General features: G+C 45.2%; 59 protein-coding genes (1 of these 59 cut by a window edge). 31 read left to right on the top strand and 28 right to left on the bottom strand.

Annotated features, from left to right (window positions below):
- On the top strand, window positions 1-1,559 hold the 3' portion of the coding sequence (locus ABDW33_RS28920) for a TonB-dependent receptor (protein WP_343693576.1). 973 nt of this gene lie to the left of the window's left edge; 1,559 of the gene's 2,532 nt are visible here — the last part of the coding sequence; its start codon lies beyond the left edge, outside the window; its stop codon occupies window positions 1,557-1,559.
- 76 nt (window positions 1,560-1,635) lie between these two features.
- Window positions 1,636-5,790: a WGR domain-containing protein gene (locus ABDW33_RS28915; RefSeq protein ID WP_343693575.1), complete on the top strand. Its 4,155-nt coding sequence runs from the start codon at window positions 1,636-1,638 to the stop codon at window positions 5,788-5,790.
- Here ABDW33_RS28915 and ABDW33_RS28910 read toward each other — a convergent pair.
- The 9 genes from ABDW33_RS28910 to ABDW33_RS28870 all read right to left on the bottom strand — a co-directional run bounded on the left by ABDW33_RS28910 (window position 5,780) and on the right by ABDW33_RS28870 (window position 12,775).
- Entirely contained in the window at window positions 5,780-6,688 is a 909-nt protein-coding gene (locus ABDW33_RS28910) for a helix-turn-helix transcriptional regulator (protein ID WP_343693574.1), read from the bottom strand. The genes ABDW33_RS28915 and ABDW33_RS28910 overlap by 11 nt on opposite strands.
- A gap of 130 nt (window positions 6,689-6,818) precedes the next feature.
- Window positions 6,819-7,577 carry an SDR family oxidoreductase gene (locus tag ABDW33_RS28905; RefSeq protein ID WP_343693573.1) on the bottom strand — a complete coding sequence of 253 codons (759 nt, stop codon included), beginning with the start codon at window positions 7,575-7,577 and terminating at the stop codon, window positions 6,819-6,821.
- Between the two features lie 170 nt (window positions 7,578-7,747).
- Window positions 7,748-8,992 (bottom strand): PQQ-dependent sugar dehydrogenase, encoded by a 1,245-nt coding sequence (locus ABDW33_RS28900; RefSeq protein WP_343693572.1) that lies wholly within the window; start codon window positions 8,990-8,992, stop codon window positions 7,748-7,750.
- A 90-nt stretch (window positions 8,993-9,082) separates the two neighbouring features.
- Complete coding sequence (locus tag ABDW33_RS28895; protein ID WP_343693571.1) at window positions 9,083-9,520, bottom strand: hypothetical protein; 438 nt, start codon at window positions 9,518-9,520, stop codon at window positions 9,083-9,085.
- Window positions 9,521-9,525: 5 nt separating this feature from the next.
- Window positions 9,526-9,993 (bottom strand): CYTH domain-containing protein, encoded by a 468-nt coding sequence (locus tag ABDW33_RS28890; RefSeq protein WP_343693570.1) that lies wholly within the window; start codon window positions 9,991-9,993, stop codon window positions 9,526-9,528.
- Window positions 9,978-10,955, bottom strand: a complete 978-nt coding sequence (locus ABDW33_RS28885; RefSeq protein ID WP_343693569.1) for a hypothetical protein — start codon at window positions 10,953-10,955, stop codon at window positions 9,978-9,980. Before ABDW33_RS28885 ends, ABDW33_RS28890 begins: the two co-directional genes overlap by 16 nt.
- A gap of 46 nt (window positions 10,956-11,001) precedes the next feature.
- Window positions 11,002-11,520, bottom strand: coding sequence for a sigma-70 family RNA polymerase sigma factor (locus ABDW33_RS28880; protein ID WP_343693568.1), 519 nt, complete (start codon window positions 11,518-11,520; stop codon window positions 11,002-11,004).
- A 33-nt stretch (window positions 11,521-11,553) separates the two neighbouring features.
- Entirely contained in the window at window positions 11,554-12,084 is a 531-nt protein-coding gene (locus tag ABDW33_RS28875; RefSeq protein ID WP_343693567.1) for a GNAT family N-acetyltransferase, read from the bottom strand.
- A gap of 79 nt (window positions 12,085-12,163) precedes the next feature.
- Complete coding sequence (locus ABDW33_RS28870) at window positions 12,164-12,775, bottom strand: Crp/Fnr family transcriptional regulator (RefSeq protein ID WP_343693566.1); 612 nt, start codon at window positions 12,773-12,775, stop codon at window positions 12,164-12,166.
- Between the two features lie 59 nt (window positions 12,776-12,834).
- Here ABDW33_RS28870 and ABDW33_RS28865 point away from each other — a divergent pair, with 59 nt between their 5' ends.
- Window positions 12,835-13,716 carry an SDR family oxidoreductase gene (locus tag ABDW33_RS28865; RefSeq protein ID WP_343693565.1) on the top strand — a complete coding sequence of 294 codons (882 nt, stop codon included), beginning with the start codon at window positions 12,835-12,837 and terminating at the stop codon, window positions 13,714-13,716.
- A 437-nt stretch (window positions 13,717-14,153) separates the two neighbouring features.
- Here the strand turns inward: ABDW33_RS28865 and ABDW33_RS28860 are convergent, their stop codons facing one another.
- The 3 genes from ABDW33_RS28860 to ABDW33_RS28850 form a co-directional block, all read right to left on the bottom strand.
- The gene (locus ABDW33_RS28860) at window positions 14,154-14,642 is read right to left on the bottom strand and encodes a hypothetical protein (RefSeq protein WP_343693564.1); all 489 of its coding nucleotides are present in this window, start codon (window positions 14,640-14,642) and stop codon (window positions 14,154-14,156) included.
- Window positions 14,643-14,879: 237 nt separating this feature from the next.
- Window positions 14,880-15,503 carry a methyltransferase domain-containing protein gene (locus ABDW33_RS28855; protein ID WP_343693563.1) on the bottom strand — a complete coding sequence of 208 codons (624 nt, stop codon included), beginning with the start codon at window positions 15,501-15,503 and terminating at the stop codon, window positions 14,880-14,882.
- Window positions 15,504-15,564: 61 nt separating this feature from the next.
- On the bottom strand, window positions 15,565-16,338 hold the full coding sequence (locus ABDW33_RS28850; RefSeq protein WP_343693562.1) for a helix-turn-helix transcriptional regulator: 774 nt from the start codon (window positions 16,336-16,338) through the stop codon (window positions 15,565-15,567).
- A 102-nt stretch (window positions 16,339-16,440) separates the two neighbouring features.
- Here ABDW33_RS28850 and ABDW33_RS28845 point away from each other — a divergent pair, with 102 nt between their 5' ends.
- The 5 genes from ABDW33_RS28845 to ABDW33_RS28825 all read left to right on the top strand — a co-directional run bounded on the left by ABDW33_RS28845 (window position 16,441) and on the right by ABDW33_RS28825 (window position 20,634).
- A complete protein-coding gene (locus tag ABDW33_RS28845; RefSeq protein ID WP_343693561.1) occupies window positions 16,441-16,833 on the top strand; it encodes a nuclear transport factor 2 family protein in 393 nt (130 codons plus the stop codon).
- A 9-nt stretch (window positions 16,834-16,842) separates the two neighbouring features.
- The gene (locus ABDW33_RS28840) at window positions 16,843-17,679 is read left to right on the top strand and encodes a helix-turn-helix transcriptional regulator (protein ID WP_343693560.1); all 837 of its coding nucleotides are present in this window, start codon (window positions 16,843-16,845) and stop codon (window positions 17,677-17,679) included.
- Window positions 17,680-17,981: 302 nt separating this feature from the next.
- Complete coding sequence (locus ABDW33_RS28835) at window positions 17,982-18,836, top strand: AraC family transcriptional regulator (RefSeq protein ID WP_343693559.1); 855 nt, start codon at window positions 17,982-17,984, stop codon at window positions 18,834-18,836.
- An 81-nt stretch (window positions 18,837-18,917) separates the two neighbouring features.
- Entirely contained in the window at window positions 18,918-19,799 is an 882-nt protein-coding gene (locus ABDW33_RS28830) for an NAD(P)H-binding protein (protein WP_343693558.1), read from the top strand.
- Between the two features lie 472 nt (window positions 19,800-20,271).
- Entirely contained in the window at window positions 20,272-20,634 is a 363-nt protein-coding gene (locus ABDW33_RS28825; RefSeq protein ID WP_343693557.1) for a helix-turn-helix domain-containing protein, read from the top strand.
- Between the two features lie 107 nt (window positions 20,635-20,741).
- Here the strand turns inward: ABDW33_RS28825 and ABDW33_RS28820 are convergent, their stop codons facing one another.
- From ABDW33_RS28820 to ABDW33_RS28810, 3 genes are all read right to left on the bottom strand, one after another.
- The gene (locus tag ABDW33_RS28820) at window positions 20,742-21,173 is read right to left on the bottom strand and encodes a hypothetical protein (protein WP_343693556.1); all 432 of its coding nucleotides are present in this window, start codon (window positions 21,171-21,173) and stop codon (window positions 20,742-20,744) included.
- 11 nt (window positions 21,174-21,184) lie between these two features.
- Window positions 21,185-21,628, bottom strand: a complete 444-nt coding sequence (locus tag ABDW33_RS28815) for a hypothetical protein (protein WP_343693555.1) — start codon at window positions 21,626-21,628, stop codon at window positions 21,185-21,187.
- A 699-nt stretch (window positions 21,629-22,327) separates the two neighbouring features.
- Entirely contained in the window at window positions 22,328-22,786 is a 459-nt protein-coding gene (locus ABDW33_RS28810; protein ID WP_343693554.1) for a YcxB family protein, read from the bottom strand.
- A 30-nt stretch (window positions 22,787-22,816) separates the two neighbouring features.
- Here ABDW33_RS28810 and ABDW33_RS28805 point away from each other — a divergent pair, with 30 nt between their 5' ends.
- Window positions 22,817-23,431, top strand: coding sequence for a class I SAM-dependent methyltransferase (locus tag ABDW33_RS28805; protein WP_343693553.1), 615 nt, complete (start codon window positions 22,817-22,819; stop codon window positions 23,429-23,431).
- Here ABDW33_RS28805 and ABDW33_RS28800 read toward each other — a convergent pair.
- Complete coding sequence (locus ABDW33_RS28800) at window positions 23,426-23,998, bottom strand: Crp/Fnr family transcriptional regulator (protein ID WP_343693552.1); 573 nt, start codon at window positions 23,996-23,998, stop codon at window positions 23,426-23,428. The two genes, ABDW33_RS28805 and ABDW33_RS28800, sit on opposite strands and share 6 nt — an antisense overlap.
- Before the next feature lie 22 nt (window positions 23,999-24,020).
- Window positions 24,021-24,368, bottom strand: a complete 348-nt coding sequence (locus tag ABDW33_RS28795; RefSeq protein WP_343693551.1) for a nuclear transport factor 2 family protein — start codon at window positions 24,366-24,368, stop codon at window positions 24,021-24,023.
- 272 nt (window positions 24,369-24,640) lie between these two features.
- Here ABDW33_RS28795 and ABDW33_RS28790 point away from each other — a divergent pair, with 272 nt between their 5' ends.
- Entirely contained in the window at window positions 24,641-25,285 is a 645-nt protein-coding gene (locus ABDW33_RS28790) for an NYN domain-containing protein (protein WP_343693550.1), read from the top strand.
- A 67-nt stretch (window positions 25,286-25,352) separates the two neighbouring features.
- On the opposite strand, the gene ABDW33_RS28785 is transcribed toward ABDW33_RS28790, so the two are convergent.
- Genes ABDW33_RS28785 through ABDW33_RS28775 form a run of 3 tightly spaced genes read right to left on the bottom strand, consistent with a single transcriptional unit; the run spans window position 25,353 to window position 27,074 of the window.
- Window positions 25,353-25,943 (bottom strand): hypothetical protein, encoded by a 591-nt coding sequence (locus ABDW33_RS28785; protein WP_343693549.1) that lies wholly within the window; start codon window positions 25,941-25,943, stop codon window positions 25,353-25,355.
- A gap of 26 nt (window positions 25,944-25,969) precedes the next feature.
- A complete protein-coding gene (locus tag ABDW33_RS28780; protein ID WP_343693548.1) occupies window positions 25,970-26,521 on the bottom strand; it encodes a hypothetical protein in 552 nt (183 codons plus the stop codon).
- 10 nt (window positions 26,522-26,531) lie between these two features.
- Window positions 26,532-27,074 (bottom strand): hypothetical protein, encoded by a 543-nt coding sequence (locus ABDW33_RS28775; protein WP_343693547.1) that lies wholly within the window; start codon window positions 27,072-27,074, stop codon window positions 26,532-26,534.
- Window positions 27,075-27,129: 55 nt separating this feature from the next.
- Here ABDW33_RS28775 and ABDW33_RS28770 point away from each other — a divergent pair, with 55 nt between their 5' ends.
- Entirely contained in the window at window positions 27,130-27,501 is a 372-nt protein-coding gene (locus ABDW33_RS28770; RefSeq protein ID WP_343693546.1) for a S24/S26 family peptidase, read from the top strand.
- On the opposite strand, the gene ABDW33_RS28765 is transcribed toward ABDW33_RS28770, so the two are convergent.
- Window positions 27,502-28,260, bottom strand: a complete 759-nt coding sequence (locus ABDW33_RS28765; RefSeq protein WP_343693545.1) for an alpha/beta hydrolase — start codon at window positions 28,258-28,260, stop codon at window positions 27,502-27,504.
- Between the two features lie 79 nt (window positions 28,261-28,339).
- Between ABDW33_RS28765 and ABDW33_RS28760 the strand changes: the two genes are divergently transcribed.
- Window positions 28,340-29,299, top strand: coding sequence for a GlxA family transcriptional regulator (locus ABDW33_RS28760; RefSeq protein WP_343693544.1), 960 nt, complete (start codon window positions 28,340-28,342; stop codon window positions 29,297-29,299).
- A gap of 3 nt (window positions 29,300-29,302) precedes the next feature.
- Here the strand turns inward: ABDW33_RS28760 and ABDW33_RS28755 are convergent, their stop codons facing one another.
- On the bottom strand, window positions 29,303-29,884 hold the full coding sequence (locus ABDW33_RS28755) for a TIGR00730 family Rossman fold protein (protein ID WP_343693543.1): 582 nt from the start codon (window positions 29,882-29,884) through the stop codon (window positions 29,303-29,305).
- A 71-nt stretch (window positions 29,885-29,955) separates the two neighbouring features.
- On the opposite strand from ABDW33_RS28755, the gene ABDW33_RS28750 reads away from it, so the two are divergent.
- From ABDW33_RS28750 to ABDW33_RS28730, 5 genes are all read left to right on the top strand, one after another.
- Window positions 29,956-30,276, top strand: a complete 321-nt coding sequence (locus ABDW33_RS28750) for a hypothetical protein (protein ID WP_343693542.1) — start codon at window positions 29,956-29,958, stop codon at window positions 30,274-30,276.
- A gap of 77 nt (window positions 30,277-30,353) precedes the next feature.
- Entirely contained in the window at window positions 30,354-32,525 is a 2,172-nt protein-coding gene (locus tag ABDW33_RS28745) for a glycosyl hydrolase family 28-related protein (RefSeq protein WP_343693541.1), read from the top strand.
- Window positions 32,526-32,567: 42 nt separating this feature from the next.
- Window positions 32,568-34,109 carry a carbohydrate-binding domain-containing protein gene (locus tag ABDW33_RS28740; RefSeq protein ID WP_343693540.1) on the top strand — a complete coding sequence of 514 codons (1,542 nt, stop codon included), beginning with the start codon at window positions 32,568-32,570 and terminating at the stop codon, window positions 34,107-34,109.
- A 164-nt stretch (window positions 34,110-34,273) separates the two neighbouring features.
- A complete protein-coding gene (locus ABDW33_RS28735; protein WP_343693539.1) occupies window positions 34,274-34,612 on the top strand; it encodes a metalloregulator ArsR/SmtB family transcription factor in 339 nt (112 codons plus the stop codon).
- On the top strand, window positions 34,609-35,040 hold the full coding sequence (locus ABDW33_RS28730; protein WP_343693538.1) for an SRPBCC domain-containing protein: 432 nt from the start codon (window positions 34,609-34,611) through the stop codon (window positions 35,038-35,040). Before ABDW33_RS28735 ends, ABDW33_RS28730 begins: the two co-directional genes overlap by 4 nt.
- A 194-nt stretch (window positions 35,041-35,234) precedes the next feature.
- Here the strand turns inward: ABDW33_RS28730 and ABDW33_RS28725 are convergent, their stop codons facing one another.
- Complete coding sequence (locus tag ABDW33_RS28725) at window positions 35,235-36,005, bottom strand: alpha/beta fold hydrolase (protein ID WP_343693537.1); 771 nt, start codon at window positions 36,003-36,005, stop codon at window positions 35,235-35,237.
- Window positions 36,006-36,098: 93 nt separating this feature from the next.
- Here ABDW33_RS28725 and ABDW33_RS28720 point away from each other — a divergent pair, with 93 nt between their 5' ends.
- The 3 genes from ABDW33_RS28720 (at window position 36,099) to ABDW33_RS28710 (ending at window position 40,819) form a co-directional block, all read left to right on the top strand.
- On the top strand, window positions 36,099-36,455 hold the full coding sequence (locus tag ABDW33_RS28720) for a helix-turn-helix domain-containing protein (protein ID WP_343693536.1): 357 nt from the start codon (window positions 36,099-36,101) through the stop codon (window positions 36,453-36,455).
- Window positions 36,456-36,866: 411 nt separating this feature from the next.
- The gene (locus ABDW33_RS28715) at window positions 36,867-38,138 is read left to right on the top strand and encodes an HAD-IB family phosphatase (protein WP_343693535.1); all 1,272 of its coding nucleotides are present in this window, start codon (window positions 36,867-36,869) and stop codon (window positions 38,136-38,138) included.
- A gap of 512 nt (window positions 38,139-38,650) precedes the next feature.
- Window positions 38,651-40,819 (top strand): glycosyl hydrolase family 18 protein, encoded by a 2,169-nt coding sequence (locus ABDW33_RS28710; RefSeq protein WP_343693534.1) that lies wholly within the window; start codon window positions 38,651-38,653, stop codon window positions 40,817-40,819.
- Between the two features lie 180 nt (window positions 40,820-40,999).
- Here ABDW33_RS28710 and ABDW33_RS28705 read toward each other — a convergent pair whose 3' ends face one another.
- Window positions 41,000-41,362, bottom strand: a complete 363-nt coding sequence (locus ABDW33_RS28705; protein ID WP_343693533.1) for a DUF2809 domain-containing protein — start codon at window positions 41,360-41,362, stop codon at window positions 41,000-41,002.
- A gap of 95 nt (window positions 41,363-41,457) precedes the next feature.
- Between ABDW33_RS28705 and ABDW33_RS28700 the strand changes: the two genes are divergently transcribed.
- Complete coding sequence (locus ABDW33_RS28700) at window positions 41,458-42,306, top strand: NAD(P)-dependent oxidoreductase (protein WP_343693532.1); 849 nt, start codon at window positions 41,458-41,460, stop codon at window positions 42,304-42,306.
- Window positions 42,307-42,552: 246 nt separating this feature from the next.
- Here ABDW33_RS28700 and ABDW33_RS28695 read toward each other — a convergent pair whose 3' ends face one another.
- Window positions 42,553-43,539, bottom strand: coding sequence for an NAD(P)-dependent oxidoreductase (locus ABDW33_RS28695; RefSeq protein ID WP_343693531.1), 987 nt, complete (start codon window positions 43,537-43,539; stop codon window positions 42,553-42,555).
- Window positions 43,540-43,609: 70 nt separating this feature from the next.
- On the opposite strand from ABDW33_RS28695, the gene ABDW33_RS28690 reads away from it, so the two are divergent.
- The 7 genes from ABDW33_RS28690 (at window position 43,610) to ABDW33_RS28660 (ending at window position 49,871) form a co-directional block, all read left to right on the top strand.
- Window positions 43,610-44,167: a Crp/Fnr family transcriptional regulator gene (locus tag ABDW33_RS28690; protein ID WP_343693530.1), complete on the top strand. Its 558-nt coding sequence runs from the start codon at window positions 43,610-43,612 to the stop codon at window positions 44,165-44,167.
- Between the two features lie 159 nt (window positions 44,168-44,326).
- Window positions 44,327-45,745 (top strand): aldehyde dehydrogenase family protein, encoded by a 1,419-nt coding sequence (locus ABDW33_RS28685; protein ID WP_343693529.1) that lies wholly within the window; start codon window positions 44,327-44,329, stop codon window positions 45,743-45,745.
- Window positions 45,746-45,769: 24 nt separating this feature from the next.
- Window positions 45,770-46,567, top strand: coding sequence for an AraC family transcriptional regulator (locus ABDW33_RS28680; protein WP_343693528.1), 798 nt, complete (start codon window positions 45,770-45,772; stop codon window positions 46,565-46,567).
- A 60-nt stretch (window positions 46,568-46,627) separates the two neighbouring features.
- Entirely contained in the window at window positions 46,628-47,065 is a 438-nt protein-coding gene (locus tag ABDW33_RS28675; protein WP_343693527.1) for a DUF6526 family protein, read from the top strand.
- 102 nt (window positions 47,066-47,167) lie between these two features.
- Entirely contained in the window at window positions 47,168-48,238 is a 1,071-nt protein-coding gene (locus tag ABDW33_RS28670; protein WP_343693526.1) for a saccharopine dehydrogenase NADP-binding domain-containing protein, read from the top strand.
- A gap of 49 nt (window positions 48,239-48,287) precedes the next feature.
- Window positions 48,288-48,758 carry a nuclear transport factor 2 family protein gene (locus ABDW33_RS28665; protein ID WP_343693525.1) on the top strand — a complete coding sequence of 157 codons (471 nt, stop codon included), beginning with the start codon at window positions 48,288-48,290 and terminating at the stop codon, window positions 48,756-48,758.
- 129 nt (window positions 48,759-48,887) lie between these two features.
- Window positions 48,888-49,871, top strand: a complete 984-nt coding sequence (locus tag ABDW33_RS28660) for a helix-turn-helix domain-containing protein (protein ID WP_343693524.1) — start codon at window positions 48,888-48,890, stop codon at window positions 49,869-49,871.
- A 125-nt stretch (window positions 49,872-49,996) separates the two neighbouring features.
- On the opposite strand, the gene ABDW33_RS28655 is transcribed toward ABDW33_RS28660, so the two are convergent.
- Both ABDW33_RS28655 and ABDW33_RS28650 read right to left on the bottom strand, forming a co-directional pair.
- On the bottom strand, window positions 49,997-50,755 hold the full coding sequence (locus ABDW33_RS28655) for a DJ-1/PfpI family protein (RefSeq protein WP_343693523.1): 759 nt from the start codon (window positions 50,753-50,755) through the stop codon (window positions 49,997-49,999).
- Window positions 50,756-50,824: 69 nt separating this feature from the next.
- Window positions 50,825-51,775, bottom strand: a complete 951-nt coding sequence (locus ABDW33_RS28650; RefSeq protein WP_343693522.1) for a DJ-1/PfpI family protein — start codon at window positions 51,773-51,775, stop codon at window positions 50,825-50,827.
- Between the two features lie 11 nt (window positions 51,776-51,786).
- On the opposite strand from ABDW33_RS28650, the gene ABDW33_RS28645 reads away from it, so the two are divergent.
- Window positions 51,787-52,731: a hypothetical protein gene (locus ABDW33_RS28645; protein WP_343693521.1), complete on the top strand. Its 945-nt coding sequence runs from the start codon at window positions 51,787-51,789 to the stop codon at window positions 52,729-52,731.
- Window positions 52,732-52,734: 3 nt separating this feature from the next.
- Here the strand turns inward: ABDW33_RS28645 and ABDW33_RS28640 are convergent, their stop codons facing one another.
- Window positions 52,735-53,037: a hypothetical protein gene (locus ABDW33_RS28640; RefSeq protein WP_343693520.1), complete on the bottom strand. Its 303-nt coding sequence runs from the start codon at window positions 53,035-53,037 to the stop codon at window positions 52,735-52,737.
- 590 nt (window positions 53,038-53,627) lie between these two features.
- Between ABDW33_RS28640 and fusA the strand changes: the two genes are divergently transcribed.
- Both fusA and ABDW33_RS28630 read left to right on the top strand, forming a co-directional pair.
- The gene (gene fusA / locus ABDW33_RS28635) at window positions 53,628-55,658 is read left to right on the top strand and encodes an elongation factor G (protein WP_343693519.1); all 2,031 of its coding nucleotides are present in this window, start codon (window positions 53,628-53,630) and stop codon (window positions 55,656-55,658) included.
- A 193-nt stretch (window positions 55,659-55,851) separates the two neighbouring features.
- A partial coding sequence (locus tag ABDW33_RS28630; protein ID WP_343693518.1) for a hypothetical protein occupies window positions 55,852-56,359 on the top strand: 508 nt, incomplete at its 3' end.

The following is a 56,359-nucleotide window of genomic DNA, read 5'->3' as shown; positions in this document are numbered from 1 at the left end:
TCGTAAATGGTTATGAAAGCATTGCGGGGCAGATTAATGTAGAACTAAAGAAACCGGAAAACAGTGAACGATTATATGCCAATGTGTATGTAAATGACTTTGGTAAAACAGATGTCAATGTAAACTTAGCCCAAAAGATCAATTCGAAATGGTCCGTAGGCTTGTTGTTGCACGACGACTTCCTGGCGAACAAAAAAGTAGATTTTACCAAAGATGGTTTTAGGGATGTACCTACGGGAAACTTGTTTAGTGGGGTGAACAGGTGGAAGTATGACAACGGGAAAGGGTTCATGACCATCTTTGGTGTGAAGGTGCTGAAAGATGAAAAGAAAGGCGGGCAGATAGGGTATAAGCCCGGATCATCATTATACGGACTGGGTATCAATACAGACAGGTATGAGGCATTTGCAAAAATCGGGTATACATTTCCTGCTACCCCTTACAAAAGCATAGGACTGCAGTTAGCCGGCATTAGTCATACCCAGCGCTCTTACTTTGGTGTAACAAAGTATGATGGTGACCAGAAGAGTGTGTATGCTAACCTGATTTACCAGTCTATTATCGGCACCACTACCCATAAATTCAGAACAGGGTTGAGTTTTTTGAATGACGATTACAATGAGTCGCTGAATACCCTGAAATATAAGCGAACAGAAGTGGTACCGGGTGCTTTCTTTGAATACACTTTTGCGCCAGTGGAGTCATTTAGTGTGGTGGCCGGGTTACGTGGGGATCATAACAACCTGTTTGGCTTTTTCCTGACACCTCGTATCCACGTAAGGTACGAGCCGGTTCCCGGTACTACAGTACGGGTAAGTGCGGGCAGGGGGCAGCGTACCGCGAATATACTGGCAGAGAATATGAGTGTGATGGCGAGTGCGAGAACGTTGCAGATTTTAGGGGCAGCGGATGGGAAAGCCTATGGTCTGAATCCGGAGGTAGCCTGGAATAAAGGAATAAGTGTAGACCAAAAGCTCACTTTATTTGGCCGGGATGCGATGGTAAGTGCGGATTACTTCAGGAATGATTTCAGGAACCAGGTAGTGGTAGACCTGGAAAATCCCAACGAGGCGAAGTTCTATAACCTGGCCGGGAAATCGTATTCCAACAGTATGCAGGCAGAAATTACGGCAGAGCCATTGCCCAAACTGGATGTGAGGGTCGCCTACCGTTATTTTGATGTAAAGACCACTTATAGCGGTGTGCTGAAACAAAGACCACTGACAGCTAAGCATCGTGTATTTGCTAACCTGGCGTATGGGATAAAGACCTGGAAGTTTGATTATACGGTGAATTACAATGGTGCTAAGCGTATACCTATGACAGCGGTGAGCCCGGAAGCATATTCACCGAAATATGTCACCATGAATGCGCAGGTGAGTAAGACTTTTGCTAAGAAACTGGATGTATATACAGGTGTGGAAAACCTGACTAATTTCTTCCAGAAAGATCCGGTGATCAATGCAGGTCAGCCCTTTAGTGCTGGTTTTGATGCCAGTATGGTATGGGGACCGGTGATTGGCAGGATGTTTTATGGTGGATTGAGATATAAAATTTAATGATTAATATATGGGGGTATAGGTTATTAAAATTAATTATATAATTTGGCGGCCGAAATAACCTAGCCCCCATTACATGAAGAAGAAATTCGTTTATAAGGACGAGAAATCGCACAAATTCTGGAACATTGAGATTAAACAGGTAGCCCTGACAGTTGAATTTGGAAAATACGGAACAACGGGACAAATCCAGACAAAGCTGTTCAATTCAGAAGAGGACTGTTTAAAAGCAGCCGAAAAACTCATCGCAGAAAAAACAAAGAAAGGCTACACACTTGTAGTAGAAGACCTGCCCCCCAGAGAGTTATACAATGATATCATGGCTGTGGCGAGGATGCTGGAAGCACAATTCCCTGACAAAGTAGAGATCACGCCTGTATCCGAAGCAAACATCAAAGAGATGGAAGCTACTGTGGGATTCCCTATGGATGAGGAGTTCCAGGCTTACTGGCTGGAAAAGGGGTCTTTCTTTTTTGATAAGGATGATTTTATTTGTGCGCTGTATGCTTTTGATCAGAATGGTCCTAATGCTAATAATTTATATGGTTTCCTGTCTGTTTACTGTTATATCCATAGATGTCATTTTGATGCGCTGGATGAGGAAAAGGATTTCCTGTCACAGTGCACCATCGTATTGGGCCTTATTATAAAGGGAGACGAGAAATGGGTGTTGGTGAATAACCCCGTGGGTATTTACCTGATCCATTATGAAAAGGAGTTCCAGCATTACAGCGAGGAGGAGTTCATGCATTTGCTGGCGCCTGTGCTGGCGGCAAAAGAACATGCTAACTATACGGTTACCCCGCAGCCTGTGATAGAAAAAGAGGATGAGGCAGAAGAGGATGAGGAAAAAGAAGACACACCGGCGGATGATGATGAAACGGCATTATTCAAAGAGATGTCTTATGCGGAAGTATTGGAGCTGCTGGAGGTAGACCAGTTGTTTGAAGATTGGGATGACAATACGGTTTATGGCTATGATACGGAGGAAGATTACTTTGAGGATGCCGGGACGATATACGTGCATGAAGGCGACTTACACCTGGATAAAAACCTGAGTTATGGCGGCGCTTTATTGGTGGTAGTGGGCAACCTGACAGTCGCAGGTATGTTGGACGTTCCTTATTATGTAACCGGAAATGTGACTACTGAATACCTGAGTCTAGATTCCTTGCAATATACCAGAGGTGTTGAAACTGTTCAGTACCTGGCAGTAGCATGGGGGGAGGATGATGAAGCGTTGCATAAGATGCGGTTCAGGAAAATCAATGCCCCACATTTCGTATCCTGGTTTTATGACCTGGAATGTTTTGAATTTGGTCCTGATACGGTTATTACGGCTTTGTATAACCACGATACCCTGGATTACTACAAGACAAAGAATACTTTCCTGGCATGGCATAACTATGCATTGGCCTTCCGTTCGGAACTTTGCTATGTAGTAGAGGCTGAGCATCATGATATGTTAGGATTGAGTACCCAGCAATTACATAAGGCGCTGAAGAATAACCAATCTATCTGGAAAGATGGGGTGACTGAGGAAGGAATCAGGCTGGTAGAGCAGGGCATGAACATCCCTGGTCTGGATGCACAACTGGAACGTTATCATTGTTATAAACAGGCTATCGCTGCAGCACCGGGTTATTATTTAGGATACCTGAAGGCAGGAGAACTTTTATTCGATGCAAAGGCATATGTGCAGGCCGGAGCGTATTTTAAGCAGGGCATCCCATTGTCACCGGATAAGTTACTGTATGATTATGGTTGTATCGGCTGGGCGGCACTTTGTGAGGTTCGGATCGGGAATTATGAGGAGGCTATTTCCATTGCGAAATTAGCGGGCGATAAAGATTATTTCCCGTTGCGAGTATGGGGAGAAGCTTTATTACTGCAGGGAAACCCTGACGAGGCAAAGGAGGTACTGGAAAAATCCGTGGCCATCAGATCTGTATTTTCCAATCACTGGTTACTGGGGTTGGTTTATTACCTGCAGGGTGATAAAAAGAAGGCGCTTAAGCATTACGATATTGCCAGCTATAACAACAAGAAAGCACTGCCATATGAACAGGCGCAAAGCCTGCATTATTTTTATGGGGATAATGTGACTGTTGACTGGGATACGACTGTACCTGTACAAGTTGTAAGAGACCAGGCCTACTGGCAGGACTTCTTTAATACACATCCCGTTTCGTTTGACAACCTGTTGCAGGTACCTGAGGAATTCAGGACTACTGAAATGGTATCCACACTATTACAGCAAAAGGACGTAACCGGAGAAGTTTTAAAATACCTGAGTCCTGCGTTGTATACACAGGAGCTCATTTTACAGGCTGTGGACAGGGAGTCGCCGCTTAGTTACCACGATATCCCGGCAGCATTCCTCACGGATAAAGTCTTTGAACTACACGCACATGGTGTAAACCTGGAATACCTGCCGGACGAGAAGAAAACGTATGAGTTGTGTTTTAAACAGGTTGCTCATAACCAGTACAATTACAGGTACGTCCCGGATGCATTCAAGGATGAACGGATGAATATCGCCCTGGTAGCGGGTGGTGTACTGAATGATGTTCATCATAAGGATATGCCCCGGAAGTATTATACTGATGAATATATTTTACAGGCCATTGACATAGACATAGACGTGATCAATCGTATCCCTCCGAAGTTGGTGAGCAGGGAGGTGTATGAGCATGCTGTTGCCAGGTATGGGCAGGATCCTAAGTGGCCTTTCATAGTAGACAGGTATAGCAGGGAGTGCTGGCGGTATGGATCGGGAAGTGATGTAGCGGATATGGGTAAGCTAATCCTGCAGTATGGTTATGATATAGTCAACCATTTGAATAGCCGCCAGATCAATAAGCATAGTTATGCCTATTATAAGAAATACCTTCCTGAGCTGCATGTGCCTGAGTGGGAGGAGCGAAAGCATGTTACAAACGAGTATCTGGCCGGGAAGGAATATGACTACGATACATTCGGAAAGGTATGGGCTTGTTTCTGGGATGAAAATTTTATCATCAATGTATTGAAGGCTGGAGACCGTTTATTTGATGTTCCTGCCAGGTATATTACCCCTAAGATCGTGGAGGCGGCTTTAGCTAAAAATACCTGGGATTTTCCATTTGTACCTGTACACATGTTAACACAGGAACTTTGTAACAGGGTATTTAGTAAAGGGGATTATGATGAGTTAGATGCAGTACCGCTGGCGATGCGCACATTGGAATTGTGTTCAAAAGCTGTGGCAGGTGATGGTAAAAATCTAAGGTATGTTCCTCTTGAATTGCGAGGCCCTGAGTTATGTGCTGCAGCGGTAGCTGCCAGAACTTCAGCGAGGAGATATGTACCAAAACAGCATTATAGCGCCACCTTTGAAATTGTACATAAACGGTTTGGCAAACGGATGGATCCTGGTTTTGTGTCGGTGAACTGGGGACTTGGATTGGTCCTGGACGGGAAATATGAGGAGGCGGTGAAGAAACTGGAGCAAGTAACCAATGAATACCAGCATGAGGCGGTCTACTACCTGGGGTGGAGTGCTTACCTGAGAGGTGATGAGAAAGCTGCAAAGGAATTGTGGAAGCAATCACAGGATATTGCGAAGGAAGCTGATATGTATGAAGAGGATAAGCTTAAACTTCCATATGCAGATTTCCAGTTGCCGGAAGTACCGGGTGTCTATGAGTTCAGTCAGCTAACATTTGATAAGCTGATGATGGAAGCCTCTTTGTTAGTGCAGGATAAACAATACGACGCGGCCATCGAAATATTACAGCAGGTTGAAGAAGTGCTGACGGCCGCACAAAGCGATGAGATGCGTTTGTGGGCGTATGTGTGGGACCATCAGCGATATGCGTTGTACGAAGCAGGGCAGCAGGATGCCTCCCTGGCGATATGTCGTCGTATGATTGAAGAGCTGGGCAAGGTAACACTTTGGGAATACCTGGAAGAGCATAATATAATTCGTGCTGCGTTGCGTGCGGCACACAACAGCCTGGCATACCGTTGCTATGAGAATGGAGAGATTGCTGAGGGATTAAAGCACAGCAAAGCATGTATGAAAATAATTTCCTCTATCGAAGATAAGAGTGTGTTGAATCCTTTTTATGAAACCCAGGCGTTGTTGATGCACAAGGCGGGGGATGAAAAGGGATTTGAAAAGGTGGTCGCTAAAATTAAAAAGCAGAAACTGGAAGTGGGAGACGATTTAGCACAACTTATGTCCTGAAAGTAAGCGGCGCAGCAGCCGTTTGCTTTTTGAAATAGTTGGAGAAGTGAGACACTTCGTCGAAGCCTAAAGCATAAGCGATATCTGCGACACTCCAGGTCGTTTGTCTGAGCAAAATTTTTGCTTCTTCAACCAGTCGTTTACTGATGAGTTCTGAAGTGGTGCGGCCGGTAGATTCTTTTAATACTTTATTCAGGTGGTTGACATGTACTGCCAAACGGTCTGCGTATTCTTTGGGGGTACGCAGACTTAACCTTTGTTCAGGGGATTCCACCGGGAATTGCCGCTCCAGCAGTTCCAGGAACAACATGGAAATACGTTGTGATGCATTTTGCGTGGTATTGAGTGCGGTCAATGGCTGTAGCTTCTGACCATAATGGATCAGTTCCATTACAAGATTGCGTAGCAGGTCAAATTTGAATTTGTAATCGGATGCCAGTTCTTTCTGCATTTTTTTGAAAATGTATGCGACCTCCTGTGCTTCGTCGTCATTCAGGTGAAATAGAGGCACATGTCCTGGCTGGAAAATCGGTAATTCCTCTAATACTACGCCTGACTTCCTTGGCATGAGAAAATCGGCTGTAAAGATGCAAAAGAGGCCATGTTGGTTGCTGTCTGCTGGGATCCAGTGATAAGGGATTTTTGGGGTCGCGAACAGGAGGGCGTTCTTTTCCACGGCGATCACTTTGTCAGCATATTCAGCGCGGCTTTTACCATTCAGCCAGCTGATCTTATAATAGGCCCGGCGGCTGTAGGGCATGATGCGATTACCGGTTGCTTTGTCAAAGAGGAGCTGTGGATCAAAGACATTGAAATGCCCTGTATCCCTGGTAAGGCCTGCCGGAATGGTAGCTGCATTACGTTTGTAAAACTCTTCGAGCGAGGTATTGGTCAGCATACAATAAAGTTACTAATAAGTAAAATGCGGCTGGGTATATAGATAGCATTTTACACTATGAATACCTGTTTCAACCAGGTACCTGAATACAATGAGCCTGTATCTTTTCATTTGATACAGGCTCATTATCTTATACCAGCATTCCGCCGGAGACTTCTATTCTTTGTCCATTTATCCAACAGGCATCGTCTGTACATAGCAGGGCGATGGCACCGCCGATATCTTCCGCTTTTCCTACTCTGCCGAGGGCGGTGACGCTAGTTACATTCTTTTGTAATTCAGCGTTTTCTCTCAGGTGTCCACCACCAAAATCGGTCATAGTCGCACCCGGAGCGACCACATTGGCCCTGATGCCTTTACTGCCGAGTTCTTTTGCCAGGTAGCGGGTGAAGGTTTCAACCGCACTTTTGAAAGATGCATAGACAGCCGAACCAGGGAAGGAAACGCGTGTCAGGCCGGAAGAGATATTCACAATACCCCCCCCTTCATGCAGGAATGGGATGAGTTTTTGTGTTAAGAAATACACCCCTTTGAAATGTACGTTCAGCAAATCGTCGAAGAATGCTTCTGTTACTTCGGGAATGGCGCTGTATCCACCCTGACCAGCGTTGTTGACTAAGTAATCAAAGTGATCGGTATTGAAGTGGGTACGCAGGGTGTTTTCTAGCTGCGTAGCGAAGTCTTCAAAACTGCTGATCACGCCGGTATTGAGTTGCAAGGCAGCGGCTTTGTGGCCGGTGGCTTCGATTTTTGCAACTACCTCGCGGGCATCTTCTGTCCGGGTGTTATAAGTGATGATGATGTCCAGTCCTTTATCCGCCAGTTTCAGGGCAGCATCACGACCTATGCCGCGACTACCCCCTGTGATTAATGCTATTTTGTTTGCCATTGTTTGAAATTTATATAGCAAAGTTAACAGCGTATCAGCGGGTGATGTTTAAAGGAATCAATCTGTTTTTTGCAAAAATCAAATCATTTTAAGATGAAGTGGATGTGCCTGTTATCAGTGGATGATGTTGCTGCTTTGGAGCAGGTAACCCCCTGTTATGCGAGCTAGTCCTACTTTTTGTGAATGCTATACAATCTTCCACCATCTGTGATGGCGTATAAAGCACCGTCTTTCCCTTCGGTAATATCTCTAAAGCGTTGTTGCTCGTCAGCCAGTAATCTTTCTTCTCCTACTACTTTATTATCTTTTATCACCAGCCGGGCGATGTGCATACCACTCAGGGCGCCGATGAACAGGTTGTTCTTCCATTCCGGAATCGCATTACCGGAATAGAAAGTGATGCCACTGGGGCTGATCACCGGATCATAGTAATAAACGGGTTGTTCCATGCCTGCTTTTTGCTGGATACCTTCACCCACTTTTTCGCCGGAATATTCGATACCATACGTGATAGTGGCCCAACCGTAGTTTTTACCTGGTTCGATGCGGTTTACTTCATCCCCGCCTCTTGGTCCGAATTCAGTTTCCCACAGGTCGCCGGTTTCAGGGTGGAATGCAAGACCTTGTACATTTCTATGGCCATAGCTCCATATTTCAGCGCGTTTATCGGCCTGACCGAAGAATGGGTTGCCTTCTACCGGCTGACCATCTTTAGTAATATGTAAGACCTTACCAAGGGCAGAATTCAGCTGCTGTGCCTGTGGCCTGGTTTCCAGGTCGGAGCGTTCGCCGGTGCTGATGAAGAGGTTGCCATTTTTATCGAATACAATTCTACCGCCGTAGTGGAGGGTCCCTTTATAGGCGGGAGTGGCTTTATAAATAACGGTGGCGCCTTCGATTGTTTTTTCGTCGGCAGAGAGTTTACCTTTGGCTACTGCCGTGAGGTTACCTTCTGGCAGTGGGTCGGAAAACACCCAGTAGACCATCCTGTTTTTGCTGAAATCCGGGTCTACGCGAATACCTAAAAGGCCGCCCTGGCCGTCGGTGTTAACGGTAGGAATACCCGTGATAGGAGCGCTGAGTTCACCGCTGGTAGTGGCGATGCGTAAATCACCTTTTTTCTCCGTAATGAGGAGGCGGCCGTCGGGTAATGGTGTGATACCCCATGGATTCTCTAGTCCGGTGGAGAGCACTTTGAATGTATAAGGTGTTTTCGTTTTAACGCCACCAATACGGGTCTGGCCTGCAAAGGCTGGTTTGTAGTCGGAATTGGGTGCTTTGGTTTCCACAGGTGCGAGGAGGCTATCCGTGCCCGTGCTGTCAGCTGGATTGTTGACATGCTCGCCACCAGGTGAGCTACACGATGCAAGGGTAAAAGCTACAACAGTCGCACATAGTTGAATAGGTCTGATCATATTGATGGAATTTAAGTAAGAACTCTATCAAAAACCGGGCTCATATTGCGAGTGGCTGAAATAGACCATGTTTGCCAGGCAGTTAGGGGTTTATCCAATGGCGGCCAGTATGTCGTCGGCCCAGTTCAGATTATCTTCACGAATGATGATGGTTCGGAAATTAAAATGGTGACCTTCCATCTCCACTCCTTTTGAATCGTCTATGTGCAGGTCGATATTAAATGCAGGAGGGTACTTGGAGGGTTTAAACGGCAGGTGCACAAACTGGTTGTGCACCTGCTGGTTGATCACTTTATCCAACCTGATGCCATATAAATAAAACATCCACCAGATCCTTTTAGGCGGACGGTAGGAGGAGGTATACACATATATTTTGTGTCCTTTCGCCTGGCAGGCTTTCATCAATGCCACGGTACCGACGCGTAACTTTTCTACTTTACAGAGTTTCTGCAAAAAAGTACGCTCCTGCGTATCGAATTGCTTAGTTCCGGGAATCAATGTGTCGTCCAGGTCGAAAGAGATGATCATGAGTGTTACCAGTTTTTATAGGGATGGGTGGTAAGGTTTGAATTGTAATATTTCTTTTCTCCGGTTACTTCCTGAGTGACCCATTTGGGTCGTTCAAAGGCTTCATCTTCACTTTGTAATTCTATTTCAGCGACATATAAGCCGGCGTTGGCACCGAGAAATTCATCTACTTCCCACACTTTATGCTGATGGATGATCTTGTACCTGATTTTGGAGAGTTCAGCTATGGCAAAGTGATCTAAGAGTTCTCTGGCTTCTTCCGCCGGTATTTCGTATTCATATTCCAACCGGGTAGCGCCAGTGGCAATTCCTTTGATGGTGAGATAGCCGGTGGTATCTGTCAATCTTACGCGAATAGTTTTTTGTGGATCGGTGACGAGGTATCCCTGCCGGAAATGTTCACCGGCAGGTTTTTCCACCTGTTGCCATTGTGCGAGATCCAGGAGGAATTTCCTTTCTATTTCTTTTGCCATGCGTTACTGTTTTCGGGTTGAGGCAAAGATAGGGCATCTTTAAAGAAGAAGTCCCAGATCACCACGGGGGCATCGACGTCTTTATTCATGTATCCTAATTTAGGGATGTAGAGGCGGAAATTCCGGTTAGGAATATTGTGCCCACCGTCTTTGATGTTGACAAAGCTTACCTTCTTGTGGGTGGCTTTATTGTAATAATTTGTCTGTACGGCGGTGTGACCATAGTGTTGGGTAGAGAGCGGGGAGGCGCCTGCGACAGCCCGCCAGTATTCAGCTGTGAATGGGGCACTTTCTGCCATGCCGAAACTTTCACCGTTAAGGGTGATTTCTCCACCGTTGTAGGGAACGATACCATCCTGCTGGCCGTTGATCAGGATGATGGAAATGGGTTGTTGGATGCTTCCGGAGCAGAGGTTGTTTTCGGGGACTGTCAGCGTGGAGCCGATAGTTGCATAGCCGGCAAACAGGTCGGGTATGGTAGCGGCCAGTCTGAAGGCCATCTGGCCACCATTGGAGTAGCCGATGGCATAGACTTGTGTGGTATCGATATTGTATTGTTCTTTAAAATAGCTGATGATGGATTTGGTAAAAGAGACATCATCTATATTCATCTTTTTTGCAGGGTAAGGTGCTACTTTCCTACAATCATTCCAGTTATGCATGTAGCCTTGTGGATAGACAATAATGGCATCCTGGGTTTTATCTGCCAGGAGATCGAATTCATGGCCGGTGAAGATCTGCATCATGAAGGATTTGAGTCCGGAGCCATGATAGACAATGACGAGTTTGGGATTTTTATGAATGTGTTTTGGGATATGATAAATAAATGTCCGTTCATAACCGTCTAAGGTGAGGCTATGAGATTTGTTTGGATGAAGGATGTTCCATCTATAGGTATATAGGAACAGGGCCGCGATGGCGGCTACGATTAATAATAAAGCACCGACTATCATCTTTTTCATTTGTTTTATAGAAATAGACGGCGTGCTGGAAAAAAAGACGCAGGTTTTAGAGAATTTCTTTTGGAGGGGTGTAATCGGTGACGTTACCGAATTTATCGGTTCTGAGGAAGCAGCTGTTCATGACAGTGGCTTTGATTGTTTTCCGGGCGCGTTGTATGCGGGATTTGACGGTACTGAGGGGAAGATTATTTTGTTGGGCGTAAGCTGTTTGTGAGATGCCCGTTATTTCGATGGCTTCCATGACCTGTTTCTGTTCGTCGGGCAGGGACTGGATGAGTAGGGAGATGCATTTGATAAGGTGTTCATTTCCTTCGTTCTGTGTGTGGTCGGTGTCAATGATGGGGGTGACCCGGTTGGATTTCCTGTAATGATCAATGACTGCATTGTATGCGATGACTTTCAGCCAGGAGGAGATTTTTTTATGGTCTTTGAGGGTGTTGATAGATGCGTGGGCTTTGAGGAAGATGTCCTGTCGGATGTCTTCAAGGATGTGTTGATCAACTTTTAGTTGTTGCAGGTAGTTGGTGATCTGTTGATAGAGTGCTATTTGAATATCGTTCGTCATGGTGTGTAAAAGTATACAACTTACCTGTTATCGTCAAAGCTGGTACTCTTTCCTGGTCAGGTGATATATAAAATTCTGCGTGTTCGCTCCGTATGACCGGTCCATTTCCATTACGCCTGCTTTGACGGCGCCGAGGCGGGTGACGGCTATTTGTGAGCGAACGTTATTAACACCTACGTGGAAACCTACCGTGTCTACAAACTGAAAAATATAATCCAGCATTAGTTTCTTTACGGCTTTATTGAAACCGGTGCCCCAGTATTTGGTGGCGTAGAAAGTGTAGCCGATATAAATGATGTTCTGATCTGCGTCGTAGTCATAGTAGCGGGTAGAACCAGCGATTTCCCCGGTTGTGTTGTCGATGACCTTAAAAGTATTCGGGTTGCTCATGGCTTCGGCAAAGTAATTTTTGAATACTTCTGCTTTCCAGCGGTCACTTTGCGGATGTTGTGCCCAGATAGCGGGATCTGATGCGACTGCATAAAGGGCGTCGTAATCGGCTGGCAGCAAGGGAGCGAGTTGGATCTGGTCGTTTGTTAAGTTGGGTTGTATCGGGAATGTCATGGAACAAATTTAATGGATCGCGGGATGATTTGTGTAGTCCATTTTATACAATGGGGATAGTCCAGGTGGGCGGCGGCATTCAATGCGCCTGTTTGATCTGTGCATGCCTGATCCTACTGAGCGTTTCCCGTGATACTCCCAGGAAAGAGGCGATCATATGCAGCGGTACCCGGTTGATCAGGTCGGGATAGTTGTTAACGAACCCCTGGTATTTCTCTTCTGAAGTGGCACTGATATTACTAAGGATCCTTTCATAGCTGGAATAGAGGCTTTGGGTGATCAGGTCATTGGTATATGCCTGTAAGCCTGGAATTGCTTTAACCAGCGCACTCAACGCTTCATGTGTCCATAATAAAACAACACTGTCTTCCATCACTTCGATATTCAGTTTGGACGCCGTTTGGTTCGCCATACTTTTCGCGTCTGCACACCAACTGCCTTCGGGAGAGAAACGGAGAATATGCTCGGAACCATCGTCTTTGATATAATATGTCTTGAGTAATCCTTCTGCTACAAACATCTTATATAGACAGACCTCTCCTTCCTGCAGCAGGAGTTGTTTCCTGCGTACCTTCCTGACTTGGGCACGCGCATACATTTCCTTTAATTCGGCGGGGGTAAAGGTATGTTGTGCGGTTAATAATGCTTCCAGACGATCAAACATACCCTGAAAGTAATAAAATTGTGTCAAATGACCTTGTTTTGAGCGTCGATCCAGTGTCAATTTTGTGGTATAAAATCAAAACATTTATGCGGGTATTTTTGACCGGCGCTACGGGCTTTATAGGCTCAGCCATTGTAAAGGAATTATTAAAGGCAGGGCATCATCCCATTGGATTGGCACGTACAGATGCCGCTGTGCAGAAACTGGAAGCAGCAGGTGTAGAGATACACAGGGGGGAGCTGGAAGACCTGGATAGTATCAGGCGTGGTGCGGCGAAAGCAGATGCTGTGATACATACGGGGTTTATCCATGACTTTTCCAATTTTAAGAAGTATTGTGAGCTGGACAGAACTGTGATAGCGGCGATGGGGGAAGTGGTGAAAGGGCCGATTGTGGTGGCATCAGGAACGGCATTGATCGCCAGGGGGACAGTGACGACGGAGCAGGATCATCCGCTGGTAAGTACGGATGTGGTGCCGCGTATTGCTACAGAAGAGGCGGTTGCTGCGGTGGTGGCGGGCGGGGGCAATGCCTGCCTGGTAAGACTGACACCGACTGTGCATGGGGAGGGGGATCAGGGATTTATAGCCATGGTCATCGAGGCGGCGAAGACGGGTGGTGCTGCATTCTATATTGGTGAAGGGCAGAGCCGGTGGCCGGCAGTACATCGTAATGATGCTGCGCGGTTGTTTGTGCTGGCAATGGAACAGGCGACGCCGGGGGCTATTTATCATGCAGTGGCAGAGGAAGGGATTACAACGAAAGCGTTGGCAGAGGTGATAGGAAAGCAGTTGCAACTGCCAGTGAAAGGTATTGCTGCGGAAGAGGCAGGGGCTAATATGGGATTTTTGGGTATGATGTGGGCGATGGATCAGCCGAGTTCCAGTAAGTGGACGCGGGAGCGGCTGGGGTGGCAGCCGACGGAGGTAGGATTGATAGCGGATATGGAGTTGAATTATTTTAAATAGCTGCCTTGAAACAGTTAACTCTTTTGTATTGAAAATAAAGGCAAGTCTTTAAGGTTTGCTTTTATTTTCGGGTTGAATTGCAAGCATACTAAGACTTTAGAGGCGTAAAATCAAAATTAAAGATCAGGTCACCAATACTTTTCATTAACTGATTAAAATAAAATAGTTTCATTGAATTTACTTTCTCAATAATGTAGTTATTGAAAGAAGAAGTTATCAGGTGCATTCTAACATGACTATTTTCTTTTTTAAGAGGAGCTAAAAACATATTGTCATTAAGTTCGAACGAAAAATCATCTCTTGTTTTTTCTGAACTTGTAATCATGACGCCGACAAATGTTTTTTCCTGTTCATTTGCTTCATTAACTGAAAGTATTATGAATAAATGTGGCTTATCTGAATCAAAGGAATGATTAAGAAGTAATACATCGCGTTGATTAACGACCATGGAATATTTTGTTCAGTGTATTTGTTGAATGTCCAACAGCAATTTTTGCTTCTTCAGAAGCCTCAGCCATAGGAGTTTTGAGGTTATTCTTTTTAAGTAATCGGAGAAGATTATATGTTACATCTAAAATCTCTTTAGTTATAGTGTGTGTGGTATTCAATTCCTGCAATTTGGTCGCAGATAAATGGTTTTCAAGATAGGCTTCAAAAGCAGATGTTTCTTTTATGATTCCTTCAACATTCAGGATCGCACTACTCAGATCTTTATCCTTTAAATCCGAAACGTTTTCCGATAAATAAACATAAATGCCTTTTGCATTAACTAATTGTCTTGTTAGTGTAACATTGTATTTTTTGATCAAAAAACGGGTTGAAAAAATGGCTCGGGCCAGGAAATAAAAAGACAATATTCTTTTGTATCCCCTTTTACTTTCTTGAAATTGAAAGTCCAAAATTTGATTGAAATCAATAGCAATCATTGATTAAAGTTAGACAAATTTTGTGTTAAACGGACTATTTTAAAATTTATTAACTACCAGTATCTGATATGTGATAAATATTATATCAATATGACAATTGATATATTTATACAAACTAAATCGTTGTATAATTGAAAAGATAGTTTTTTTGTATTGTGCTGGTTTTTAGTTTTTTGTATTGATATAGATGACGGTTTGTTCGCAGTATTATTAAATAAAAAGAAGCCGTCTTTTGTTTTAAAAAGACGGCTTCTTTTTGCCTACGAACCTTATGACCGTTCCCTCTCCATTATGATATTTCCCTTCTTCCAACCCCACTATTTCTTCTCTCAACAGTACTACGTCATAATTCGAAAAATCCTGCCTGATTTCTTCCACTGAGAAAAGCCAGGGTAATGCTGTAGGGCCGCCTACCTGTGCATTGGCTTTGTGATTCTTGCTGAATGCTTCAAAGATGATAGTGCCACCGGGTTTTAAGTAGGTATCCAGTTGTTTGTGTAGGATAGATTTCTTTTCCGGGAGGAAGTGTGCATAGATCAAACCGATCGCATCAAAAGAGGCGGATTCGAATTGAAGGGTTTCGAGATCGCCCACGATGTAGGTAAGATGTGTGTTGCATTCCTGTGCTAATTGCCGGGCTTTGATTGCTCCTTCAGGACTGAGGTCTGTGGAAGTGACCTGCCAACCGGTCGTAGCGGCGTATACACCATTTCTGCCTTCACCATCGGCGGGCATGAGGAGTGTGCCTTTAGGCAATTGATCTATCCATTCTTTGAAGAACAAATTCGGTGATTTGCCGTAGGCGAAATCTGTTTCCCGGTAGCGTTCATCCCACCGGTTTTTGTATTGTTCGTTTGTCATGCGGCAAAGTTAGCCTGCTGCTCTGTTGTCCTGATAGGATAAAAACGGAGTTGAACAGGATTTATTTAAAGTTTTGGCGGAAGGATTCCGGGGTGTGTCCGGTGTGTTTTTTGAAGAAGCGGATAAAGTAAGATACGTCTTCATAGCCCAGCTGCCAGGCGATTTCATTGACAAGGTTCGTGGTGGCGAGAAGTTGGCGTTTGGCTTCGAGAACGATGTGGTCATTAATGAGGGTAGAACAGGTTTTGCCAACAGATGATTTGGTAATAGCGTTGAGTTGATAGGGGGATAGATGGAGTAGTGCCGCGTAGTCAGTTACCTGTTTGTACTTTTTGATGTTGTCAGCGATCAGCTGTTGTAAAGTTGTTAGCTGGTCATTGGCTGCGGTAATGGTTTGTGTACGAATGAGCTGAATGAAAAATATGTGCAATAGAGATTTGATCACTTCTTCATACTTTTCTTTTGGATGCGTGAATTCTTCAAAGATCTGATCGAAGTAGGTGAGCGTGTTTTTTACCTGGTAGTAATTTTGTTGTGCGGCGGCGAGCAAGAGGGGGCTGGGATCAAAGCTTTGGTTAAATTGGACCAGGTAACCGGTACTGCTGGCATGAAGGTGTATTGCATGCACTTGTCCAGGGCGGAGCAGGAAGATGGTATGGTCGGAAATGGTATAGGTGGTGAAGTCGATGGTATGTGTACCTCCCCCTTTCTGTAGTACTAATAAATAGTAGAAGTCATGCCGATGAAGTGATTGCACCATATCCTTACCGGACATGTAAGCGTGGAGATCCCGGATGGAGAAGCTGGTATTTGTCCTGATGGGAATATGTTGCATGGCGTGATAAAGGTACTTATTATGGCGGGATTGTCCATGCACTCATGTGATTTGTCCATGTACAGGTCCGCTTTGATGTTGCAACTTTGCATAAAAAAAATTATGGAATTCACATTAGAGACAGCTTTACAGAAAGTACAGAAAGCAGAAGATGCCTGGAATACGAAAGATCCTGAGCGGGTTAGCCTGGCGTATACAGTGAATACAGAATGGCGGAACCGGCATGAATTTGTCAATGGCCGCGAGGAAGTCGTTGCGTTTTTGAAACGTAAATGGGAGCGGGAGCTGGATTACAGGTTAAAGAAAGAACTGTGGGCATTTACGGGCAACCGGATTGCGGTGAGATTTGAATACGAGTGGCATGATGCACAGGGGCAATGGTTTCGTAGTTATGGCAATGAGAATTGGGAATTTGATGAGAGCGGTCTGATGCAAAGGCGGTTTGCCTGTATTAATGACCTGGCAATTGCAGCTTCGGATCGTAAACTTTTCTAACTTTAGTGCATGTATACTTTAGTTAGTTCGCAGACGGGCAGAATGGCTTTCAGGTTGTCTCGCTTTGACGAGGCAACCTCATTGCATGAAGAACAGGGGTATAACTATTATTCTATCCTGTTGGTGACGAAGGGGCAAGGTCAGTTATATGAATATGCATTCGAGGAGAATGCGTTGATGGCATTGGGGCTGTACCAGTCGTTCCATGTGAAGGGCTCGATGGAGGGGATTTTGATCAATTTTCATCCTGACTTTTTTTGTATTTATCAACATGAGGAGGAAGTGGCATGTAACGGGGTGTTGTTTAATAATATCTATGCGCCGCCTTTGATGCAGTTACAGGCGGGTGAGATGGGTGCCTTACTGAATATTGTAGGGCAGATGGAACAGGAGATGTCCCGGCCGGCTTTGGCGCAATATGAGGTCGTTATGTCATTTTTAAAGATCTTCCTGATACAGGCATCGAGGATGAAATTAGAAAGGCAGCAGGAGCTGGTGACTATTGGTAATGAGCCCTTCATTTTACAGTCACTGAAGGATGCGATAGAGCAGTATTTCAGGAAGGAGCATAGTCCGGGGTATTATGCCGGGTTGTTGAATATTACGCCGAAGGCGTTGAATAAATTAAGTAAGACTCATTTTAATAGAACTTTAGGTAACCTGATTGCGGAAAGGATTATGACGGAGGCCAAGCGGGAGTTGTATATGACGATAAAGCCGGTAAAGCGGATTGCATTTGAGTTGGGATTTAATGATGAGTTTTATTTTAGCAGGTTTTTTAAGAACAATGCGGAGGTATCGCCGGTGATGTATAGAGAGACGGTTGGATGGGCGCATGGTGCGTGAAGGGGGTGGGTGAGCGTGGAGTGGTGTTTGACCTGATGGCGCATGATGGGGGAAGGGGGGTAAGTGTGGAGTGGTGTTTGACCTGATTGACGCATGGTGCGTGAAGGGGGATGGGTGAGCGTGGAGTGGTGTTTGACCTGATGGGCGCATGATGTGGGAACAGGTAAGTGTGGAGGTTGGGGTGGAGCAGCTGGTGTTTGCCCTGATGGGAATGTGTTGCATGGCATGATAAAGTAGTTATTCTGGTGGGGATGCCCCGCATAGATAAATTTTGAGGTGGAATTTGATTATCATTGCATTCAATGAGCCATCTTATTCCCACATATCAACTTGGCCAGCTGACGCGGGATGATGCGCAGGGAGTCTTCTTCCTCGGTCAACAACCAGCCATTCCAAGGATGGCCATTGACCAGCCATACCGTAGTAATTACTATAAACTGGGGGTATGTGTAAAAGGACATGCGGAAGTCATGATCAATCTTGACACTTATACAATCGTCCCCGGTCATCTGATCATCCTTGCTCCTCACGTTATTAAACAATGGAAGTACATGTCCCCGGATTATGAACTGGCGGATATCTTTTTTACCAGGGATTTTATCACTACCAACAATCACGTTAATCCGGATAAGTTCAGCTTCTTCTGGGCGGGTGCCAGAGGGGTTGTAGATTTGCAATCACCGCAATCCATTACAAATTCTATCCTGTTCATCCAGCAGAAATGCCAGGAAGCGCAAACCTATAAAGACGACGTACTCCGCAACCTGATCAATAGTCTGCTTTATGAGATCGCTGCCATTTACACAGCGGCCGCTACGGCTAACCTGAGCAGGGGGCAATTATTGGTGGCGGACTTCAAGCGCCTCGTTAATACTCATTTTATGAAGGAACGTGGTCTGAAGTTCTATGCCGACCAACTCTTTATTACCCCGAAACATCTTACAGAAACCCTGAGAGAAATCACCGGCAGGACGGCTGGTGACTGGATAGCTGAAGCTGTGACGCTGGAGGCAAAAGTGTTATTGCAGAGCCCCTCGCTGAATGTCTCCAAGGTGTCGGACATGTTGCATTTTGCTGATCAGTCTACCTTTGGCAAGTTTTTTAAGAACCAAACAGGGATGTCTCCTGCAGCGTATAAGCAAGGTTCCGACTTTTAACCCAATCTTCCCACCTTTCAGCCCTTACTCGCCTGCCTGTTTTGATAGAACTTTGTTCCTATCAAAAAAACATACTTGACCATGCACATCGTTATCACTGGTTCTCTCGGGAACATTGGCAAGCCATTGACACAGGATTTAGTACAACAGGGACATACTGTGACTGTTATCAGCAGCAATCCCGATAAGCAAAGAGAAATAGCGCAGCTGGGTGCAATAGCTGCTATTGGTAAACTGGAGGATGTTCATTTCCTGACTGCGACATTGCAGGGTAAAGATGCGCTGTTTGCCATGGAGCCCCCTAATTTTGAGGTACCTGATCATAATGAGTACTACAGTACCATCGCCCATAGTTATGTAGCGGCCGCGAAAGTGACGGGTTTACAACGTATCGTTCACCTGAGCAGTTGGGGGGCACATTTGGAAAAGGGAACGGGTTTTATCACCGGGTCTTATCATGCAGAGCAGATCCTTAATACTTTGCAGGGAGTGGCTGTTACACATTTGCGGGCAGGCTCTTTTTATACGAACATGTACAGCTTTGCAGACATGATAAAACATGCGGGATGTATAGGTGCCAACTATGGAGGAGAGGATCGGGTAGTGATGGTACATCCGCGTGATATAGCTACGGTAGCGGCGGAAGAATTGACGAAGCAAGAAAGTGACCGGGTGCGTTATGTAGCCAGTACGGACATTACGGCCAGCGCTGCTGCGAAAGCCATTGGGGCTGCTATTGGCAAGCCTGATCTGCAATGGATCACACTCTCTGATGAAGAGTTGGCAAAGGCTTTGTTAGAAAGGGGAATGCCTGCCAAAATGGTAATTCCTTTGGTAGAACTAGGAGCGGCCATTCACAGTGGTGCCATGCGATCTGATTATGATCTGCATCCGCCCGAGACAATGGGTACAACAACTATTGAAGAATTTGCACAGGAGTTTTCAGTTGTCTATCAAGAGTAGCGGTCAGTATTGGGTATTGGCGCTTCGCTGTACTTTTAGGGCAGTAATTATCAAAAGTAGTGGTCAGTATTAGGTATTGGCGCTTCACTATACTTTTAAGGCAGTAATTATCAAGAGTAGTGGTCAGTATTAGGTATTGGCGCTTCGCTGTACTTTTAAGGCAGTAATTATCAAAAGTAGTGGTCAGTATTAGGTATTGGGGCTTCGCTGTACTTTTAGGGCAGTAATTATCAAAAGTAGCGGTCAGTATTAGGTATTGGCGCTTCGCTGTACTTTTAAGGCAGTAATTATTAAAGAGTAGTGGTCAGTATTAGGTATTGGCGCTTCGCTGTACTTTTAAGGAAGTAATTTAACCAGATAGGATTTCACCGGCTTTTTCCCTCAAAAGAGAAAGGCTGCGGCCATAGTTGATATCCTGTTTTATATGGGGACAGTTCATCGTATAATAAAGATAAAATTATATTTTTATGGTATGAAAGGTTGTCCATTACAGGCTATGCTCAGTTCGGATAAGGACTGTAACCAGAAACTGGGAGTCGCAAAAGACATCCTGGATATGCTAAATGGCAAGTGGAAAATGGAAGTGATCCTCTTGCTGTTGCAATATGACAGTCGTCGTTTTAAGGATTTACAGGCCGAAATACCGGGTGGGGTGTCTGCCAAGGTATTATCTTCCGTGCTGAAAGATCTGGAGGAACATCATATTGTAAAGCGCACGCTCGCTGATGTGACGGTGGCGTATGAACTGACTGAATATGGGCGGTCAATGCGGGAAGTGATATCGAACCTTGTAGAACTGGGTTTAGCACACAGGAAAGAAGTTATTGGAAAATAGGGAGACTGTCTCACATGTGATTGATGCCTGTTTACTGGTAACTGCTAATTTAGCTTGCCTCCTTCCAGTCATCTTCAACTACATGTGAGACAGTCTCCTGTTATATTTTAGAAGCTCCACACGCTATTCTTCTCTTTCAGATAGAAGTCCTTATTCTTATGGTACTTCAGTATGTACTTTTTGCCTGCCTCAGTAGTAAAAGATCTGTTTTCTTTTCCATGATAAGTGTAGGTCGTTTTTTTCATAATTGGATTGTAAGCCATGCTGATCCTTTCGACAATCAGTTCCACTTGTCCGGGATTGACGCTGAAAATTCCTTTGTGAGAAAATTCGTTGTCCATATTCTGACTCACGACACCATGTACAAAGGCGCCGGGTGTTCTTTCGCTGCCATGGAAAGTAATGAAGACTTTATCAGGGTTGGCTGCTGAAAAGGTGTCCAGCTTCTTTTTGTAGTTTCTGTAGTAAATAATTACGTAAAGGATAGCACCGAAGAAGAAAATACCGATTAACAAAAATATCCCATAGTTCTGCATCATATTGTAACAGTTTAAAGGTTTGTTCTAATATCAAAGTTTACCTGTTTGCCATAGTGCTCCAGGTTGGAGGCGAGCATTGAAAAGTCATCTGCATCGAGGGATAGAACAGACCCGTTATGACGTATGAACTTGTAGGTAAATGTGCTGTTGATGTTGTTCCAGCTCATGCTTGCTACGTCTTCCAGTAAGAGTGTTTCCACATCACCTTTGGTATGTACTTCAATTCCTTTTTCGTAGAAGCGGATTTTGTTGTGTCCGATCACATTGATCCTGTCATAGCCATAGTAGCCAGCACCAAGTACGATCAGGCTGGTAACGATTTTCCCGATGATGCCGAGGGATGACCATGCAGAGATGAGATACACTGCGGCGACGAGTGCCACGAGGAAGCTAATAATTGCATACAGGATGCCGAGCCATTTGCTGCTGCGGATTTCGAACAAGAAATTTCCCATGATTACCAGGTTTTTCAGGTGTTAATAAATGGATAAGACCAGACATGATATGTCACCTGCTGGGTTGAGCAGTGTTTTTGTGAACATTGTCTTTAGTTTTTATTTTGTGCTACAAAGTACTTATATCATTTTGAGTGATATCAATATTGTCCCTGGGCAAACGCACTATATAAGTATGCTGAAACACTGATAGATCGGGTTACACATCTTATATTCTCCGGGTTAATTTTTAGTTGTCTGGTTATTGTCCCTGGGTTAACTCCCCTTTTTATTTGATGCTAAAATATTAAATAGTTAATTAAAATAAAAATACGGTGAATAAAAAATTAATAGAGAGGAATTTGAATTGGGATATAGGGTGCAGGCGCTTGAATTTTAGTGTATGTGATGAGGTTGGTGGTGGTTGTTTTGTTTGTTTTGTGGAGAAGGCTTTTTTGTTTATTGGCAATAGGATGTGGTAGGTTGGTTGTCCAGGGGGAATTTTGTTTTCGGTACGGGAGGTGTGAAGGGAGGTATTGTTGGCGTTTTTTGAGGGTTTAGTCGAACAAGCGTCGAAGAAGCGTCGAAGAAGCGTCGAACAACGGTCGAAGAACGGTCGAACAACAGTCGAACAACAGTCGAAGAACGGTCAAGGACGGTCGAACAATAATCGAAAGGCAGTCGAACAACGATCGAACAACAGGTGGGCTTAAGGTGGGATTATTTGGTCATTTTGGACCGAATAAATTCCATTTGTTCGGGGGTAAGCAGGTTTTTATCGAACAGGGTACCATTGGTCCTGGTTGTTTTGAAAAACAGGAGATGCTTCATAACTTTCACTTTGCGTATAGCGGACCATTTCAGTTCGGTTTTGAAGTCTGCGCCCTGAATAAGGATTGTTTCGTCGGTAAAGGTGTATTGTAACGGGGCATATACATATCTCTGTACACCCGGTTTTTTCAGGGTCAGGTAGATCATCAAGGTAGGGAAAATGATGGAAAAAAGGACGTAGTAAAACTCAAAAGAAGGGATACCGGCAGCACCGGTGATGATACGTGACACGAAGTAGACACTAAAGAGGTATAGGAGAATGATAGCAGGTTTTTTATAGAATTGACCGTAAAGGAATTTTATATAGACAGCCGGAGATATATGAGAAGTATGTGTAAAAGACGTCATTAAAAATTATTTTAATAAAGGTAGAGAATTATGGTAAATGAAGAACCTGAATTCTGGGAAAAGAGTTTTACGGAGAAGCAGGAGATGTGGGGTTTTGAGCCTGCGACATCAGCTGTTATGGCAAAGGATTTCTTCCTGGCGCATGGTGTGAAGCGCGTGTTGGTCCCCGGGTTTGGCTATGGGAGGAATGCGCAGGTGCTGCGGGAGAATGGAATCCAGGTAACGGGGATTGAGATTTCGCAGACTGCAATTGGAATGGCGAGAAAGCACTATGGAAATGAGACGACGATCTACCATGGATCAGTGACGGAAATGCCATTTGATCGGGAATTGTATGACGGGATATTTTGTTATGCACTGATTCATTTGCTGGATGGTAATGAACGGGAGAAGTTGATTAAGGACTGTTATGCACAATTGCGTGAAGGCGGTTATATGATATTTACCGTGATCTCTAAAGAGGCGCCCACTTACGGTAAGGGGAGGTATTTGAGTAAGGATAGGTATGAGTTATTTGGCGGGGTGAATATGTATTTTTATGATCGCACGTCTATACAGGCAGAGTTTGGGAATGCCGGCTTATTTGAGGTGACTGAGGTGGTGGAGAATTTTCCCTTTTATTTTATCAAGTGTAAGCGATCATAATTTCTTGCCTCTGATCATACTCAGGAATGCGGGGGTAATGCCCAGGTAGGAAGCGATTTGCCTTTGTGTAATTCTTTGTTCCAGGCCGGGATATTGCCGGCTAAAGCGGGCATAGCGTTCTTCTGCTGTGAGGGATAGATTGGCTGTAATGCGTCGTTGGTACATGGCGAATCCGTTTTGAATCAGGATGCGGAAAAAGCGTTCTACTTTTGGAACGGAGAGATAGAGTTGTTCCAGCTCGTCATATGAAAAGTAATATACTTCAGTATCTTCTATGGCATTGATGCTATAGAAAGCAGGTAGTTGCCCCGAAAAACTGGAGATGTCGGTGATCCACCAGTTTTCAGGGCAGAATAGAATATTGTGATCTTCTCCTTTGCTATCTGTATGAAATAACCTGATACATCCCTGATTGACAAAATAAAAATGCCTGCAGATCTCTCCTTCCCGGAGGAGGTAGGTATTCTTTTTTATTTGCCGGGATTGAAGCTTTGCCAGTACAAGGTCAGTTTCAGCCTGATCTAATGATACGTGCATGGCAAAGTTGGCAAGGAGCCGTTGGTACATGGTTGCTTTTAGTCAAAAGATATTAAAAAAAGCTGACAAGGCGGGTGATCTGGAATTGATCATTGAACTCAAAATAATCCAATCCCTGGCGGGGGCCTTCGGGTAAGGCGACGGTCCAATAGTAACAGCCGCTGTAGTGGTGGAAGACAGGACGCTTGAGGATGTTGAATTGCCGGCCGGGGACCTGGTTAAATGACCATTGGGCAAGGTCAGCGAGTGCGTCTACGCCCTGGATAAGGGCATGGTTGGGATCTGTGTAAGTGCCGTCAGGAGCCCAGCAGGAGGCGAAGCCGGTTTTGTAGGCGTCGAGGTGGGTGGCGTTCCAGGTGTTGACGTATTGCTCTATCATGGTTTCGACTGATGGTGTCATAAGATGGTGTTTTTTGTGAGAGCAAAGGACGGGCATGTGGGAGGGGAAAATGTTTAAGTAGTTGAATGGTTTTGTGGGGAATAATTACGTGAAGGAATGTATGAGGGGAATATTCTGTGCAGAATTGTTAAGGCTGAATTTTGGGCAATTAAGTGTTGCTGCGAGCCAATATTATATAAGATTTAATTTTCCTACCTTTATAGTAACAAAACGCCCCCCTATAATCTCTGTATTATAGGTCTGCTCCTTCTGGGAGCTTTTTTTTTGCTCATATGAAAAAAGTTGTATTCTACGTTGACGGGTTTAATTTCTATCATGGCTTCAAATCATATATAGATTCCAATTCTGAATGGAGGAATTATTACTGGATTGATTTTGTAAACTTATATTCTCATTTCGTTTTTGCACATGATGGTCATGAATTGCATAGCGTGAAATATTTTACTGCTCCCCCATCAAGTACTTCAAAAAGAAGTAAACAAAGTGCATTATTTGGGGCGAATAAAATATTGAATGGAGAAAAGTTTGAAGTTATTAATGGACATTATTCGGATAAATTTATAACCTGTAAGGCAACATGTAAAGAAGAATTTTTCTTACCAGAAGAGAAATGTACAGACGTGAATTTAGCTTTACATATTGTACAGGATTGTATGGCAGAAGTAGTAGATATTGTGGTTTTAGTTACAGCAGACAGCGATCAGCTCTCAACTATTAAGTTGCTCAAGGCAAAATTCCCGAAAGTGAAAGTACGATTATATTTTCCTCCTAATAGAAGATCCAACGAATTAAGAAGTGAAATTAGCCCTGTAGTGTACCTGGAAAATCATGAAGATAAATTTAAAAATGCCGTTATGCCGTTTGAGGTCAGTAATGAGAAAAAGAAGTATACAAGACCGCCGGATTGGAAAAAATAATATGATAACTAATATTTATGAAACCCCCTTTATCCTAATGATTGTTATCGGATTAATAAGTAAATAATTAATGTTTTTTTACTTTAATCTTCACCCCTTGTTTATCGACTTTTACTTTTACAATATCTTCTATTCGAATTTTGCTCAATTCTTCCTCCAGTGATGTATTGATCGCGTAATTATTTATGTAATAAGTGACATTTTTAAATTCCTGTAAGGTCGGTACTGCCTTGCGATAATCTCCTGATTTGGCCGAGAAATACTGCCAGTAATTTTGTCTTACGAAGGAACGTGTTTCAATAATCAATGTGTTCAGTAGATTAGCATCACCTTTTTCAACATATATTATAACATTTATATTGCAGATCTCAGCAGCAGGGATGTCTGGAATATGGCCTGTCTGGAGTTGGCCATCTATGACGACCTGCCTGATTTTATAATGGTTTAAGAACGCAGAATCAGCGATGCTGACAGGGGCCTCTGAGAAATGCGTTTTACGATGGGAGCTGACTACGCTATTGGTTGATAATAGGCTATCTATTATAAGTTGTGTTGTTGTATCTTTTTTTTGAGATGAGTAGTCAGCGTTTTTGGACTGTGTATATGAATACGAGCTACAGCAAAGATGAAAACATAATAAGAGCATTACAAGTTTCATGAAGCGGAACTTTTGTAGGGTTGAAGTTACAACAAAAGATCCTCCAGTCTGCCATGTGCAATACTATAACTTTGATGTACTATAAATTCAAGCCGCAACTGTCTTAATGTATCCTTTATCTCCGCTACAAGTGGCAGCGGATCACCAATATTAATAAACCGCTGATAAATCACCTGGTCATGGCTGCCATAACCCGTGATGATTTCAAGGTCATCTGTCGGTTCGATATTCCCATGAATATTTACCTGGATAATGGTATCGTCTGTTAATTGAAAGAAGTATATATCCCCATCACCGGCATCTTCTTTTGCTTTGAGATATTTCGTGGCGCGTATGGGTAATACGGTCATCTGGTTTTTTTGCAGGAAACTCAAGACTTCCCGGTAATGAAAGTTGATAAAGAAGGTGAGCCATGTACCCATGGCCAGAAAAAAGATGATTCCCTGCCAGGCTTGTGTCATTAAGCCAATCAGAACGCCAAGTAATGGCCAGATAGCTATCCGGCACCAGTTGCGGTGCTGCAGCTTGCTCCTGAAGTAGGCTGCTTCCTGTTCGTTTAATGGCCGTTCGTAAGTCATGTTACATGCATCATCCTGCTTCCATAATTTCGGCTATCGCCTCATGCAGGTCCTGATTTTTGATCCGCTGAATGACCTGCTTATCATACCGCTGATCTTTGCGCCTCAAAGCTATCAAATGCTGTGCATAGTACAAATGTGATTCATATCGCATGTCAGCAAGATGAGCGTCAATTTCATCAATGATTTCAATAGGTAATTTCCCATCCATGTAGAAGCGTGTGAGCAAATCAAGAGCATTGGCCTGGATCCAGTCATATTCACCAAATGCAATTTCCTTCAACATTGGTACTGCTGGCAGACCAATATGGTAAATGACCTCAAAGATGGTATACTGGCAGGCAGATAGCCAGCCGGTGAGCCCCAGTTGTGACTGATCTACGTTTTCGGGAACAGGCAGGTCTGCATGCAAACGGCTGCGGAGTAAAGGGAGGTCTTTCGAAGCGAGTTGGCCGGCGACCGCTTTGGTCTGGTCAAAAAATTTGTCAGGGGATGTGAACATTAAGCCTGCCAGGTGGGGAATGGCACGGTCAATAACTGTATTGTCCATCATAGGAATAGGTAATTTATTGCGATAAATATATAAAAAAATGTAATACTGCGCAAAAATGCTGCGTAGTAGGGTTGGATATTGGGGCATTAAATCCAGAAATATGAACAAATTTGAACGATTAAAAGGGGAATTAGCCCAACATGGAACAGGAAAAATGAAGGCTTTTGGCAGCTCGATGCTACCGATTTTGAAAAGTGGCAGTCAGCTGACCTTTGTGCAAGCCGACAGGTACCAGATTGGGGACATTGTTTTTTGCAAGGTAAAAGGCAGGTATATCGATGCGCATAAGGTCATTAAGACGGATGCTCATAAGGGATACCTGATTGCGAACAATCATGGCCATGAGAATGGATGGACGCGGATCGTGTATGGAAAAGTGGTGCTGGGAGAGTATCAGCACCAGGTGATTTATAGAAATGAGGAATGATTACTTACAAAAGTCTTCCAACAGCTTAACTACGACTACCGGCTGTTCTTCGGGTATATAATGCCCACAGCCCGGTATCACGATCACCGCTCCTTCGTCAGACAATGCTTCCGCCACTGCCCGCATTCCTTCGCCCACTGCATACTCCCCTCCTACAGCCATTACCGGTACCTTCAACTTCCTCAATTGCTGCCTGTTCTGCTCCGCACTCAAACTAAATGCCCTGTAATAATTAAATCCCGCCGTTAACCGCTCCTTCCCCTTGTACGCTTCGTAATACACCTCGCTGTCAACACTCCCTTTTACAAATGCCTTGTGGGTAAAATACCAGTTGAGGTATTCCCGCTCCTTGCCAACTACCAGCATCTCCGGCATCTCCGCTACCGCATGAAAGTAAAACTGCCATATCTTTCCTGCGTTCTCCGGTTGAAACAACTGCGGTGACATTAAACCCGGAATTCCTGCATCCATTACTGTCAGTGACAGGCATACTGATTCATACTGTAATGCAAATGCCACTGCCACCCAGCCACCAATATCATGACCCACTATATGACACTGCTGCACCCCCTGCTCATCAAGATATGCCTTCATTAATTGCGCAACGTGTGCTGTATCATATTGCTCCGCAAAAGGGCTCTTCCCCATCCCCGGCAGATCAGGTGCCAGTATACGGTATTGTGTAGAAAGCGCAGGGATCACATGCCGCCAGATATGCGCTGTCTGCGGCCACCCATGTAATAAAAGAATCGTATCCATATGGCAAATGTAACAGGATCACTGAAATGGCAGGAAGACAAAGATCCTGCAATTCCTGCCAAACTACTACCTTTGCCAGGTGAAGCACGTTGTCTTACTCATCACCCACGATTCTACCCTGCTTGACTTTGCCGGGCCATTGGAAGTATTTACCAAAGCCATCGACAAAGCGGGTCCCGTTTACCAGACGCATATCGTGTCGCTGGAAGAAACGACTCAGATCCGGACTTCTTCTGGTATGCAAATTACCTGCGCTGCCAACTATGCCGCGTTTTCGCTTCCTATTGATACGCTTATTATTGCCGGTTTGCCCAAAGATCTGCCCCGGCATATTCATCCTAAAGCAATTGCCTGGATTCGACAACAAGCCCCACAGGTCAGACGAATCTGTTCGGTCTGCTCCGGCGCTTTCATCCTGGCAGAAGCAGGTTTATTAGATGGCAGAAAAGCGACGACACACTGGAGTTTATGTGAAAGACTGGCCACTGCATACCCGGACATTACTGTGGATGTAGCACCTATTTTTGTGAAAGATGGTAATGTGTATACCTCTGCTGGTATCACCACGGGCATGGACCTGGCGCTGGCACTACTGGAGGAAGATATGGGCAAACGCTTTGCTTTGGAAATCGCCAGGCAAATGGTGCTTTTCCTGAAAAGGCCCGGCAACCAGGCACAATATAGTTCAGTGCTTGCTGCGCAGGCGATCGATCATGCACCGGTACAGGAAGCGGTGGACTGGATCATGGCACATTTGCAGGAAGAGATTACTGTAGAAGCACTGGCTGAAAAAGTGTTGATGAGTCCAAGGAATTTTGCCCGGGTATTTGTCAAAGAAATGAATATTACTCCTGTGAAGTTTATAGAGAAAATGAGAGTGGAAACAGCTTGCAGGAGCTTGACGGAGCAGCACCTTACACAGGAAGAGATTGCCGCTGCATGCGGGTTTAAAAATGCGGAGAATATGCGCAGGGTGTTTCTGAAGATATTTGATGTGACACCGTCTGAATACAGAAAACGTTTTCAGACGGCGCTATAATTTTTATACTTCATCTTTCTTAATCCACTTACCTACTGCTGGTGGTACATAATTCTTCATTTTACCCAGCAGTGTGTCGATATCATCACTTATTAAAATCATCTCCTGGTTTACTTCTTTTAAGAATCCATTATCCACCATTGTTTGTACCAATGTGATCATCGCATCATAATACCCGTTTGTGTTCAGGATACCAATTGGTTTTTTGTGCAGACCTAACTGCGCCCAGGTGAGCATTTCAAAAAACTCTTCCATGGTACCATATCCTCCCGGCAATGTAATGACCCCTTCGCATAGTTCATTCATTTTCATCTTACGGGTATGCATACTGTCTACAATCAATAGTTCTGTCAACCCGGTATGCGCAATTTCTTTTGATCGGAGAAAGTCGGGAATTACGCCCGTCACTACACCTCCGGCTGACAATGCACCGTCTGCGACTGCCCCCATGAGGCCTACTTTGGCACCGCCATATACAAGCCCGATATTATTTTCTCCAAGTGTTTTACCTAGCTGAAATGCCTGTTCCATGAAGATACTTTCTGTACCAGTGCTGGATCCACAAAAGACGGTTATACTTTTCATTTCCTGATGGGTTTGATGGGGCAAAGGTACTAGGATTTGTTGTAACTTAATTGCATTAAAACGCACAACATATGTCCGGCAGGATCGTTATTGTAGGCTACCAGCCTAAACCCGGCAAGGAGGAAGCACTTGATGTACTCACCCGCAAACATTACGATTTATTAAACGAAGCAGGATTGGTTTCAGCAAGAACACCTATTATCATGAAAGCAAAAAATGGTACTGTGATAGAAGTGTTTGAATGGAAATCTGCCGCGGCGATTGAACAGGCACATACGCATCCCGTGGTATTGAAATTATGGGAAGAATATGCAGCAGTCTGCGATTACGTACCCGTAGGCGGACTGGCAGAGATGGGAAATTTGTTTTCAGAGTTTACGCCATTTGAATAATCCGGATGATGGCATAGTTTCTGCGCATATATAGTATAGGACTGGGTTTACTGAAATTAGTAATAATCTTTACTACTATGCAACGCTTCTTTTTTATTGCCACCATTATCTTTTATTTACCAACATTTGCTCAGACTTCGCCACAACTCTTCCAGGTCACCACAGCGGCAACTGCACCGGGTCAAACCGTATTAATCAGGGGGGAAGGCATTGACCAGATTGCCACCATTGAGATCGGGCGGCTTGCAGATGAACGTGTTGACAACACGTCCCCGCGCTATGTCCCTTTGCCTGAAGCGGATCATTTACCAGATCAGAAAGGCAGTAAAATTTCCCCAGGCGAAAGAATGATAGCTGTGGATAAAGTACAGCAAAATGAAAAGTCTGTAAAGGTAATTATACCGGATAATTTCCGGCAGGGTGTGTATAGTGTGCGGCTGACAGATAATAGTGGGAATATCAGTGGATTTTATGTCAATGTTCCCATTGTTAACTGGGTGATCAGTGATGATGGGTATAACGCCGCTGCTGCAGGAGATGTATTGCGTATACAGGGAAAGAACCTGTTTCGCAACGGGATGAATGGACAAGTGGTGTTAGCCAATGGAGGAAAGGCGATAAGATTAAAAATAGATAGCGTTTACGATGATTACTCTGTGCGCGTTACTATTCCCGCTGCTATTCCGCAAGGGACCTATCAATTGTACTATCATAACGGATCAGGCGGAAAAACTGCCTGGAGTATGCCGCTCAGCGTTCATATCGTGGCGAAAGAAATGTGGAAGACCCAGGCATACAATGTAAAAACATACGGTGCCAAAGGCGATGGCTCACAGGATGATACCGAAGCGTTTAAAAAAGCGCTGGATGCTGCCCGCGATGGAGGTATTGTACGTGTACCTGCCGGCAATTATATTTTATCGGATGGACTTGTCATTCCTGCTGGCGTGATGATAAAGGGACAAAGAGGGGCGGTTTTAAATTTTACCCCTGTTGCAGTATCTGCGCTCATTACCGGCACCGATCATTTCGGGTTGACGGACCTGGCTATCCAGGCAACCCGCGCATTTGGCATTATCATGAATACCGGCCAAGGACATGTTGTGTTAGAAAGACTTGTCGTGCAGCAGGACATTGGTGATGCCCTTGCAGACCTGGATAGCAAGTGGGCTAAAACAGGTATACAGTTAAAAGGCCCGGGTATCCGCGTGAGAGATTGTGTGTTCAAATCGGCTGGTATGTTCTCCTTTGTCGGTGTGAGCGGATTTATACAGCGATGCCGTTTTGAAAAGACGGGTGGCAGTGTGAAGACGTATATGAATATTCATCCTCAGGGTCTCATTTTCGAGGACTGTTATAAACAAACGAATGGTTTTGGATATGGTGCAACTATCCAGGAGAGCTATGATCTGTACGAGGCTAGAAATGTTACACCTTTCAACTATATTAATGACAGGGAGGTGATGACACTGGATGGAGGGAGTGGTGGTTATTATGGAAAAGTAAGTAGTGCGAGTGGTAACAGCATTGCGCTGGCTACGGACGGTAAGACTTTTCAGTGGGCGGCTAATAAATGGATCGGGGGAGGGCTGTTTATTATTGATGGTAAAGGCGCAGGACAGTTCAGGCGGATAGTGAGTCACACAGTAGATCGAATAGAACTGGATGAACCTTTCCTTGTTGTGCCGGATGCCAGTTCTGTCATTAGTATTACAACGATCAGGGAACATCTATATTTTGTGAATAACACGGCGATGGATGCCGGTGCTTACCAGTTATACGGCTCTGCCCAGAACTGTGTGATTGCAGGATTAAAAATGCAACGCAGTGCAGGGATTATCGGCAAAGGGTCGTATGTGAATTATGGCAGGCAACCTAACTGGTATATTGATATCGTGGATTGCCAGTTGAGCGATGGTACTTACACCCCGCAATTAGATCAGAAAGATAAATTCCGCGGAGATCAGCAAATTAACATTATTGGCTCAGGGTGCCCCGGGTTGAACATCGGTTCTTTGGTGAGGGGGAATGTGCTGACAGGAAAAAGCTATATACGGGTATCTCCCGGTGGGGAATTGAACGATGTGCAGGATGCAATTATTGAGAGCAATAAGGTGAGTGGGGCAAAGAATGGGTTGGCAATTTACGGGGTAGGTGGAGTGGTGAATAATTTATTTATTCATGATAATCAATTCGGTACGATGGATATTTTCAAAGCTTTGCGTGCGGAGGGATACCAGGTGAGGTAATCCGGGTAATTTAATTAATTTTACATATGTGAAATTATCCCTATGAAATTATCCTACATAACTGTTTGCATAACACTGTCAGGCATCCTCTGTTCTTTATCGATTGGTTGTAAGAAATCCGGAGAGCTGCCACCTGAGAAAAACTATTCACTCGTGGATAGTGTCTTTACCTCCGGTACGCCTGAAGGCTCTACCGCTACCGGTGCGGATCCCAATGACCAGGTAGAGAATGTTACTTTTACCAGCACGGTTGCCGTTCATTTCGGTATGACTGTGGATATTACCAACCCGCTCGATGGCAAGGGGGTGAGTATCACAGAGAATGGAGATGATGTAACGATCACCTCTTCGGTAGCAGGCGTGCAATATGATCTATCTGGTTTCACGCCTGACGGGGCTGTGAAAATCTACAGCGATTATGATTATAAGGTTATTTTGAATGGTGTGAGCATTGCTAATAGTGATGGTCCTGCGCTGAACCTGCAATCGATAAAGCGTGCATTTATAGTATTTACCTATGGCACGCAGAGTGTATTGAAAGACGGTGCTGGTTATCTTGCAAGTACAGAAGAGCAGAAAGGTGCCTTCTTTGCAAGGGGGCCGATGATCTTTAGCGGGCAAGGTGTGCTGAGTGTATCTGGTGCTTATAACCATGCGATCTGTTCTGACCAGCTGGTACGTGTTCGTTCGGGAAATTTATATACAAATGCGGTCAACGATGGTATACATGCTACCAGTATTATTGTAGATGGTGGGTATGTAAAAGTAGGTAGCAGTGCAAATGGGATGATGGCAGAGGGCGGGCCGGTTATTGTGAACAATGGCTCCCTTGAGCTGGATGTGAATAAGTTTGGATTAGCTACCAGGGCTGTTGAGGGGACTGATGCTTATATCAATATCAATGGTGGCAAAGTAGCTATCAGATCTGCTTTGGGAAAAGCACTGTATAGTGCGGGAGATCTGACAATTAACAAAGGAAATGTAGATGCGAATATTACCGGGTATACCTTGACGGATGAAAATTACGGGGTGAGTGCAAAGAAGAGTATTTACATTAATGGCGGGTACGTAGGTTGTAAGGGGTATAATGGTTTGTATACGGGCGGGAACCTGACGATTACAGGGGGCGCTTTGATTGCCTATTCCATTGGTAACATTTCTTCTGGGATTGCCTGTCCTGCTGGAACATTTAAGATCACCGGTGGTAATATTCTGGGTGCGGGTGTGACGACCAGCGTACCTGATGCGAGTGTGTCTACAATTAATGCATTGATACTTGGGGGAACAAAGAAGGTGATGTATGTGGGACGTATCAACAATGGTAGAGAAATCATGACTTTCCAACCGGCGGAATTTTATTATACGGTGCTGTATGCATCTTCCAAGGTAGTTACAGATGCGCAGTGCGATGTGTTCAGGGGAGGTTCAGTATATGGTAACCTGGGGAGTGATACGGTGGCAACTACTTATGGCAATATTGGTGGATTGTATAAAACCGGTTTGTATATCAGTGAAGATAGAATAGCAGATACATCGTTTAAAGTCACCAGCAGGATAACACTGGCTGGCGGATTGACGAAATAAAGCATTGCGGAGGTTGTCTGAAAAGTAAGCTGAAAGTGGGGAAACTTTGTGCATTCAGTTGTCCGGCTAATACCGGGGAATTTACTTTTTGACAACCTCTTTTTATTTTTATTTGTGCAAGTAAATGCTTGCGCTTATATTTGCAAGCAAATGCTTGCTTATTTATGGAGGCCAGGAGAGACGTATTTCAGGCTATAGCAGACCCTACCAGGCGGGAGATTATACACCTGGTTGCCCACGAGCCCCGGCATCTCAATGCTATTGCGGCGAACTTTGACATGACCAGGCAAGCTATTTCCCTGCATATAAAGATATTAGAAGAGTGTGGTCTGATTGAGATCAGGCAACAAGGCAGGGAGCGGATCTGTGCTGCCCGGCTGGAGAAATTACAGGAAGTACAGGATTGGATTCGTCAGTATGAATCGTTCTGGCAACACAAAATGCAGGCGCTTAAAAACTTTCTTGAAGACAATTCATCACCCCGTAAATCCAAAAAGAAATGAGTAATCAAGTTGTTGTAATTGAAGAGACATTCAATGCGCCAGTGGAGAAAGTATGGCAGGCACTGACTGATAAGGACAAGATGAAGCAGTGGTATTTCAAGCTGGATGATTTCAAAGCGGAGAAGGGATTTAAATTCAGTTTTCCGGGACAGGGACGGAAAGGAGAGCAATACATTCATTTGTGCGAGGTGACCATCGTCAAGCCGATGAAGCAATTGCAGTATAGCTGGCAATATAAGGATTATGAAGGTTATTCCACGGTTACATTTGAGTTGTTTGCGGAAGGAGACAAAACAAGATTGAAGCTTACACATGAAGGACTGGATAGTTTCCCGGCGCATCCGGATTTTGCTGTAGACAGTTTCAGAGGTGGATGGACACATCTGATGACGATTTCATTGAAGGAGTATTTGGCGAAGGAGAACTAACGGGGATGAGATGGCTGAGGGTAATGCTTTTGAGGCTGAAAGTGGGCTTTCACGTTACGCGAAAGCCCGCTTTTTACCTGTGGCAGGAGGTGTTGAATTCTATGTTTTTACATGACTATTTTGAAATACGATATAGCAATGTTGTGAGCTCCTGCCTGTGGCCGGTGGTGATAAAATTCCATTTTTTTGCACAGCTATTTTGAAATACGATATAGCAATGCTGTGAGTTCTTTTGGCATGGTAATCATTGCATCATGCCCTGTCGGCAACTCGTAATAGCTCCACTCCTTACTTGCCCTGGCCTGATCGCCGAATACTTTCAGCTGTGGCATCTGTGGTTGAGTGCAGGCTATATAGGTAAGCGGTAAATGATTCCCATATACATGTTCCAGGTGTAATACCTGGTCAAAGCTCCGGAATGGTTGCGGTGTCAGTCGCTCACTCACCCACTTTACCTGTGCGGGATCTGTCACGCCAAATACCTCTGGTGGCCATACGGGTACTGACAATCCATGTGTGGCTGCTGTGGAGGCTCTTACATTATCAGAAAGATGAGCAGGTTGTGAGGTGAGTGTACTCTTCCCGTTTTCAATCAGCATTGCATCTAAGAAGATGAGTTTTTTCAGCCGGTTGGGAATGCGGTCAGCCACTCCTGCAATGACTGCACCTGCATAACTATGCCCTACTAATATGACATCGTGCAAATCCTGCATGGTAATAAAGTTGACAATATCCTGGATATGCGTGTCAAGGTTAATGTTTGTATTGAGTACATGGCGATGTTCTCCCAGTCCGCTTAAGGTAGGGGTATATACAGTGGCGCCTTTTGCCTGCAATGCCTGACTTACTTCTTTCCAGCACCAGCCACCATGCCATGCCCCGTGTACCAGTACGAAGGTTTGGGCATGCGTCCACCCGGCCACTGCCAGTGATAGCAGTAGGCAACAGAAAAATTTCCATTTCATTTTTGTGATATTTTTGTACTTCAAAAGTAGATGTAGTCGGTGGGGTATTCAATAACTCACCCCAAAGTGAGTCGTTTCATGAATAATTGAATAATGGCAACAAAAATTAAAGATAGCTCCATGAATGCGCATAATCTCCGGGTACTGGCAGACCATTGCCAGGTGTCAGAGGTGTTGGAGTTGATCAGCCCGAGGTGGAAAATGCAGGTACTGTTTTGTATCTCCCAGGAGGTGTACCAGTTCAGTCAGCTGAAGAAGGTGTTCCCGACTATTTCTGACCAGGTTCTGGCCCGCAGGTTAGGAGAGATTGTGGCAGAAGGGCTGGCGGTGAAGTTCCAGGTGCCGGATACGATGCCGTGCCAGGTGAAATACGCGGTAACGAAGAAAGGGGCCGCGCTGCTGGAGATTGTGCAGTCGTTGCATCAGTGGGGGCAGATGGACTGGGAGTAGGGATGTATCCTGAAAAGGCGGCTGTGTTGGAGTTGCATTGATGGGGACGAAGGGACTGGAGGTAGGTGCTTTGAAAATGCGGTTGTGTTGGAGATTGTGCAGTCGGTGCATCGGTGGGGAAATGGACTGTAGGTAGGGAAACCTTGAAAAAGAGTCCACGCTGGAGATTTTGCAATCCTTGCATCCATAGTGGCAAATGGACTGGAGGTAGGTAGGTGCTTTGAAAAAAGCGACCTTTATCATTGCGCAACGCCTGCCAGTAAAAAGCCTGTAAACCCTTTGAATGAGCCTGTTGCCGGCCCGAATAGCCAACTTTATATATTTCCCTGAAAATTTCCACTTTCATTTGTAGTTTTATCGCCTGTTTTGGGGAGCTACCCCCCTGAGCGTAGCTTTTAAACCAATTGATCTGTGAACAAAAACTACTACATTATCGATTTCGACAGCACTTTCACGCAGGTCGAAGCATTGGATGAACTGGCGCGCATTTCATTACAGGAACACCCGGAACGGGAAGCTATCTACAAGAAAATTGAAGAGCTGACCAACCTGGCTATGGAAGGGAAACTGTCGTTCAGAGAAAGCCTTTCCGCCAGGGTAAAGCTCCTGGAAGCCAGCAAAGAGCACCTTGGGTTACTGATCAAGCACCTGAAAAAGCAGGTGTCTGTTTCTTTTTCGAGAAATAAGAAGTTTTTCAAACACCATGCGGACGATGTGTTGATTGTATCAGGTGGGTTCAAAGAGTTCATTACCCCTGTGGTATTGCCTTATCACATCAAGAAAGAGAATATATACGCTAATACTTTTGTGTTCGATGCTGATGGTAAAATAATCGGTTTTGACGAAGCCAACCCTCTTTCTGATGAAGGTGGTAAGGTAAAGCTGCTGAAGGATATGCAGTTATCCGGCGATATCTATGGTATCGGGGATGGGCATTCTGACTTCCAGCTGAAAGAGTTTGGCATGATTAAGAAGTTCTATGCTTTTACAGAGAATATCAAGCGTAAGGCGGTGGCTGAAAAAGCAGATCACGTAACGCCGAGCTTTGATGAATTCCTGTATGTGAATAACCTGCCGAGTGCATTGTCTTATCCTAAGAACAGGATTACCTGTGTGGTATTGGGAGAGGTAGATAGTGAAGCTGTACAATACCTGAAGAAAGATGGGTTTGCTATTGAGACTTCCCCGGAGGCGATCGCTGATGCAGGGATATTGCTGATCGCAGCAGGTATAAAAGTAGACCAGGCATTGCTGGAGCAATCACCTAAGCTGAAAGTAATCGGTTATCTGGGCGATGGTAGTGCCCTGATCGACTATGATGCATGTACCACCCGTGGTATCGTGGTATTCGATCACCTGAAGAAGCCATTGTCAGTCGCAAAGCGGGTGGCTAAGTTCATCAACAATGGCGATACCTTCAAGAGCAGTAACTTCCCTCATTTACAATTACCGGCGGTAGAAAATGCGCATCGTTTGATTGGTATCCATCACAATGTACCGGGCATGATCGCGAAGGTGAACCAGGTATTTGCAGAAAGAGGGATTAATATTATCAGTCAGTTCCTGATGACAAACAATCAAATTGGATATGTGATCACGGATGTAACTGCGGAATATGATAAGCAGGTACTGAAAGGATTGAAGGAAATCGAGGGTACGATAAAGTTCCGATATTTATATTAATCAAAGGGATCTTTTGGTTTTTTAAGTGTTTGAATAGAGCAAGTGGGGACAGCATAAATTAGTGAGTAGCTTAAAACGGTGATTGATATGGGTAAGGATGGGCTGGTAGGTGGAAATCATAGGATGGTAGCGCCAGATGTGTTGGGTCGGTCCTGAGAATTTTATGCAAAGAGCCTGTTTTCAGCAGGTGGCCCGGAAAAGGAGACTGAGAATATTATAAAACGGTTCCTGTTTTCAGCAGGTACCGCGGAAAAGGAGATTGAGAATATTATAAAACGGTTCCTGTTTTCAGCAGGTGTCCCGAAAAAGGAGATTGAGAATTTTATGCAAAGAGCCTGTTTTCAGCAGGTGCCCCGGAAAAGGAGATTGAGAATATTATAAAACGGTCCCTGTTTTCACCAGGTACCCCGAAAAAAGGAGACGGTATCCATCCTGAGATACGTCTCCTTTTTTGCTTTAAATATAGTACTGTTGGCCCTCCCGCACGACTACTGTGCAAACCCTTAATAACCATGAAAACAAAACAAATGATGAGGGCGGGCGTACTATCCTGCCTGCTCATTATCGCTTCCTTCTTATCCCAGGCACAGTTTAGAGTGATAGGCTATATGCCTTCCTGGTCAGGAGATGTGAACGCTGTTCAATACAGCAAACTCACTCACATCAACTACGCGTTCCTTTTACCAACAGCTACAGGTGGATTGCAGGCACTTGATGGGGCATCGAAATTACAAAGCCTTGTATCACTGGCGCATGCCAATGGGGTGAAGGTGCTGATTTCTGTCGGTGGATGGAACAACGGTGATGACAGTGGTTTTGAAAGCCTGGCAGGCAACAGCAATTACCGGTCTGCATTCGTGACGAACATGATGAATTTCGTGAGCCAGTATAACCTGGATGGTGTGGACATAGACTGGGAGTACCCGGATGCCGGTGCCTCTGCCAATAACTATGTTTCTCTCATGACGGCCCTCGCCACTGCCCTGCATGCACAAGGGAAATTATTAACAGCCGCTGTAGTAGGTACTGGCGGTGATGGTGTGCTGAGCAGCGTTTTCTCCCAGGTAGATTTTCTGAACCTGATGGCGTATGACTACAATAATTATGATCACTCTACCTATACCTATGCTTCTCAATCTATCGCTTACTGGAAAGGCAAAGGACTGCCAGCTTCCAAGTGCGTGCTGGGGGTGCCTTTTTATGGTCGTCCTTCCTGGGAAAGTTATGCAGCACTGATTGCCAGAGGAGCCAGCCCGTATGCTGACACATATGCCGGTGTTGGCTATAATGGTATTACTACCATGAAGAGCAAAGTTGACCTGGCTTACGACCAGGGTAGCGGTATCATGATCTGGGAACTATCACAGGATGCTACGGGCACCTATTCCCTGCTGTCCGCCATTCATGATGAAGTAGTGGTGAAAAGCGGTGGTAATGGTAACCAGCCTCCTACTGTGAGCATTTCCTCTCCTGCTAACAATGCTACTTTCACCGCCGGCGCCACTGTAACCATTACGGCTACTGCTGCAGATGCAGACGGCAGTGTAACGAAAGTGGAATTCTACAATGGTGCTACCTTATTAGGTACTGCAACCGCTGCTCCCTATACCTATAGCTGGACTAATGTTGCAGCAGGTACTTATAACCTGACCGCAAAAGCGACAGACAACAAAGGCGCGACCAAGACAAGCGGAACGGTAACCATCGTAGTAGGCGGCGGTACGAATACCGGCAATTGTGCCGGGGTCGCGACATGGACTGCTGCTGGTATTTATCTCAATGGTGCACAGGTCGTGTATAATAATAAGCTGTATACTGCTAAATGGTGGACACAGAATGAACAACCTGATACACATACCGGTGATGGGCAGGTATGGGCATATGTGAGTGATTGTGGTACTTCTTCCGGTGGTAACAAAGCACCGACCGTCAGCATCTCTTCTCCGGCAGGAGGTGCTGCTTACACAGCTCCTGCTACTGTCAATATCACGGCGACCGCCGCAGATGCTGATGGTAGTATTGCGAAGGTAGAATTCTACAATGGTGCTACCTTATTAGGTACAGCTACTACCTCCCCTTATACTTATAGCTGGACGGGTGTAGCAGCGGGCACTTATGCACTGACTGCAAAAGCCACTGATAATGGTGGCGCATCTGCTACCAGTGGTGCCGTGAGCATTACGGTTTCAGGGTCATCTAACAATGGGGGCAATTGTGCGGGAGTGGCTACTTATCAGCCTTATCCATCTGTGTATAATACAGGTGATAAGGTAGTATATAATGGTATGCTGTATGTGTCGCTGGCAAATGGACTGTACAACGTGACGCCAGGTACGGCTGATTATTGGTGGCAGCCACTGGGTGCCTGCAGCAGCAGTGCAAGAGTCGCGAATACGGCCTATGTTGCAAATGATTCAGTGCCGGTAACTGTATATCCTAATCCTGTGACAGGTAGTACATTGCAGGTGAAAGTGGGGGCGAAAGCCGGTGAACAACTGGTGTTGGAATTATGGAGTGTGGATGGTAACGGACCGGTAGCGAGAAAAGTGTATACAGCAGGTGCGAAAGGTGCACAGATGATCAGTGTAGATATTAGTAAAGTGCCGGTAGGTACGTGGATTGTGAAGATTTCGAATAGTGTGGGTACGCGAAAGGAAAGTGTGAAGCTGGTACGTATGTAATCTTAATAGATAAGAATAACAAGAGGATGGCTCATAAATAGGGCTGAGAATCACTTAAACGGATACCCGGCTCCATCAGGGATACGAATAAAAAGAGGCTGTATCGTACTTATGATGCAGCCTCTTTTGCTTTTATGAATAGTGTGCGTCTGTTATTGTTTCTATTGCTTATGAAACAGCTTATCGTTTTTTTTCTACCAGTATCACCGTCAAAATTCCTAATGTATATGCCAACATATCACTCCATGCAAAACTTGTCCCGATAATAATCCTGGCTGCCCTGTTGTGTTGCAGCCCCAGCAGGTTCACGAGCTGAAAGTATTGTCCGATCTCAATCAGGTAAGAAAAGATCAACACGCCTGCAGCCACGTGTTTTACAGGGGCCTGATAGACACTTCTTACTACGCAATAAATGAAAATAACGACCAGGTAATCACCTACATAAGGGCGAATAAAGGCATCGTGTACATATAGGGCTATTAAAACCTCCACAATAAAGAGGGCCAGGGCCAGCAAAAAATACTTTAGACTAAACTTTAACATGATAGCTAAGATAGGAATATAATTGAGGTCATGCATCAATGCTCACGGGATAGCTTACTCTAACTTTTCGTAACTTTAATAAAAACATAGGAAATATGAGAGCATTCTTAGGTATGGGCCTTTTAGGATCAAATTTCACGAAGGCTTTAATTAACAAGGGCGAGCAGGTACAGGTATGGAACAGAACGACGTCAAGAGCAACCGCGCTGGAAGCTTTTGGCGCAAAGGCTTTTACCAACGTGGCAGATGCTGTGAAGGGTGCAGATTATGTACATATAGTCGTGAAGGATGATGCTGCTGTGAATGAGGTACTGGCAGCAGCGGCACCTGGGTTCAAACCGGGCGCTGTGATCATAGACCATACTACTACTACGGTAGAAGGTGCGAAGGAACGTACGAAAGAATGGAAAGAGAAAGGGTTTACGTATCAGCATGCACCTGTATTTATGGGACCAGGCAATGCGCTGGATAGTACCGGGTATATGCTGGTGTCAGGTGACCAGGCAGTGATTGGCAAACTGGAGCCGGTGTTGGCACCTATGACAGGTAAGCTGGTGAACTTTGGAGAAGAAACGGGAAAGGCGGCTGCCATGAAACTGGTAGGTAACTCATTTTTAATATGCTTAACGGCGGGCTTAACGGATATGTTGGCTGTGGGGAAAGCACTGGGTGTAAACGGCGATGATATCCTGACATTACTGGCTGACTGGAATCCGGGTATGGGCGTTACTTCCCGGCTGAAGCGGATTTTGTCTGCTCCTTATGATGACCCTTCCTGGGAGTTGAATATGGCAAGGAAAGATGCGGGGATTTTTATAGATAGCGCCGCTAAAGCTGGTACAGACCTCCATGTAATACCGGTCGTGGCATCGGTGATGGATGAGTGGATAGCGAAAGGGTTTGGGAATAAAGATTGGACGGTGATTAGTAAAGATGCTTTATAGTGTAGAGAAGAGGGTGGCTCATAGGTAAAAATAGGGGCTGAAAATCACTTAAACGGATACCCGATTCCATCAGTGATACGAATAAAAAGAAGCTGTATCGTGCTTATGATACAGCTTCTTTTTATTTTGTGTATTGTTCGTAATTATAGTTTTATCAGTGATTGAAATTTATACAAGTCCCCCGGTTTCCTTTATGATAGCAGGGCTTGTTAATCGTCTCCAGAGGTAATATTGAATGATCACTTATCAGTGATTCACCGGATAAGGTCCTTCAGTGAAGGATTCTGAATGATACCCTTTCTTCCCGATTATATCTGCCAGTTTACTTTTGATAGATTGCCCCATTTTTAGTTGCTGCAATAGGGAGCCAAAGTCGTGTTGTGGCTGCCAGTGTAATTCTCTGCGTGCTTTTTCATTGACATATACCCGGTCCAGGTGTGGGAGGAATTGCCAGTTGTGCTGCGCAAAGATGCCTGCAGCTTCGGGATAGAGTTGTTTGATCACATCGGGGGCATGATCTCTTAGTAATGGAAGATCAGCCTGTGTAAAGGGAGTGGTCGCGCTGATAATATATTTACCAAAACCAATCTCCTGTGCGTGGTGCATGGCTGCGATATGTGCAGTCACCACATCTTCTACATCTACACGCCGATACAGGTATTCCAGCATTTTAAGATTATCATCTGCAAATGCATCACGCATGCCTTTATTATCATCTGATTCTGGGAAGAAGCGGGAGGTGCGCAGGATAAGTACAGGTAGTTGCTGATTGCGGTAAAAGAGCTGGCACAGATCTTCTGCGGCAGTCTTTGTAACGCCATAGATGTTCTTGGGTTGCGGCATCACATCTTCCGTGATCCAGGCGGCTGGTTGGCCGGGAGGTGGAATAAGGGCATCGCCAAATACGCTGGTAGTACTGGTAAAGATGAAAGCTTTTACATGATTGGCGGTTGCAGCTTCCAGTAATTGTAGGGTACCTGTGATGTTGGTGTCAATAAATTCCTGGCGGGAATGTGTACCTACATGAGGTTTGTGCAGGGTGGCCGTGTGGAGTACAATATCTACACCTTTCATGCATTCCTGCACAAAGGTTGGATTGGAGATAGTGCCGGTATGCGTAGTAAATGAAGACGGTTGTATGTCAATGGCTACGATGTCGTGCCCCTGTGGGGAGAGGGTTCTGACGAGTGCTTCGCCAAGATGTCCGGTGCTGCCAGTGATGAGTATTTTCATATAATCAATTGAGAATGTAAATTTACCTCAGGGAAAAAAGAATCCCGGGACATTTGTCTTAAGTTACAATATGATTCAAACAAACCTTGACTTATTACAATTAATCAACAGCATGCTGCCAGCGGCGGGTGGAGCTATCACATCGCGGCAGTTCGAGGCCGGGCAGCGGTTTATATACCAGGACCAGGAGATCCTGCAGGTATATATTATACGGTCCGGCGTGGCGAAGCCGCTGATAACGGAAGAGAATGGCAAGGAATATATACTTGAGTTCCTGGGAGAAGGAGAGATGTTGGGTGAGGTAGAGGCGATACGGGGTACCCGTACGGTGTGTGGTGTAGAGGCAGTAACGCCCGTGAGTTTGTATGCGATGGGGGTCGGGCAGTTCCATTATTTTTTGCAGACAGTGCCGGGTTTTAATACGTTAGTGATGCGGTTGCTGGCGACCCGGGTAGCGAATTCTTCCGTGAAGATGGCGAGGCTGCAATTATATACGATGGCGGAATTGCTGCCCAGATTGCAGGAGATGCTGGCTGCCCAGCAGATTGAGTTTACAAAGCAGGACCTGGCGGGGTACATGGGAATCAGTGTGAGAAGTTTGAACAGGTTGCTGAAAGGAGATGGATGAGTTGCCAGGTGATAGATGAGTTGTCAGGTGATAGATGATCCAGCTAACGGCCATACATGAGCTGTTGTAAAATGACCCTTATAACAAAGTGATTTGAGCTGTAGAACAAAACAGCGTGACCCCTTCCCGTCCTACCTTTGATCTATCAAAATATCAATTATGAAAACGATAGATAAGATTTATATCAACGGGGCGTTTGTTACCCCACATGGACAGGAAATGTTTCAGTTGATTAACCCGGCAACAAATAAAGTGATTGGCCAGGTAAGACTGGGAGACGAGGTAGATACTCAGTTGGCCATTGCGAGTGCGAAGGAAGCGTTTAAAACCTTTTCCGTTTCTACCAAAGAGACGAGGATGAATTATCTCCGGCAGTTATACGATGCTTTGAAGCGACGGGTGGATGACCTCACGGCGGCTTCTATAGAGGAATATGGTGCACCGGTATCCCGTGCAAAGGCAAGTACGGAGATGGCGTTGGATGCTTTTTTGCATGCGCAGGAGGTGTTGACAGACTTTGAATTTGAGCGCAAATTGGGCCGTTCGGAGGTAAGGATGGAGCCATTGGGTGTGGTTGCGATTATTACACCGTGGAATGCGAATGCGAACTTCATTTGCGGCAAACTGGCTACTGCGATATCTGCTGGTTGTACGGCGGTGATAAAGCCAAGTGAAATGAGTGCGTTGCAGACAGCGATCGTCATGGAAGCATTTCATGAGGCGGGGCTGCCTGCGGGAATTTTCAACATCGTCAATGGATTGGGAAATGTAGTGGGGGCTGAGTTGACCCGTCATCCGGATGTAGCGAAGATCTCTTTCACCGGTTCTACAGCGGTAGGTAAGACGATTGCCAGAGGTGCGGTAGATACCATGAAGAGAGTGACGCTGGAGCTGGGTGGGAAGTCGCCGAATATCATCCTGGATGATGCTGATTTTTCGAAGGCGATACCGATGGCCGTCATGGGTGGCTTTATGAATAATGGACAGGCCTGTATAGCAGGTACAAGATTGCTGGTGCCTGCAGAGCGGTTGGATGAGGCGAAGGCTTTGCTGAAAGAAGCGGTAGCGAATGTAAAGGTGGGTGATCCAGCGGATGCCACTACAGAGATTGGGCCCATGGTGAGTGTGAAGCAATATGAGCGTGTACAGTCTTATATCCTGTCAGGTATTGAGCAGGGGGCAGAAGTATTGGCAGGTGGTCCCGGACATCCGGAAGGACTGGAAGGTGGTAACTTTGTGAAGCCGACTATCTTTACGAATGTGACACCTGATATGAAGATAGCCCGTGAGGAGATTTTCGGGCCGGTGATTGCTGTATTGACCTATCGTACAGAGGAAGAGGCGATCGCGATGGCTAATGATACAACTTATGGATTGGCGGCGTATGTGAGCAGTACGAATGAAGAGCGGGCGCGGAAGGTAGCAGCGCAGATAGTAGCAGGTAGAGTGATGGTGAATAGTTTGCAGCATGATCCGCTGGCACCGTTTGGTGGATTTAAACAGTCCGGTATAGGGAGAGAATATGGTATCTTTGGATTGGAAGAGTATGTGGAGCCGAAGACAATTATCAGGGATTAGGTGCTATCATATTAATTGCAACTTATGCTGGAAAAAGAAAGAATACTGGTGTCTTGTTACCATCATGTGAGCAGGGAGGGTGAGAATTTCATCGGCGAGCATTCCCTGGGATATGTGATTGCCGGTACGCAGGAGGTATTTTTAGATGGTAAGCATTATGTGTTTAAGGAAGGAGATGTCAGGTTCTTTGCCAGGAACCAGTTAGCCAAGTTTGTGAAGATCCCGCCTGCGGGGGGCGGTGACTTTAAGACGGTCGGTATTCGGATAGACCAGGAGTTGCTGCATAGTTTGAGCCAGGAAACCGGGTTGAAGGCGGAGGGCCCTTTCAAGGGAGAGAAGAATTTTCATTTACCGGAGCACGTGTTATTGACACATTACAGAGATTCATTGCAGCCATATATAGATGGGCAAGGTGCGCATCACCCGATGCTAACGTTAATGAAGGTGAAGGAAGCGGCGATGTTGTTATTGCAGTTAAAACCTGAATTGAAGAACCTGTTATTTGATTTCAGTGCACCGGGTAAGATTGACCTGGAGGCATATATGAATGAGCATTATAAGTTCAATGTGGATATCAACAGGTTTGCTTATTTGACAGGGAGGAGTCTGGCGACATTCAAGCGGGATTTTGAGAAAGTGTTTCATACAACTCCGGGAAAGTGGCTGCAGCAGAAAAGGTTGGAAGATGCTTATTATCTGATTAAGGAGAAAGGTTGGAAGTCGACGGATGTATACCTGGAAGTAGGATTTAAGGATCTGTCGCATTTTTCGTTCCTGTTCAAGAAGGTGTATGGGGTAGCGCCATCCAGGGTGAGGGCGTGATGGTTGAGATTATATTCTTAAAAAGTCCTCTGTTGAAGAGGACTTTTTTATTTTTACGTTATGGAAAAACAAAACTATCAGAACCACATCCGGTATTATCCGCCTCATCACTTTGTATTTTACCCGGTGATTTTAGTGGGATTAATAAGCAGTATCATCTTCGCCGTTAAGCATCCTGATTCAGTCATAGAATGGACTTTTATTGCTATCCTGTTATTGATCATCGGTTGGTTAGCCTTCATGCTCCGACAGCATTATGCCCTTACTACACAGGACAGGATCGTGCGGCTGGAAGTAAGATTCCGGTACTTTGCCATCACTGGCCAGCGGTTTGAGCTATTGGAGCGTAATCTTTCCCTCGGACAGATCCTGGCACTCCGGTTTGCATCGGATGGAGAACTGGTTGACCTGGTAAAGAGAGCCATTGCAGAGCATCTCTCCCCTGATGATATTAAGCGTTCCGTAAAGGACTGGCAGGGTGATTATATGAGAGTATAACAGCGCATTTTTTTGAAGACTTTGCATGTGATGATTCGTTGGTGGTTGATGCAGTAAACGGATATATAAGCGTATAACAAAGAATATTTGTACATTTCTCCCATGTTGGATCATTCATTCCTGCTCTATGGAGCAAATGGTTATACCGGGGAATTAATAGCCCGCTACGCCGCCGGATTCGGCCTGCGCCCTATTCTTGCTGGCAGAAATAAACAGGCATTGGAGCAACTGGGGGATGAACTCAAGCTTCCTGTCAGGGTTTTTGCATTGGATAATAAAGCCGCCATGCAGCAGGCATTACAGGAAGTAAGTGTGGTGGTAAATGCTGCCGGTCCTTACGACTTTACAGCCAGGCAATTGGTAGAAGCCTGTATTGCGGAACGCCGCCATTACCTGGATCTGAATGGAGATGCTATTATTTATGACATGATCCGCACTTACGATGATGCGGCAAAAGACAGTGGTATTATGCTGCTGCCGGGTGCTGGTTATGATGTAGTACCTACGGATTGCCTGGCTTTATGGCTGAAGCAACAAATGCCGGATGCCCGTTCATTAAAGATTGCGTTTGCAGTATTAAATAGTTCTTTGTCAAGAGGAACGGCTATCAACACGGTGCTTAAACTGGGGCTTCCGGGTTTATCCAGGATCGATGGAAAATTAGTGGAAGAACCTGTTGGCAAAAGAGGGATGTATGTACGGTTTCCCGGCATGAAAAAGAAGATCTTTACAATGAGTCTGCCATGGGGTGACCTGAGTACGGCTTATGTATCAACGGGTATTCCGAATATTGAAACCTATATCAACATCCATAAGGCTGCCTGGTTGCTGCTGAAAGGACAGGGGGCGTATAACTGGTTGCTGAAAACGAAACTGGTACGGGGTATCGCGAATCGTATTGTGAGAAGTCAGTCACCAGGCCCGGACAAAGCAACACGTGATAAGACAAATACACTGATCTGGGCACAGGTGAGCAATGCAAAGGGAGCTACCCTTACTGCGAATATGGTGGTGCCGGAAGCTTATACCCTGACAGCGATGGCAGCACTGCTAATCACGCAGAAAGTATTGAATAACGAGTATAAAGCGGGTTATCAAACACCGGCTTCTGCTTATGGCGCTGCGTTAATTATGGAAATAGAGGGGGTAAAAAGGGAGATCGTAGCTGAATAAAAACCCAATAAAATTTACTTTTAGATAACTTCTTTTTTATCTTAGGAAGATGAAAAACAAAATACTATTGTTGCTGTGCATATCCCTTAGCCAGTTAACCTTCGCCCAAAAGTCTGCATATGTTCCCAAAGACAAAGCATTGTACGATACGATTGCACATATGGATAGTGTGATGTTCAATGCATTTAACACGCATGATATCGCCGTGCTGGAAAAGGTATTTGCAACCGATGTGGAATTTTATAATGATGGTGGTGGTGTGACGGATTATGCAACTACCATGAAGAATTTCAAAGCGATGTTTGAGTGGAATAAAGCGACAGGGTTGAGGCGCGAGTTGGTAAGCGGGTCTTTGGAAGTATATCCTATGCCGGGGTTTGGGGCAATAGAGGTGGGAGAACACCGGTTTATTCACAAGGAGAATGGAAAAGAAGAGGTAGCTCAGATGAAGTTTGTGCAGGTATGGAGATGGAAGGATGGGGTGTGGCAGGCGACGAGGGTGATTAGCATCGGGCATTAGGATGAATATGTGATTGTCAGTGGCATTGTCTGCAGTAGATATTGGGGTAAAGTACAGGTGGTCAGTGAGCAGCTGTTATTAAGTTACAATTTTCAGTAACTTACGGTTGGAAGAACACTACCTACAACCATGAAACACATATCTATATTAGTACCCAGAGGTGCCGCGTCCCTGGGCTGTATTGAAGGCGCACACAAAATGTTCTTTAATGTAAATCGCTTCCTGACAGACCGGGGAGACGAGCCATTATTTACAATCCAACTGGTGGGCCTGACCCACGATGCCATGGTATACGATGGATTCTGTAAGGTAACCCCGGATCTGAGTATTGAGGATCATTTCTCTACTGACCTCATCATTATCCCTGCTGTAAATGGGGAAATGGATCATGTCATTGCCGCCAACAGTGATTTCTTTCCCTGGATCAGGGCACAATACCAGCGTGGAGCAGAAGTGGCGAGCCTTTGTGTAGGTGCTTTCCTGCTTGCAGCCACCGGGTTGGTGGATGGTAGAAGATGCAGTACACACTGGCAGGCAGAGCACCTGTTTCGCAAAATGTTTCCCAATGTGGAAATGGTATCAGACAGGGTCATTACTGATGAGCATCGAACTTATTCCAGTGGTGGTGCTAATTCTTTCTGGAACCTGCTTTTGTACCTGGTAGAAAAATATACCGACAGGGAAATGGCTATTTTCTGCTCGAAATACTTTGCCATTGAAATAGACCGGTTCAGCCAGTCACCGTTTATTATGTTCCGCGGGCAGCGGGATCACCTGGATGAGGATATCAAGCGGGCACAGGATTTCATTGAGCGAAATTTCCAGGAGCGGATTACTGTTGACCAACTTGCTTCGCTCTGTACGATGGGGAGAAGAAGTTTTGAAAGGCGGTTTAAGAAGGCGACCAGCAATACTGTTTCTGAGTATATTCAGCGTGTAAAAATTGAGGCTGCCAAGAAAGGTTTTGAAACCAGCCGGAAGAATATCAATGAGGTGATGAGTGAGGTGGGGTATATGGATAACAAGGCTTTTAGAACTGTATTTAAAAGGAAGACAGGGTTGTCACCTGTGGAGTATAGGAATAAATATAATAAAGAGGCTATTGCCGTGTAACAGGTGACGTCAAGGTGGAAGAAGTTGTAACCAGTATATATAAGATACAATTAGCTGCAATTTCAAATTAGGTAATACGAACTTGTATAATAAAAAAAGGGAGCGACCATCGCTCCCTTTTTTTGTTATTTCGTTATCACCAGTCCTTCGGCTGGCACCCATTTATCGTATTCCATCTGTTTAGCGATCTGTACCGCCGCATCATGTCCCCGTAATTTTTCGACCAGGTGCAATGCACCATCTATACCAGCGGAAATCCCTGCTGTTGTCAGGACATTTCCATCTTCAACAAAGCGTTTATTGGCCAGTACAGTGCTGTTAGGCAGCTCTTTCCGCAGGTTTTCAATGCTGTTGTGGAAGGTGGTGACTGTTTTATGATCCAGTATCCCTGCTTTTCCCAGAATAAACGCTCCTGTACATACTGACATAAAGTATTTGGTGTCTGGAATCCTGGATTGGATCCATTTAATTACCGCCGGGTCATTGGCAGCTACATCGTCATTGCCGCCGAAGGTGACAAAGATGTCCGCAGGAGGCGCATTTTCAATGCTATAGGTAGGCAGTACCTTCAGTACTCCCTGTGCACGGAGTGGGTCTGTGGTCTTGGACACGATGGAAATATTGCAACCTGCATAAGAGAATACTTCCAGGGGGCCTGCGAAATCCAGGACTTCTACGCCGTCGTACAGGTAGAAGCAGACATTCAGTTTCTTCATCTCCGCTTCTTTTTTTATCAGCTTCATGCCGCAATGCGGGCATTTGCCGGGTTGGGTAAATGTGAGCGTGTCACAAGCGGGGCCATTGCAGGGTGGGCAAACATAGGTTTGTGCGCTGGCAAAGGCTGTTAACATCGTAAAAAGCATGATTGTAATGATCCGTTTCATAATGGCGGTGTTTTATGGGGTAAAGGTAGGGGACGGAAAATAGCGGGAAAAGGACAAGAAAGGAAAGTATCAGGACATCCTGGAAGGTAATTCGCCTGTATGTTTTTTCACCATTGTCCTCAACTGCACCACACTTTTAAACCCACACTGCTGGGCTACGATCGTGACCTTATTCTTCTCTTTCAGTAAATTAACAGCTTTTTCCACCCGCAGTTTGTCGATATATTGACCAATAGTAATCCCGGTGGCGGCTTTGAACATCCGGGTCAGGTTCCGGGATCCGGTATGTACCTGTGCGGCCAGGTTTTCCAGTGAGAGTTTCTGGTCAAGGTGATGGATAATATAATCCTGTACCTGATGAATATGATTATTGATGTGCCGGCGGTATTGGAGGTAAACACTTTGTTGCGCATCATCTCCGTCCCGGCGGATATATACTACCAGTTCCGCCGCCAGTTGCCATGCAAAGGCGGGCCCGTGGCGTTCTTCAATGATAAACAGGGCAAGATCAATGCCGGTGGTGATGCCTGCGCTGGTATAAATATTCCCGCTTTTTACGAAGAGGCGGTTGGTGAAGACCTTAGTGTGGGGGTATTCTTCCTGCAGGCGTTTGGTATACTTCCAGTGAGTAGTGCAGCCATGGCCATCGAGAATGCCGGCGGCAGCCAGTGCAAAAGATCCGGTACATACAGAGCAAAGGGTTGCCCCCTTGTGTGCAATGTGGATCAGCCAGTCATGCAGTGCCTGGTTATCGGCCTGCAGTTGGAATCCGGGAATGAAGATAATATCATCGGGGTGGATGACGATATCGTTGATATGTTGCAGTTTGCCGATCATGAGACCAGATGAGCAGGCTTTTTCAGGCTGATCGGAGAGGTAGATAATTTCATAGGGGTGTCCATATTCTGCGGATTCGTAGAAGACCTGAACGGGACCGGCGAGATCGAGAATATGTGTTTGACTGGCTATGAAAAATATGACCCTGTTGTGCATCGGGGTAAAGGTAGCCGTTTTTGTCATAACTTAGAGTTATGAAAACTTTATATCCCTATTTGCTGGCGGCCATGGTGCTGATGATCGCCTGTAAAAAAACAAGATATTATTCAAGATCACAGATTGTTCCTACGATACTGACGCCGGTGGATGCAAATAAGAATATTGCGTTTTCTGCGAGTTTTACATTGGCCTGGAATGAGATGAGGCAACAGATAGGTGCGCCGGTTAATAACAAAGCGAAGGCTGTGAAGTGGATGAATGATAGTCCGGTTGCAGAGGATATATTAGGGTCAAAGGAATTTAAGAGAGATGTGAGCATTGACGGTGGCAATATAACCGTGTTAGTGAATTTTCAGAAAGAATTAGGCTTCGATGTACCCATGCAGCCGCTCAAAGAGCCATTTGAATTCAATGGTAAGGCAGTAAAGGCTTTTGGGATGGAAGAGTATGATCCGGAGCTCATTGGGCAGGCACACCTGATGTATTACAGAGATGAAGATCATTTTGTAATGAGCCTGGATTCAAAGGATAAGTCTTCAGATATTATATTGGCGAAGGGGTTTAATAAGGGAGCGCAGTTACATGTCATCCTGCAGCAAATCCAGGGGGCTATGCGGAAGGGAACGAAGATTAAAGAGTATGCTTCGTTGAAGATCCCGGTATTGAAGTTCCAGGAAGAGGAGCATTTTAAAGAGCTGGAAGGAATTGATTTTAAGGCAAAGGGAAATGCTTACCGGATAAAAACTGCCCGGCAGAAGATGTCTTTTATATTAGCACAGGAAGGGGCGAAGATCGCCGACGCTGCAGCGGATGAAGTGACCGTAGCAGCTGCTTTGGATTCAGGGGAAGTGATGCGGCCGCCCAATCTTATTTTTAATAAGCCATTTGTGGTCATGTTACAAAAGAAGAAATCAAATTTCCCTTATTTCATGTTGAAGGTCGAAAATGATGAGATTATGGATGCGAATAAAGATAACTAACCCTTATGTCAATAAATTGAAAGACACGAAGATGATGGTAATGCTGATGCAGACTAATGCGGCCAGGAATATATAATCAGCGAATGTTTCCAGTTTTTCACTCCACTGCGGGTGGGAGGAGCGCAATGACAGGAAAGAAAGCAGGCAACTTGCCATTAATAAGATGGCGGCTATTCCTGTAGTATCATCAATGATAGTGATATTATTGAAATGTGCTACTTTGATCGATGTTAATACGATCAGGCAAAACCCTAATAAATTCGTAGAGGTATTGAGTATGTGTGGTGATTTCCGATCCTTGCTCATGATGGGTAATTTACGGCAAAATTGGCGCCAATTTCCTTGTAATTAAAAATTGTTATATCTGCTGCTTTGCTGCCCTGTTAAGCGGATATCAGGAAGTACCGCTCCCTAAGTTATTGTAATGTTTTAGTTTGTGCTCACGTAGACCTTACGTGAAGTGCATTGGCCATATCATCCAGGTGTACATCAAGCTACAACGTTACCTAAGCTATATGGATTTTGTTTTCATAGATTTTATTTATAAATTTGCACTATGTTTACTCACAACACATATCGTACAGTAATAAGGGCAGTAATTGCCAGTACTTGTATCGTCTTTATTTAAGACGGGGAGGCAGCCTTGCACCCGGATATGTTGTATCATCTACACACTCCCATCAGTAACATTTATTGTTTTCAGGTAAGCCTTGTCTCCCCGGTGAGTCAATTTAATCTTAGTGTATTTATCAAATTATTTAATAGCATGATGCTCCTGACAATTAAAACATTGATCATCGTAATTACCAGGCTAGTCCGGTAACAGGGAATGCATTTGCTTATAGCAAGCGCCTCTCGTTACCAAACGGGAGGCGCTTTTTTTTATCATTTATTTTATGAAACGTTTATCTCAATATAGGAATATAGGAATCATGGCCCATGTCGATGCTGGTAAAACTACCGTCACAGAACGTATGTTGTATTACACGGGTTTGACGCATAAATTAGGTAGTGTGGACGAAGGGAATACTGTCATGGATAGTGATCCGCAGGAAGAGAAACGAGGTATCACTATTTCTTCTGCTGCCATCACTACTTACTGGAAAGATCATCAGATCAATTTAATTGATACACCGGGGCACGTTGACTTCACAGCCGAAGTAGAACGTTCGCTGCGTGTGCTGGACGGTGGTGTGGTTGTATTCTGTGCGAAGTCAGGTGTGCAACCGCAATCAGAGACGGTATGGAGACAGGCGGATAAATATAAGGTGCCGCGGATTGTGCTCATCAACAAGATGGATAGGCAGGGTGCTAACTTCCCGGGTGTTGTCCAGGAGATCAGGGAGCGGTTGCAGGCGAATGCAGTGCCCGTGCAGATCCCGATCGGTGCAGAAGATCATTTCTCGGGAGTGATTGATCTGGTTCGGATGCAGGCGTATGTGTGGAGTGGGGATGATGGTAAGCAGTTTACCGTGACTGAGATCCCTGCTGAATTGCAACAGGTAGCTTTACAGGCGAGACAGCAATTGCTGGAAGAGTTATCGCTGGTAGATGAGGCGGTCTTTGAAAAATATACCGATGATCCGGGTAGTATCACAACTGATGACTTGTATGCTGCGATCAGGAAGGCGACTTTAGGGCGCGTATTGATACCGGTGCTGGCGGCAGCAGCTTATAGAAATAAGGGGGTACAGCCTTTGCTGGATGCGGTGGTGGATTATTTGCCGTCTCCTGAGGAGATCGGACATGTGGAGCATACTGCGGGGCTTACGACTTCATTGCGTGAAAGTTCGTTAGCCGCATTAGCATTCAAGATTATGGCGGATGATTATGCCGGTCGCCTGACATTGGTGAGGGTGTATACAGGAACATTGCGTACGGGAGACATGGTGTGGAATAGTCGTACGAATAAGAAAGTGCGTATCAGCAGGTTGCTCCGGATTATGTCTGACAAGTTTGAAGCGGTTGAAGAAATTGGTGCGGGCGATATTGGTGCGGTAGTAGGTTTGAAAGAAGTACGTACGGGTGATACGTTGTCTGATCCTGCGCACCCGGTTTCCCTGGAGCGCATTGACTTCCCTGAGCCGATGATTGGTTATGCCATAGAGGCGAAACTGGCGAAGGATGCGAATCGTTTGGGTGAAGTGCTGGCAAGATTGGTAGATGAGGATCCTACGCTGCAGGTAAGTGTGGATGCGGCGTCTGGCCAAACCATCCTGAAAGGTATGGGTGAGCTGCACCTGGAGGTGGTGCTTGAAAAGATTGCGACCAGCTACCAGTTGGAAGTGAGGAAGGGACAACCGCAGATTGCTTACAAGGAGGTGTTTACATCCTCTGTTATCCACAAGGAAGTGTATAAAAAGCAGAATGGTGGTAGTGGTAGTTTTGCGGTGATACAGTTTGAGTTGGGGCCGAGAGAAGATGGATTGGCCGGACTTGAATTTGTGAATGAGATTAAGGGTGGTGCGATTCCGAGAGAATATATCCCTGCTGTGCAGAAGGGGTTTGAAGAGGCGATGAAGACAGGGGTATTATCAGGATACCCGATGCAGTCGATGAGGGTACGTTTGTTGGATGGACAGATTCATGAAAATGACTCTCATGCGTTGGATTTTGAGCATGCTGCTATCATGGGATTCAGGAATGTGGCTGCGAAGGCGAAGCCAAGGTTGTTGGAGCCGGTGATGAGTGTGGAGGTGACGACACCAGAGGAATATACCGGCTTAGTGACGGGGGATTTGAACAGAAGAAGAGGCATGATCCGGCAGCTGGAGATGAGTGGAAACACCCAGGTGATAAAGGCGGATGTGCCACTGGCGGAGTTGTTTGAGTATGTGACGACGTTAAGGACGTTGGCGGCTGGCAGGGCGGTGGCATCGATCACATTTGTGGGATATGAGCTGGCGCCGGCGCGTGTGATGGTTTGATTGCATCCTACTTTCCACCTTCTGTGATCTGGATTCCAGATACTGGAAAAGGCCGTGTAGAACAGAGGTCAGCCGAATCTTTTTGGCTGACCTCTTGTATATTGAATATGAGCGTATTATATTTGTTACCCTAGCTATCCAACTATTATTAGCATGATTGTTGTTTAAAGTCAGCCAAATCTATATGCATTCTATGAAACGGTATCTCTGTGCGCTAATTCCCTTATTGTACATACTCCCTGCCTGTCAACCGCATAAACAACCGTTGGTTCATAGAGATAGTACCGTTACTGACACGATGGTGGCTGCAGATACTGCGGAGACTTACCCTACATTGGCCCGTGCTGCATTTAATATGAATAAAGTGCCTAAGACGAATTTTGATCTTGGTGCTTTTCCTTTTATACCGGCACCGAAGGGGTATCAATATCGGAATGTGAAGGTGAAGGAGAGAGGGGAGGAATATTTTCTGGCGGATGGGAAGTTGATGCCGGTGGAGGGGAGGTCGTTTAAGGCGGAGTTAGTGAGGGAGGAGAGCAAGCCGGCGGTTTTTAGTATTTCGAGGGTAGAGCGGAGTTATGACAGGATGATTACGAGTGTGGGTGGGGTGAAGGTGAGTACGGATATTCCGACGAAGGCGGAGATGGAGAGAGTGGGGGATGCGGAGATTTATGACAAGGAGAAAGGGTTTACAGTGGGGT

The sequence above is a fragment of the Chitinophaga sp. genome, assembly GCF_039596155.1.
GTDB lineage: Bacteria > Bacteroidota > Bacteroidia > Chitinophagales > Chitinophagaceae > Chitinophaga.
The sequence above is the reverse complement of the archived record's forward strand: the minus strand, read 5'-3'. Positions and strand labels throughout refer to the sequence as shown.

Excerpts from the sequence above, each read along its gene's own strand:
- ABDW33_RS28915 (WP_343693575.1), top strand. The coding sequence starts at position 1,636 with ATGAAGAAGAAATTCGTTTATAAGGACGAGAAATCGCACAAATTCTGG.
- ABDW33_RS28910 (WP_343693574.1), bottom strand. The coding sequence starts at position 6,688 with ATGCTGACCAATACCTCGCTCGAAGAGTTTTACAAACGTAATGCAGCT.
- ABDW33_RS28905 (WP_343693573.1), bottom strand. The coding sequence starts at position 7,577 with ATGGCAAACAAAATAGCATTAATCACAGGGGGTAGTCGCGGCATAGGT.
- ABDW33_RS28900 (WP_343693572.1), bottom strand. The coding sequence starts at position 8,992 with ATGATCAGACCTATTCAACTATGTGCGACTGTTGTAGCTTTTACCCTT.
- ABDW33_RS28895 (WP_343693571.1), bottom strand. The coding sequence starts at position 9,520 with ATGATCATCTCTTTCGACCTGGACGACACATTGATTCCCGGAACTAAG.
- ABDW33_RS28890 (WP_343693570.1), bottom strand. The coding sequence starts at position 9,993 with ATGGCAAAAGAAATAGAAAGGAAATTCCTCCTGGATCTCGCACAATGG.
- ABDW33_RS28885 (WP_343693569.1), bottom strand. The coding sequence starts at position 10,955 with ATGAAAAAGATGATAGTCGGTGCTTTATTATTAATCGTAGCCGCCATC.
- ABDW33_RS28880 (WP_343693568.1), bottom strand. The coding sequence starts at position 11,520 with ATGACGAACGATATTCAAATAGCACTCTATCAACAGATCACCAACTAC.
- ABDW33_RS28875 (WP_343693567.1), bottom strand. The coding sequence starts at position 12,084 with ATGACATTCCCGATACAACCCAACTTAACAAACGACCAGATCCAACTC.
- ABDW33_RS28865 (WP_343693565.1), top strand. The coding sequence starts at position 12,835 with ATGCGGGTATTTTTGACCGGCGCTACGGGCTTTATAGGCTCAGCCATT.
- ABDW33_RS28860 (WP_343693564.1), bottom strand. The coding sequence starts at position 14,642 with ATGATTGCTATTGATTTCAATCAAATTTTGGACTTTCAATTTCAAGAA.
- ABDW33_RS28855 (WP_343693563.1), bottom strand. The coding sequence starts at position 15,503 with ATGACAAACGAACAATACAAAAACCGGTGGGATGAACGCTACCGGGAA.
- ABDW33_RS28850 (WP_343693562.1), bottom strand. The coding sequence starts at position 16,338 with ATGCAACATATTCCCATCAGGACAAATACCAGCTTCTCCATCCGGGAT.
- ABDW33_RS28845 (WP_343693561.1), top strand. The coding sequence starts at position 16,441 with ATGGAATTCACATTAGAGACAGCTTTACAGAAAGTACAGAAAGCAGAA.
- ABDW33_RS28840 (WP_343693560.1), top strand. The coding sequence starts at position 16,843 with ATGTATACTTTAGTTAGTTCGCAGACGGGCAGAATGGCTTTCAGGTTG.
- ABDW33_RS28835 (WP_343693559.1), top strand. The coding sequence starts at position 17,982 with ATGAGCCATCTTATTCCCACATATCAACTTGGCCAGCTGACGCGGGAT.
- ABDW33_RS28830 (WP_343693558.1), top strand. The coding sequence starts at position 18,918 with ATGCACATCGTTATCACTGGTTCTCTCGGGAACATTGGCAAGCCATTG.
- ABDW33_RS28825 (WP_343693557.1), top strand. The coding sequence starts at position 20,272 with ATGAAAGGTTGTCCATTACAGGCTATGCTCAGTTCGGATAAGGACTGT.
- ABDW33_RS28820 (WP_343693556.1), bottom strand. The coding sequence starts at position 21,173 with ATGATGCAGAACTATGGGATATTTTTGTTAATCGGTATTTTCTTCTTC.
- ABDW33_RS28815 (WP_343693555.1), bottom strand. The coding sequence starts at position 21,628 with ATGGGAAATTTCTTGTTCGAAATCCGCAGCAGCAAATGGCTCGGCATC.
- ABDW33_RS28810 (WP_343693554.1), bottom strand. The coding sequence starts at position 22,786 with ATGACGTCTTTTACACATACTTCTCATATATCTCCGGCTGTCTATATA.
- ABDW33_RS28805 (WP_343693553.1), top strand. The coding sequence starts at position 22,817 with ATGGTAAATGAAGAACCTGAATTCTGGGAAAAGAGTTTTACGGAGAAG.
- ABDW33_RS28800 (WP_343693552.1), bottom strand. The coding sequence starts at position 23,998 with ATGTACCAACGGCTCCTTGCCAACTTTGCCATGCACGTATCATTAGAT.
- ABDW33_RS28795 (WP_343693551.1), bottom strand. The coding sequence starts at position 24,368 with ATGACACCATCAGTCGAAACCATGATAGAGCAATACGTCAACACCTGG.
- ABDW33_RS28790 (WP_343693550.1), top strand. The coding sequence starts at position 24,641 with ATGAAAAAAGTTGTATTCTACGTTGACGGGTTTAATTTCTATCATGGC.
- ABDW33_RS28785 (WP_343693549.1), bottom strand. The coding sequence starts at position 25,943 with ATGAAACTTGTAATGCTCTTATTATGTTTTCATCTTTGCTGTAGCTCG.
- ABDW33_RS28780 (WP_343693548.1), bottom strand. The coding sequence starts at position 26,521 with ATGACTTACGAACGGCCATTAAACGAACAGGAAGCAGCCTACTTCAGG.
- ABDW33_RS28775 (WP_343693547.1), bottom strand. The coding sequence starts at position 27,074 with ATGATGGACAATACAGTTATTGACCGTGCCATTCCCCACCTGGCAGGC.
- ABDW33_RS28770 (WP_343693546.1), top strand. The coding sequence starts at position 27,130 with ATGCTGCGTAGTAGGGTTGGATATTGGGGCATTAAATCCAGAAATATG.
- ABDW33_RS28765 (WP_343693545.1), bottom strand. The coding sequence starts at position 28,260 with ATGGATACGATTCTTTTATTACATGGGTGGCCGCAGACAGCGCATATC.
- ABDW33_RS28755 (WP_343693543.1), bottom strand. The coding sequence starts at position 29,884 with ATGAAAAGTATAACCGTCTTTTGTGGATCCAGCACTGGTACAGAAAGT.
- ABDW33_RS28750 (WP_343693542.1), top strand. The coding sequence starts at position 29,956 with ATGTCCGGCAGGATCGTTATTGTAGGCTACCAGCCTAAACCCGGCAAG.
- ABDW33_RS28745 (WP_343693541.1), top strand. The coding sequence starts at position 30,354 with ATGCAACGCTTCTTTTTTATTGCCACCATTATCTTTTATTTACCAACA.
- ABDW33_RS28740 (WP_343693540.1), top strand. The coding sequence starts at position 32,568 with ATGAAATTATCCTACATAACTGTTTGCATAACACTGTCAGGCATCCTC.
- ABDW33_RS28735 (WP_343693539.1), top strand. The coding sequence starts at position 34,274 with ATGGAGGCCAGGAGAGACGTATTTCAGGCTATAGCAGACCCTACCAGG.
- ABDW33_RS28730 (WP_343693538.1), top strand. The coding sequence starts at position 34,609 with ATGAGTAATCAAGTTGTTGTAATTGAAGAGACATTCAATGCGCCAGTG.
- ABDW33_RS28725 (WP_343693537.1), bottom strand. The coding sequence starts at position 36,005 with ATGAAATGGAAATTTTTCTGTTGCCTACTGCTATCACTGGCAGTGGCC.
- ABDW33_RS28720 (WP_343693536.1), top strand. The coding sequence starts at position 36,099 with ATGGCAACAAAAATTAAAGATAGCTCCATGAATGCGCATAATCTCCGG.
- ABDW33_RS28710 (WP_343693534.1), top strand. The coding sequence starts at position 38,651 with ATGAAAACAAAACAAATGATGAGGGCGGGCGTACTATCCTGCCTGCTC.
- ABDW33_RS28705 (WP_343693533.1), bottom strand. The coding sequence starts at position 41,362 with ATGTTAAAGTTTAGTCTAAAGTATTTTTTGCTGGCCCTGGCCCTCTTT.
- ABDW33_RS28700 (WP_343693532.1), top strand. The coding sequence starts at position 41,458 with ATGAGAGCATTCTTAGGTATGGGCCTTTTAGGATCAAATTTCACGAAG.
- ABDW33_RS28695 (WP_343693531.1), bottom strand. The coding sequence starts at position 43,539 with ATGAAAATACTCATCACTGGCAGCACCGGACATCTTGGCGAAGCACTC.
- ABDW33_RS28690 (WP_343693530.1), top strand. The coding sequence starts at position 43,610 with ATGATTCAAACAAACCTTGACTTATTACAATTAATCAACAGCATGCTG.
- ABDW33_RS28685 (WP_343693529.1), top strand. The coding sequence starts at position 44,327 with ATGAAAACGATAGATAAGATTTATATCAACGGGGCGTTTGTTACCCCA.
- ABDW33_RS28680 (WP_343693528.1), top strand. The coding sequence starts at position 45,770 with ATGCTGGAAAAAGAAAGAATACTGGTGTCTTGTTACCATCATGTGAGC.
- ABDW33_RS28675 (WP_343693527.1), top strand. The coding sequence starts at position 46,628 with ATGGAAAAACAAAACTATCAGAACCACATCCGGTATTATCCGCCTCAT.
- ABDW33_RS28670 (WP_343693526.1), top strand. The coding sequence starts at position 47,168 with ATGTTGGATCATTCATTCCTGCTCTATGGAGCAAATGGTTATACCGGG.
- ABDW33_RS28665 (WP_343693525.1), top strand. The coding sequence starts at position 48,288 with ATGAAAAACAAAATACTATTGTTGCTGTGCATATCCCTTAGCCAGTTA.
- ABDW33_RS28660 (WP_343693524.1), top strand. The coding sequence starts at position 48,888 with ATGAAACACATATCTATATTAGTACCCAGAGGTGCCGCGTCCCTGGGC.
- ABDW33_RS28655 (WP_343693523.1), bottom strand. The coding sequence starts at position 50,755 with ATGAAACGGATCATTACAATCATGCTTTTTACGATGTTAACAGCCTTT.
- ABDW33_RS28650 (WP_343693522.1), bottom strand. The coding sequence starts at position 51,775 with ATGACAAAAACGGCTACCTTTACCCCGATGCACAACAGGGTCATATTT.
- ABDW33_RS28645 (WP_343693521.1), top strand. The coding sequence starts at position 51,787 with ATGAAAACTTTATATCCCTATTTGCTGGCGGCCATGGTGCTGATGATC.
- ABDW33_RS28640 (WP_343693520.1), bottom strand. The coding sequence starts at position 53,037 with ATGAGCAAGGATCGGAAATCACCACACATACTCAATACCTCTACGAAT.
- fusA (WP_343693519.1), top strand. The coding sequence starts at position 53,628 with ATGAAACGTTTATCTCAATATAGGAATATAGGAATCATGGCCCATGTC.